Consider the following 57,671-nt stretch of genomic DNA (forward strand, 5'->3'; position numbering starts at 1 on the left):
TATTCCTCTCCAGCCACACAGTAATAGCTTGGACAACCTCCTAATCGTGAGTCGCACATGTGATTTGAACACACTTTTTCTAAGGTTTTTGTTGGACAAGCATCGCTAACACACATCGGATGACCGCTTCCGCCTCCTCTGACTGCTTGTTCATTTAAATTTGATACTAACTTTTTACTCAAACTCAGGTTTTTTAAATTCTTTTTTTTCATAATTAAATGTTTTGATTTGTAATGAAGCCAAAGTATAAAACCCTCTTAATTAAGCAGTTTTTTCACTCTCAAATCCGTGCATTTGCATACAAATTCTGCTGGTATAGGGTTGAATTTATGAATTGCATATCCTATAGTTCGTACTAAAAAAAGAGGCTACATTCTAAAGAGCGATAAATTACCAATCCAAACTTTTTAGTTACCGAACGAGACAAACTCGATTTGATATTTGGTTTCTCATTAATACTAAAAGTCAGCATTAAGAGATTCTAAATAAAGTTCAAAATGATACTATGTACACTTTTTAAAATTCAGCCTCTTGAGAGTGCTTTTAGAATTTAGCAGAATGTTACTGTCGTATCACAACCTTCTGTAAATTCTTCCATACAAAGCAAACAAGCACTAATGTCAGAAGGTTGTAAACAATTTGGATGATGTGTAAAACATTCTTGTAAAGAATTTCCACAGTTAAAAGTATTACCATCATCAAGTCCGCCTCTTACTACATCTAAATTACCTAAGTTTGAAATTAAGTTCTTGGACAAGTTTAACGTTCTAATTTTTTGTTTTTTCATAATAATAGTTTTAAAAATTAATATTGAAGCGAAACTAGAAAATGAAGTTTTATAAATCGTCTTTTGTCTTACATGTACGTTTAGTTGTATTCTTAAATACGTAGCTTTTTAAATAGCACCAAAAAAAAGAAGAGCTACCTTCTTCAAAAAAATAGCCCTTTTTCACTATCGTATAAATTTAAACTTTAAAATGGTGATTTATTAATTTTCATCATCAACACATCCTATTAACAATGTGCATATCCAGCTATATCCATCTGTACAATCATTTGTACAATTTCCTCTTGTACAATTCCAAGCAGTTTGAAATGGTGAACAGCCATCAGAACAGCCATTAGTACAAAACGCAGAAGCTCCTCCTTGCAGTTGATCTTTGTTTAAACTAGAAATAGATTTTTTGTTTAGGGACAATCCCTTAATTTTCTTTTTTTTCATAATAAATAAATTTTAATGTTATGCATTAACTAAAGTAGTTATTACTCATTCTTAAAGAGTGAATTAGCGTTCTAAACATGTGTATTTGTACACATACGCACCTTAGTATTTATATGAATTTATAAATTGCACGTATCTTTTAAGATTTGTCTTTCCTTACATAAAAAGGGCTTGAAGAGTATCTAGTGTTTTTTTAGATATACATTCGGTCCATTATCATTTTTTTAAGACTTTTCAACGTGATTTCTAATTATATTTAATTAAAAAAAAATGACATTTACTTTCATAGATCTTATCTTATTTTCAGGAATTGTTCAAGGTATATTCCTAATGATTTCTTTGTATTTTATTTCACAAAAAAATAAAAAAGCGAATAAGATACTGATGATCATTATAGGATTCTCAACAGCTATTTTTGCTAGAGAAATGCTAAGCTATCAGTTAGATCCTTTATTGTTTTGGCGGAGTTCAATTTTAACAGAATGTACCATGTATTTATTTGGTCCTTTTTTATACCTGTATTTTAGAAAATTGGTGTTTAGAAATCATCCAAAAAATAGATTGTCATTTAAACATTATACCCCTTCTCTCCTATTGTTTATTTATTTTATATGGACACTTTCTATCACTACTGAAGAGTATGTAAATTCAACTTATACTTCTATTATGTTTTATGCTTTTTTAGCCATGGAAGTCACAGGTGTTGTTTCAATTATTGTATATAGTTATTTATCCTATAAAATTGTAAAACATCTTAAAAGCGTAGAAAACTCTAGTGTGTACATCCATAAAATTGCTCGCTACATAACATTCGTTTTACTTGGAATTTCACTCATTGCAGTTTGTTGGGCTTATGGAATTTTTAATACGTATGGATTAGGGAATTTTGAATCTATCATTAGTTATAAACTTATATGGATTTGTATTACTATTTTTCTATTTATAGTTGGTTATTTTAGCCTTACACAGCCAGAAATTATTCGTTTGCCTATTGAGAGAAAAATAACTACTAGAGATCGAATGACTAAGACTGAAGTGACCAACATACAAAAGAAACTACAATTACTAATTGAAGAAGAACAAATTTTTATGCGTTCTGATTTGAGTTTGAAGTCGCTTGCTAAAGAGCTAGATACTTCTGCCAATAATTTATCGTGGTTGTTGAATTCTGTATATGAAAAAACATTTTATGAATATGTTAATGAGTTTCGTGTGAAGACATTTTTAAAGAAGATAGAAGCTGGCGAACACAAAAAACAAACCCTACTTTCTATTGCGATGGATGCAGGATTTAATTCGAAGTCGACGTTTAATAAAACGTTTAAATCATTAATGAACGATACACCTTCAAGTTATATTGAGAAGAAGTATTCTTGATAAAAAGATTCATGAATATAGAATCAAGATTTCTTGAATGTCCTTTTGTGGAAAATCTAAATAGTATAAATAATCTACTTTGCATCTTCCTCAAATAGCTTTTTAAATTTTTTCTTTTGCTTGAATTTGGCAAATAATGGAAGTTGTTCAATGGCTTGAAAACGTTGCAATCCGAGTTCTTTTGCTTTTTTTAAATTTCTGATGGTGTGTTTAAAATCGTCATTGCGTGCATAACTCTGCGCCACTCTATAATACCAATATGCTTGTGTTGGATTGAAATACACTAACAATTGATCGCAATACAAAGCGTGTTTGTACTTTTTTGCGTAGATATATCCCATAGAAGATTCGTATGCACCTGCAAAGATTGAATATTTTAATCGCTTGAGCATTTTTCCTCTAGGCGTCATTGTCGCATTTTCAATATCAATGTCAAGTCGTCTCAATTCTTTGCGCCACCATTTGAAATTATCGTCCGATTTGGCTGCTAAGATATCGTTTGAATAGACTTTTGAAAACTTCTCATACAATTCATTTTCTTCTTTAATGTTGGCTGCTCTTTCGGCAATTTGATCTTTATATTCAGGAGAATTTTTGATAGCTTCTGCTTTTTGTTGCGCTGCTTTCAACTCAAAATACGGTGTAAAGTTTTTTATAATACTTTCGTATTCTCGTACAGATCTGAATTTGTTGTGAATGACTAATGAATCGGCAATGGCATATTGTGTTTCAAAATACGATTGCACAAATTGTGAATCCACACTTCGAATGTTTTTTTTATATGCTTGTAATTGCAACCAACCAAATGCACGTTCAATTTGCTCGCTTGGAGGCCAACGATGTGTATCGTTGTAAACAAATAATTCATTATCTACTTCAAACTTATCTAGCAATGCTTTTGTGTTGAACATTTCCTGATAGTTCATATCTTCATCCCCAACCAAACCAACAAAAGAGAACATTTCTTTCTTTGGCGTGAATGATTTATTAATTGCCAAACCTGCGCCACAGGCAATAACTCCTTGTACTTTACCTGTCAATGCTGCAATAGCTGTTGCTAAACGCGATCCGCCAGAAAAACCAGCAGCATAGATTTGTTTTTCATCTATTTTAAATTCAGAAAAAACAGTTGCAAACAATCGGTTTGTGATCTCAAAATTGATTTCGTAGGCAACTCCGTTTTTTGTATTGTTTGAAGCAATTAAAATGTAATTGAACTTTTCCGCGGAAGCGATAAAAGATTGCATTCCATTAGCGCCATTTCCACTCGGGTCAAATACAAAAACAACAGCAGAAAGTTTGGTTTCATCAAAGGAATTAGGCAAATACAAAGCATAGGTTTCCGAACTGTTTTGCACCGAAATCGAGTTTACTATTTTACCTTTTTCAAAACGATTTGTTTGCGCCAATCCGACAAGCATATAAAAATTAAGCAGAAAGAGAAATACACTACGCATATACAATACTTTCTTTAAAGTTACAGAATTAAGAGTAAGCATGCTCATTTTTAACATTTTGTGTTTTTTCAAACTATTTGACTGCTAAAATTTGAAAAATAAAAAAAGCCATTAATCATAGATCAATGGCTTTTGTAATATGTGAAAATAATTATGCTCTTCCTGGACAGATAATAAATTCTGTAAATGGACAAGCGTCCCCTAAACATGTCTTTAACCAATGTCCTACCCCATGATCTTCTTCTGCGTCTTGAGCGCCTCCGTTAATATTTTCTAATTTAGAAATTTGTGCTTTCTTTAATGTCAACTTCTTGAATGTTTGTTTTTTCATGATTATAAATTTTTGAGTTAATTAATGGCAATTAATAAACTTATAGAAAACAACAGTTGCAATTATGACAAATACACCTTCAAAACTACCATTATTTTGTAATATTTTCATAAAGTATATTCCTTATTGATGCTTTACAAAAATAAAAAGTGCCACATTACGTAAAGACTAAAAACGCACTGTAACACTTTTCGTTAGGTCGCCAAACTACTAACTATTTTAAACAATTCGTTTAATGAATTGTATTGGACTGATGGAGACCTCTCGCCGCGTATACGGTTGCCCTGAGAAGTCTCATGTATCAGCATTTCAATAAATAAATATAACTCTTGAATCTTCTGTATGTACAGAATCATCATATTTAGGTTTTTGTTTATAATTATGAAGATTTACGAGTAGTACCATTCCTAATTAAGAATAGTTTTACCTCATAAAATATGCTCCTAGTTTTAGTTTTATTAATTCGAAGGTACTTTCTTTTAAATTGTTGTATAAAAAAAATGTATAAACCGACACGATTTATACATTTTTGGTATGATATATTTTCTACTTAGTTAAAACTACATATTTCTTCGGTATTGTCCACCAACTTCAAATAATGAAGCAGTAATCTGCCCTAATGAACATACTTTACACACTTCCATCAACGCTTCAAATATGTTTTCGTTGTTTACTGCTTTTAGCTGTAAATCATGAAGTAACTCTTCCGAATTGTGTGCTTTATGTAGATTTTCTAGTATCGTGATTTGATATTGTTTTTCTTCTTCCGTAGCACGAATAACTTCTTTTGGCACCACCGTTGGCGAGCCTTTACTACTTAAGAATGTGTTCACTCCAATAATTGGGAATTGTCCGTTATGTTTTAAGGTTTCGTAGTATAAACTTTCTTCTTGAATTTTTGAACGTTGATACATCGTTTCCATCGCTCCTAATACACCTCCACGTTCTGTGATTCTGTCAAATTCTGTCAAGACAGCTTCTTCTACCAAGTCTGTCAATTCTTCAATAATAAACGAACCTTGAATTGGATTTTCGTTTTTAGCCAATCCTAATTCTTTATTGATGATTAACTGAATTGCCATCGCTCTACGAACCGACTCTTCTGTTGGCGTTGTAATAGCTTCGTCATACGCATTTGTGTGCAACGAGTTACAGTTATCGTAAATAGCATATAATGCTTGTAATGTGGTACGAATGTCATTGAAATCAATTTCCTGTGCGTGTAAACTACGTCCAGAAGTCTGAATGTGATATTTAAGCATTTGCGCTCTTGCATTTGCTCCGTATTTATGTTTTAAAGCTTTTGACCAAATTTTACGTGCTACACGACCAATTACTGAATATTCAGGATCGATTCCGTTAGAGAAGAAGAACGATAAGTTTGGACCAAATTTATTGATGTCCATTCCTCTACTCAAATAGTATTCTACATACGTGAATCCGTTTGATAATGTCAATGCTAACTGCGTAATTGGGTTTGCACCTGCTTCCGCGATATGATATCCAGAAATAGAAACCGAATAAAAGTTACGCACATTGTTTTCGATGAAATATTCTTGTACGTCTCCCATCAATCGCAACGCAAATTCTGTAGAGAAGATACAGGTGTTTTGTGCTTGATCTTCTTTTAAGATATCTGCTTGAACCGTTCCACGAACTTGCGCAATGGTTTTTACTTTGATATCTGCATATACATCTGCTGGCAATACTTGATCTCCAGTAACTCCCAAAAGCATTAAACCTAAACCATCGTTTCCTTCTGGTAAATCGCCATTGTATTGTGGACGTTCTTTTCCTTTGTAGATTGCTGCAATTTTTGCTTCTACTTGTTTTTCTAATCCGTTCTCTTTGATGTATTTTTCACATTGCTGATCGATAGCTGCATTCATAAAGAAACCTAACAACATTGGTGCAGGACCATTGATGGTCATACTCACCGATGTCATTTTATCTGCTAAATCAAATCCTGAGTATAGCTTTTTTGCATCATCTAAACAGCAGATAGAAACTCCTGCATTTCCAATTTTACCATAAATATCTGGTCGTAAATCTGGATCGTTTCCGTATAAAGTTACACTATCAAACGCCGTTGACAAACGTTTTGCAGGCATTCCCTCACTTACATAATGGAAACGTTTGTTGGTACGTTCTGGACCACCTTCTCCTGCAAACATACGCGCTGGATCTTCTCCTGTACGTTTAAAAGGATATAATCCTGACGTGTATGGAAATTCTCCTGGTACGTTTTCTTGCAAACACCATTTTAAAATGTCTCCCCAAGCTTGATACTTTGGCAAAGCAACTTTTGGTATTTGTACGTGTGATAAGGATTCGGTATGTGTATTAATTTTGATCTCTTTGTCACGAACTTTAAACGTGTAGATCGGATTTTTGTATTTGTTTACTTTTTCATTCCAACCGTTGATAATTTCCCAGTTGTACGGATCAAGGTTAAGCTTGACACGATCGAATTCTTTAAGTAATAATTTTACTAGATCAATATCTGCTTCGTTGTCTAATCGGTCTAAAATGATTGTTTCATCCAAACCTGTTTTCGACATAAACGACATCTCGACTGCGCTCGATGTGACATTCGTTATCGATCCGATTGTTTTATAGATTCCATATAAACGCTGCGCAACTTCAACTTGTGCGTCTGCTTTTTTGTCGTAGGCTCTATTGTTTTCTGCAATTTCAGATAAATACCGTGTTCTTGATGGTGGAATGACGAAAATTTTCTCGCTCATTTCACTAGAAATCTTTGAGGTAGATTTTAAATCTGCTTTTGTTTTTTCTACCAATTTATCCATCACAGCTTTGTACAAGGTATTCATTCCTGGATCGTTAAACTGTGAAGCAATAGTTCCGTATACAGGTAAATCATCTTGGTGAACGTCCCAAAGATTGTTGTTACGCATGTATTGTTTTTTTACATCGCGCAACGCATCAAGTGAACCTCTTTTGTCAAATTTGTTGATGGCAACTAAATCAGCAAAATCAAGCATGTCAATTTTTTCCAATTGCGTAGCTGCACCAAATTCTGGTGTCATCACATATAAAGCCACGTCACTGTGTTCCATGATTTCTGTATCCGATTGTCCAATTCCAGACGTTTCAAGAATGATGATATCGTATTCTGCTGCTTTTAATACTTGAACCGCTTCGTTTACATATTTAGACAATGCTAAATTCGATTGACGAGTTGCCAAACTACGCATATACACTCTTGGAGAGTTGATCGCGTTCATACGAATACGATCTCCAAGTAAAGCTCCGCCTGTTTTACGTTTTGATGGATCAACCGAGATTAATCCTATTGTTTTTTCTGGAAAGTCAATTAAAAAACGACGTACTAATTCGTCTACTAAACTTGATTTTCCTGCACCACCAGTTCCTGTAATTCCTAAAACTGGTGTCTGTGATGTTTTATTTTTTTCGTGAATGATATCTAAAGCGTCTTTTGCAACGTCAGGAAAGTTTTCTGCCGAAGAAATAACTCTAGCAATCGCTTTTGGATTTTTTTCGTGTAGAATGTTTACTTCTCCATTTAGTGAATCTCCAATAGCATAATCAGATTTTTGAACCAAATCGTTAATCATTCCTTGCAGTCCCATTTCACGTCCATCATCTGGCGAATAGATACGTGTAATTCCATACTCCATTAAATCTTTGATTTCTTCTGGAAGAATTACTCCGCCACCGCCACCAAATATTTTGATGTGTCCTGCGCCTCTTTCTTGTAACAAATCGTACATATATTTAAAGTACTCATTGTGTCCGCCTTGGTACGAAGTCATTGCAATTGCGTTTGCATCTTCTTGGATTGCTGTATTTACAACTTCTTCCACACTTCTATCGTGCCCTAAATGAATTACCTCAACTCCAGTTGATTGAATAATTCTTCGCATGATATTAATGGCAGCATCGTGTCCATCAAAGAGTGATGCAGCAGTTACGATTCGTACTTTATAAGTCGGTTTGTAGGGTTGCGCTTGTTCCATATCTGTAATGAAGTATCTATTTTGAGGGTGCAATTTACGGAATATTCAAAAAAATCGAACATTTTTTAAGAAATATATAAGAAATCGAGTTTTTGAAATTTTACGGCAAGAATCACTTATTTTTTCTATGAATCGAAAATCAAGGTTTTGCAAACTGTAGTTGAGAATGTTTGACCTATGTACTACAGAATTGGAACGGGGTAACATGAATGAAAAATGCTTTATTTGTTTAGATGACTTATCAGTTCTTGCAATGTGTTTTTTGCTTCTTTCATAACAGGCAATAACGGCCAAATATGTGGCATGTTCTCGCCTTTTATAATGGTTAGTGGCACTTCTGATTGCTTCATTTTATCAATGGTGATTAATTGATCTGGATACATAATGTCATGATCGGCAACACATAAGATTGTTTTTGGAAACCCTGTAAAACTTCCATGTAACGGTGAAATTATTGGGTTGTTTAAACCTTTTTCACCTACACACATTTTTTTGGCACTTAAAACACCAACTTTTGACAGTATAGGATCAATTTCATCTAATGTTTCAATTTCTGGATTTTGCATGGTTGCATCCATGACTGGGCAAATGAGTATGAGTTTTTGCGGAAGTGCTATTTTTTGTGTGAGTAATCTTTGTGTGAGTGCTGTGATTAACGTTCCGCCAACAGAATCACCTAAAAGTGTTATTTGACTTGGTTTGTAAGCTTGCATTGCTTGATGATATACAGCATCAATATTTTTTGAAATTTCTTTTATTTTATATTCGGGAGCTTTGGGATAATCACACATCCAAACAACACAATTTCCATTTCTAGCAATTGTTTTTATAGTGTCCCAATGATGTTTTACAGGTCCTGAGATAAAAGCGCCTCCGTGTATGAATAACACTAATTTATTGGTTGCATTGTTGGTTTTCACCTCGGTAATTATTGTATTTTCTATTTGAAACTTTTTGGAATATTTTTTAAAAAATCTGCTTTTTGGAAAGTGAATGTCTTCGTTTCTTATTTTTTTGAAATCTATTGGATCTTGACTGAATGTTTTTTTGATTCCTTTTAATTTTATAACAATCTTGGTCAGGTAATATGAAAGACTTTGTTTCATTTGTATAAATTTTCAATAAAATATTATTTTTCTCTGCAATGAAGATTTCAAATTTTTCACAATCCAACACGCATTCCTTCTTCTGCAAATTGGAAACCTTGCTTTTCTAAATCGCTTTTAAGTTTATTGCTGTTTTGCAATGCAGGATTTGAATGATTGAAGTGAATAAATATGACTTTGTTTTTTGTTGCTTTGTCTTCGTTTTCAAAGAGTTTTACGGTTTCTACAATAAACGGATGCGGTACTTCGCTCATTGGTCTTGGAATTTCGCCTTCTTTGAAGAATGTTGCATCTAAAAAAGCATAGTCTACTTTTTTAACTTCTTCTACAATATTTTTTCCCCAAAGATGCCATTTGTTAATGTCTGGAATAAATAATGCTGATTTCTGTTTTCCTTCAATTTTATAACCGACCGTTTCTGAGAATTCATCACGATGTGGTACTAGAAAAGGCGTTATTTTAAGTCCGTTTGTCAAATCTACAGCAGTGTTATGCACCAATTTTTTAAGATCAATATTTTTTAAAGCAACTAACTGACTCCAAGGTCCGTTTGTTTCTAAGTAGCTTTTCATTTTTGGCATTGTGTAGACAGGAACTTTTGTTGCGCCCATAGCTTCACGTCCAAAAAACATGAGTCCGGTGTAATGACCAATATGTGCATGCGTTAGAAAAACACCGTCAATTACATTTGTGGTTTCAAGATGATTGGAAAGGTTTTGGATTTGTTGTGTGATATCGGGTGTAGCATCAAACAACCATTTTTTATTTGCTTTGAGATCAATTAAACCCAAACAAGAAATCAATTTCTTTGCTACTTTTCCTTCATGATACGGTTGGCAACACGATTTGTTACAGTTGATTTGTGGATAACCAGCATCCTGTGCAGTTCCTAATACTGTTAAGTATTGATGAGAAAGCTTATCGGTTGGAGACGTTTTCTTTTCTTGTTGACAATTCATAAAGAAAAACGGAATAAGAAGTAACCAAGCTTTTTTCATCGGTATATTTTTTGGTAAGATATTATTTTTTTGACGAAAGTCATGACGATTATATTTCATGTTACACAAATAAAGAATCTTAATGATAATTCATGTACTTTTGTGGTACGTATTTTGTAAACGATTAAATTATATAAAACCTAAATATATTAAATAGATGAAGAAAATACTTATTGCCTTTGTTGGTTTACTTATGTTCAATTCTTGTTCAGAATTGCAAGGAATAGTGAATCAATTGCCTCAAGGCGGAACATTAGGAAATGCTGATATTGCAGCAGGATTGCGTCAAGCCTTGGATTTTGGAATTGACAAGCAAGTACAAAAATTAACTTTGAAAGATGGTTTTTACGGAAATAGTCTTGTGAAAATTTTAATGCCGGAAGAACTGAGAAAAGTTGATAAAACCTTGCGTGATATCGGTTTGGGAAGTTTAGCTGATGACGGAATTAAAATGTTGAATAGAGCAGCAGAAGATGCTGTAAAAGAAGCAACTCCAATTTTTGTGAATGCTGTAAAAGATATTACGTTTGCAGATGCTAAGAATATTTTATTAGGGAATAATGACGCTGCGACTCAGTATTTACAAGGAAAAACAACAACTGCATTATACAATAAGTTTCAACCAGTAATTCAGAATTCGTTTGCAAAAGTTGGTGCCGATAAAATTTGGGCAACTTTGATTAACAATTATAATAAGATTCCATTAGTGAGTAAGGTAAATCCAGATTTAACGGATTATGTAACTACAGAAGCATTAAAAGGAGTGTATACTATGATTGCTGTAGAAGAGCAAAAGATTCGCACGAAAGTAGGATCGAGAACAACTGATTTGTTGAGGAAAGTTTTTGCATTGCAAGATTAGGTTCTTGGTTGCTAGTTAAAATATACAAAACACCATTGTGAGATTTTTGATTCTTGTAATGGTGTTTTTTTGTTTGTGGAAAACCGTAAAACTAAATTGTTTCTTTCTACTAATTTTATGAATTGTTTTAATTCAACATGAAACACCTATTCACCATCATTTTTCTACTTGCACTTTCTTTGCAAGTTCATGCTCAAGATGTCTATAAAACACCTTCGGGAGTACGATATCATTTGAGTTCGTGCAAAATGGTGGAAAATGTTTCTAGTAAGTTATCTGGTGTAGCAGAAATTGATACATATCGATTGACTCCTTGCAAGATTTGCAAACCACCATCGAAAAACAAATTAAAAAAGGGAAATGCGTTCAGTGATAAATCGGTTGGGAAATCAAAAAGTGTACAATGTAAAGGAATTACACAGAAAGGAAAACGTTGCAAACATCAAACACATTTGGCTAACGGCTATTGTTTTCAACATACAAAACAGAATAGCAGTCCGATTCCGCCCAAGCGAGATTCTACAAAAACTTCAACTACTTCGCAATGTCGTGGAAAAACAAAATCAGGGAAACGCTGTAAGCGAAAAGTGAAAAACGGTAACTATTGCTATCAACACAATTGATTTTCAAACAATTAACTAACTTATTAATAAAAGAACCCAAAGAGCGCTTTTAAAGCCTTTGAATTCTGTAGAAATAAGCATTGTAGAAGCTAGTAAAATTCACTAAAAATTCGTATCTTAATAACTCAACAAAACAAATTTTTATGGATAGAGTCAAAATATATACAAGTAATATTCAAATTGAAATTATGGATGCTAAAAACATCTTACATGAAGCAGGCATCAACTTCTTCGAAATCAACAAAATGGATTCTTCTTATGCAGGAATGCTCGGTGGAAGTATTGAATTATATGTCGATAAAAAAGATGTAGAAAAAGCACTTCCTCTACTCGCTGATTTAAAACAAGCTTGATGAAATTGCGCATAAGTCGCTGGGTTTTCCTTGCTGTTATTGTTTCTTCTTTTTTTATAATAATGTATGGTAGGCATGTTGGCGGTCCTTTGGTTTTATTTGAATTTTTTATGATTGCAGATATTTTCAGCATTTTGCAACGTAACGACTTCGTATTGTTTTTACCTTTTTTAGCAGTTATTGCTGGACAACTATTATTTTTATTCTTAGGATTGCGCACCTTAACAGGTTATAAAATATGGCTGTTATTAATTTCACCATTTCTTGTTACTGTTCCACTAATTTATATGTTATCATTTTTGACAACATTTCAAAAAGAAACTACTATTTCTGCCATTCCATTTTTGGTTATGGTAGTGGTTTTTTATGTGGATTGCTACATCAAGTTAAAGAAGAATAAGTCATAATAAAGCTTACTGCATATACAATTCGTAGACAAAACGCATTATTTTATAAATTTTATGGGCATTTGACTAACTTACAAGTAATAGGTTAAGTACAATACTATTTATTTATGAATGTTCACGCCGAAAAGTCAAAAGAAAATACAACAACTCCATCTCAAATTGCACAGCAAAAGGCGAAAGATAATACTGCATTCCAATTTGAAGATAATCGCCCACAAACTGCTATTCAGAAAAAAATAAATGAAGGCTCTTTAACTAGCCAAACACAAACAATTCAGAAAAAACAAAATAATACTGGATTACCCAACAATCTTAAATCGGGCATAGAAAATCTTTCTGGTTATTCCATGAACGATGTAAAAGTTCATTATAATTCTAATAAACCTGCACAATTACAAGCACATGCATTTGCACAAGGAACAGATATTCATTTAGCTGCTGGACAAGAAAAACATTTGCCGCATGAAGCCTGGCATGTAGTACAACAAAAACAAGGAAGAGTGAAGCCTACCCTGCAAATGAAAGGCAAGGTAACTATCAATGATGATCAAAGTCTTGAAAGAGAAGCAGATATTATGGGGGCTCAAGCATTAAAAAATGTTGCTACTGTATCTGGAAGTATATCAAATCCAATTCAAAGAAAAGTAAATTCTAGCATCGTAGTTCAGCGTTATAAAGAAAAAAATGCTAATAGTTATACACTTGGTGGCGCAAGTAATAAAACTCATTTTTTTACTACTCAATCGGAAGATCCTATATTAGAAAAGAAAAAAAAGAAAGATTATAAAATAAAACATGATATAAAAAGAACAGATACTAAACAAGGTTTATTAGTTTCTGATGATGATACATTAGCTATTAATAAGACAACCGCTCACGCAAAAGAATTTTATGCTGTTGATGCTATTTTTAATAATGCCAATAAAAAACTTAAATCAGTAAAAAGTGATGTAAGGCTACAAAAAAGCGGCGGTTTAAATATAAATACCAATGCCAAAAAGTTATGGAAGATTATACCTGTCCCACTTAAATCTAGCGCCTTAGACAAGCAAAAAGAGTTTGCAGGTTTAATTTCACATATCTGTATTGAAATGGCTTCAGGCGTTATGGGAAATAAAAATAGTTATCGACATGAAGCTGTATTTAAAAATAAAAATAAGCCACAAGAAGCCGAGACTGTTCTAAATATAAAATCAGAACCTGATTCGGGAGATTCTAAAGTAAGTGGCATTGCAACTGCATTAACAGATTCTCCAAAAAACCTTGATCCTAAAAAAATACGAGAAAAAGCTATAGAAGGCAGCCAAAAGGAATTACCAGGAAAGCATTATGGAGTTCAAGCAGGAAATAAACAGTTAGATAAGAAGGCGAAAAAGCTAGGTGTTAATCAATATGCAAAACCCGATATTGGTGAAGGCTATGCTACTTTTAGTGTTTCTGCTAGTAAAGAAAAACAAATTGATTATGTTCAAACAGGAAAAGAACGTGAAATACTGAAAAGTATTTGGGGCTATCATTTTGCAACTGTAATCGCTAAAAGTCTTGATGGAAAAGATACAATAACATTAGAAAATTATAATCGTACCGATGACATTTATGAGCAACTTTCAAAAATTGTAGATCGACTAGTACAAGGTAATAAAAAGAAGTTTGCTGCTATATTAGATGAAGTTCAAACAAAAAAGGGAGACAACAGACCTCAAATACAAGCAAAATTAATAACAGCTTTAAGTGTTGCACGAAATAAATCGACAGGAGAAGCTCAAGACGATTTCTTAGATATTTTAGGAGCTTATGATTCTACAAGAAGTTGGTTTTTTATGATGCAAGGTTCAGGAAAAGGACAGAGTTTTCATGAACAGCAATCAGCCAGTGATGCTTTTGTAAACCCTATTACGTTAAGAGTAAGACCGCAAAATAAAGAGAAAGAAAAAATAAGAAGTGAGAAAATTTCTCATATTAAAAAATATCCGAATCCACCTGCAACACTGTTAGAAGAACCTGCATTTAGTACATATGCAAGTAAGAAAAAAGGAATTATTGCAAGTATTGAAAATGCAGAAACAGTAAACGAAATAAAGCAAGCGTATAAAGTCGCAAAAAAAGAATTGCCAAACTTAATTATAAACAATGTAACAAACTCAATTGTTTCGCTAACTGAACAAAGTGGAACCCTAAATTTTAATAAAAATTTACAGGCAGTAATCCAAGAAAAAAATATTCTAAAAAAATGTGCAATGGCTATAAATGTTGGTCAAAAAGCACATTTTGCTATTGAAGATCAAATTCAAAAATTATGGATTACTCAAACTGAAAAGCACATGAAATATGCTATGCTACAATATAAAGTCATAGATGCTACAAGATATTTGGGTACAATACCTAGTATTTATAATAAAACATAGCAGTCATAACTATTTAAAATCTAAGTGTTTTCACCCTTTTACATTGTGTTCATTTTTTCTTAATTTGCTTACAAATAAAAAGTTATACTCATGGAATGTTCAAACCTACTAGAATCAGCATTAAAAAAAGGAAATATTCAACAGTCTTTGTTTCAAGGATCAAACGATAAAGTTTTGATTACCGATTTGCAACGAACGCTTTTTGAGCTGGGTTTCCGCAAAGAACTAAAATGGGATGACTATCGGGCAGATGGCGATTACGGAAAAGCCACTGCTGCAGCCGTTGCTGCTTTTGCCAAACGAAATAATAAACAAAGTGATGGAAAATCTGTAACAGATGCATTGGCAAAACTAATTTTACAAAGGCATGATTTTCTACCAGAAATGTACATATTATGGGAAATACATACATCCGATCTTCGTACGAAGAAATATATTTCTAAAGGTTCAAAAATGAGCATCACTGCAATTCAAGTATTTTTAAATACAGAAGGTTATGGCGAACAACTTAATTTTAAGAAGTTTGGTGCCGATGGTTTTTATGGAAATAGTACTCGAAATGCTGTAATTAAATATGCTAGCGATAATACTATTCAATCGGATGGTGATTTACTTTCACGACCATTGATTAATCTTTTCTTGAAAGACATTAACAGATATTACGGAAGTAAATGGAATGACTTAGCAACTAAAAATTTACCAAATAAAAAATCGCCTTTGGTATTGTTTGAAGGTTCAAATTTTTCTGGAAAACCATGTCGAGCTGATGTAGAATTTGTGCCTTCACTAGAGAAGATTAACGACTATGCTAAACAGGCAAATGTTTTTGTATATGTGACAAGTTCTTTTAGAACTACAACCAATGTACAAGGTGCTATTGTAAAGCCCGCAACTTTTTCAAACCATTTGGCAGGACACGGTATTGATATGAATTTACAATACGGAAATGGCGGATGGGCAAATTCAACAGTATTGGCAAAATATCCAAACGTTCCAGCACCTGTAAAACAATTTCTAAGCTTAATTATTAATGATCCAAAATTGCGCTGGGGCGGAAAGTTTAACACAAAAGATCCTGTACATATTGATGATCATTTAAATAAAGATCGTGCTGCTTGGAGAAAACGCTATCAAGCTATGCAAGAAGCGGTTCAATTAGGAAAATAAGGTTTACACTCACATATAAAATTAAAAAGCCAATGAAAGTAAAATTTCGTTGGCTTTTTTGTGTTATTTCGGATGATTTAATCTCCGCCACCAATACCTGAAGCACAACCTCTTCTAGCATTACTTAACGGATCATCCGTAGAACTTGTACAAGACTTTGGATCTGCTGTATAACATTGACATGAATCTTGATTGATTGTTGGTTCATTTGTAGTACATGGTCCGTCATTTGTTTGTCCTCCACCAATAAAATGATATTTCCCTACAGAAGCAATTGTAAACTTTTTTAGTGCAAGTATTGACTTTTTCCTTTTCATAATTTTGAATTTTAATATTAAGTTATCTATTTCAAAACTACAATTATTTGCTTTTTATTATACTGAAAAACAACAACATAAATAGACAATATATCTATTGTCGCAACTATACATGCAGTTTTCTTCATATTTTTCTTCAAGAAAAGAGAAAAGAACATGAGATACTCCAAAAAAATGTATTTTAGTATTTCTAGATCCTCTTTATGTCATCAAAACATTATTTCAGCTTTACTTTTTTCCTTTCTGTTAGTTTCTCATTATTTGGTCAAACACAAAATATATTAACTGTAGATTCGCTTTTACAGAAAGATTTTAAAGAATTGCGTACACAGTTTTTTGATGCTGAAACTTCAGATATAGAAGCTAGTATATATGCAGATGCATATCTAAAAAAAGCAAAACAACTTCAAAATTCAAAAAGAATTATTGATGGTTACTATTGTAAAAGTTTACTAGATTCAGATCCATTAAAAATGAAATATATTGATAGTCTTATTCAATATTCTGCAAAACGTTCAGATCATTATTTAATGGAAAATGCATTGGTCATAAAAGCCGGAGATTTATATACTAAACGATTTTACAAAAAGGCGTTAAATATATATATAGAAGCACAACAATATGCAAAAGCCAGTAATAATAAGCTTACCCTTTTTAATATTGAATATAATATTGGCGTCATTTACAATTTGATCGGAGATTATGAAATTGGATTGCAAACACTTAAAAGGTCCTTGAAAAATTTTGAAAAATTAGATTTTCAAGATGATTGGAGGCGTTTTAGAGTAATATCAAGTATGGTGACATCATATAGACAACTTCACATGTATGATTCTGTAACTTACTATTCTTCAAACACAATAAAAAAAATACACAAACTACCTAAGTATAAACGGTTATACAACGTGCTTGTACTTAAAGAAGGAATCAATTTATATCATAAGAAAAAGTATTCAAGTTCCATTGATAGCATTCAAAAAACAATTCCATTTTTTAAAAGTATAGAAGATGATTCAAATTTGGCATATGTTTATTTTTATTTAGGAAGAACTCATTTAGCAACTCAACATACTGATGAAGCTATTAATTATCTCAAGAAAGTAGATACTATTTTTTCAAAAGTAAATTATTTATTTCCTGAGATAAGGTCAGCTTATGAATTGTTGATCGATCATTATAAAAAGGAGGAAGATCTAAAAAAACAACTTATCTATATTGAACGATTGTTACGTTTGGACAGTATTACGCATGACAAAGAATTGTATTTAACCAAACACATTTCCGAAGATTATAATACGCCAAGACTCATTGCTGACAAGCAACAAATTATTAATTCACTTGAAAAGAAAGAGAACTTTTATGTTGTCAGCATTATTGGCGCAATACTTTTGATTTTGTTGATTGGAGGCTTTTTAATCTATCAATACATACAACGAAATGTGTATAAAAAGCGTTTCGAACAATTGTTAAAAGAACAAGAAGAAAACAAACGACATACAATCATTGATGTTTCAGATCGTAAGAAGAGTGAATTAAATATTCCCGAAGATATTATAACGTCAGTATTGAAAAATTTGGCTGATTTCAAACAGAAAGAGGAGTTTTTATCGTCTAATGTGACACTTCAAAAACTAGCCAAACGTTTTAAAACCAATCATACATATTTATCCAAAATTATTAATATCTATGAAGGGAAAAGCTTTAATGCATTTATAAATGAATTACGCATTTCGTATACTATTAAGCGATTACAAACCGATGCTGTCTTTAGGAAGTATACAATTGATGCCATTGCAGAAGAATCTGGCTTTAGTAATACACGTACATTTTCGAGAGCTTTTCAACGAAAAACAAACTTAAATCCTTCCTATTTTATTAAAAACCTGAACGCTTCAAAATTGTCATAAGCACTTTTTCTTGATTTTATTTCGCCACAGAAACGACAATAGATGAATTGTCATGCAAAATGATTTTTTCTGATTTTGAATATATTCTGAGAAGTTTCAACAATGTGAAACCTTTCATTAGTAATAAACATAAACAATTAACAATCAACACATTAAACTAACAAACACATACTTCCATAAAATTACAAATTCAATACTATCCATTCTTTTTCAGGCGATTGTCATTATATCAATTGACGTATTAAGCGTTTTTTTAGAGCTTTTTCTTTGTATAGATTTACTTCAAGTTTAATCAAAACATTAGTATTATGAAAAAAAAGAGATTACAACACAGTACATTAAAATTGAACAAAGGTCGCATTGCAGATTTACAAGCTGGAACTATTTTTGGAGGCGAAGATAAAGGTGGAAAAAATAAAGATACTATAAAGGATTGCATACACTCAAATTCTATAAATGTTCTTCATTGTCCTGTGCCAAGTAATACAAATCCAACATATTAAAGAGTTTGGTATGTAATTTCGTAGTTGCATATCATGTTTTAGTTTCGCCCGGAAGTAGTTATCCGGGCATTTTTTTAACTAAAGTGCATTTTAATACTTAAAAAAGAAAATCATGAAAAAACAAAAATTAGGGTTGAATACATTAAGCTTGACAAAGTCAAGAGTTGCAGAGTTAAATTCATTAAATGCTAAAGGCGGTAATGGCGAATCTACAAATCCACAATGCATCCTTACAGGAGTTATTGATGGATGCGATGTTACTAAAAATTGTAACTCAAATGCCTGCGGAAGTAATAACTGTAGCGTTGGTTGCAATCCAACAGAAACAAAAGCATTATTGTCTTGTTATTTTAGTTGTTAAACTAAAAAAATGTCACAAATAGTATCATTTTAGCTTACTGACTTTTTACGACACAGGCACCAAAGTGTCATTCAGTTTAATGAAATTTTTAAAATTATCATATTGAGAAATCGTCTGGAATTAATTTTCGAGGCGATTTTTTTGATTTCTTTTACAATACAAGAAAAAAAGTGAATCGAAGTTCGCTAAGATTGTCTATATACGCACCAATCTCTACCCAATCATTTTGTACTACTCCCTGTGAATTTCCAGTAGTATGAATATCAAACTTTATCGCTTTAATAGTCATTTCAATTGATACGTTTTTTCCATGTTTCAAACAATAAAAAAACATATCAAATTTTGATTTAAATATTGCTTTTATAACTTACTGCAACTACAAGAGCAACCCTATAATAAGTGGCATTTTACGCTTTATAATTAGTTTCTTTGTCTTATGAAAAAAGGGGAATAAAACCATACATGCTTATTGGGAACTTTTACTTCAAAAAAGATAGACACCAATAACAAAGTTACAGCTAGTAGCAAATAACCACTTTTCATATCATAAAAATCATATTTAAGACTGATCTGAATGTCCATTACACATTCAGAAATAGGATAGATATGTCTAATTATTACATCAAATTTTAAGCAAGCATTTTATGGAAAAATCAATCTTACAACTATTTCAAAACTACCCAAAAACGAGAAAAACTATAAGTAAAAAAGGCAATGAATGTCTTCTTTTCACATATAGGAGAAGGAACAGTGCACACTAAAAATATACGATTCAATGAGCGATTTACAATATTTAATAAATTATATAGCTGAAGAAAGTAGCTCAAGAGCGAGTGCTCCTTTAAAAAAATACGCACTATTTAATGAAGCTTTAATAGAGAACAGTTTTTTCTATCGAGGGAATGGAAATATAGTATTTGCTGCAGTTTCTGACACTTATATAACCACCATATTATTGGCACAGAACCAAAGTTTATGGTATAAAGAAACTTCGGGCGATTATGTTTTTTATGTAAAAAAGACTACCAATATTTTGGGAACCATCGTAGAGGAATATCATCAATTGGGAAATAATTCTAATAGAACCTTTCAATACACGAGTTTGGAAGAAACTGATGGTTTATCTGAGATTCCTTTGTCGTACAATCAATTTAAGTACCATGTTTACGATAACAAATTATATCTTGTTTTTGAGGAATTCTTTAATATTGTTGTCGATGGAACTGAAGAAAATTTTTATCATACAAGAGCTTCTTTAAGTGAACTTGAAGATGGAGACTATGATATAAACTACAAGGATAGTTTAGGATTGTACGATGACCTTTGGGACAATCTTGCCAGAAATTTGTTTGAAGCAGTTTTAAACAGGATTCAAAGAAAAGTTACGCTAGAATTTAACGAGACAAAAACCAAAGGTCGAGTATATAAGTACCCAACAATCAGCGAAGTAAATAGCACAGCAGGGAGAATTACCTTGGATTATAATTTTTATGATGATGAACCGATTATTACCTCCAAATTTATCAATACAAATTATGCCTTTCGAATAACGTTCAATTCCTATCAAGCTTTTTTATCATTCTGTAATCAAGTCTATTTTTCACGAGGAGTCATATTTGATTTGGACATTTATCCAAAAGCAGAAAAACAATTTTATGAAAAGTATCATGAAATCGTTACCGACTTAATAAGAGAGGCAAAAAGAAATTATAAACCACTAAATAGGTTAATCGATATTGTATGGTATTTACCACAAACATATCTACAATCAGATATTCGTTATTTGCCTTTGCTTTGGGATTTAATGATTGCAATTTTAGAAGAAGATGATGTAAATAACAGAGGTTTAAACAAAGAAGACTTGGTTTCCTATATTATCATAAACTTAAGTAAAATACTTTCGCCAGATAATTTCCTTGAGTTGTTCTTACTAAATCTTGTCGACGGAAAAGACACGCCTTTCAAAAAATTATTTGAAGAACTACAAACAGACGATTTTAAGACATTTGTAACGGTATTTTGGAGTGTGTGGAGTCAATCTTCATATGCTAAATTTGATTCTAAAAAGAATCCTGTACTTTCTGAAAATGAAGAAGATGCAGCACCTTTAGTACTTCCGTATACAATTGACAAAACGATAGGGTTTTATCATTCCAATGCGGATATTAAATTCGCAAATGATCAAACAAGTATTGATGTAGCTTTAAGCGTTGATACTGGAAAAACAGTAACCTATGGTAAGAGACGAAGAGATCAAATAACGGTAAATATTTATAATCATTATAAATATAACTATCATGTTTTTCATCCAGTAGCTATCATAAATGAAAGAGCTCCTAAATTTTTATACGATACAAGTGAAGGGCAAAAATTCACAGTACTTCCCGCATTTGTATTATTGGCAAACGAGGAAAGTGCTTTTTGGCAAAATATTCAAACAGGCGGTGAATACTTAATAGATGCTATTACGACAGTTTCTGGAGTAGGAAACTTAGCGAAATTTAGGCATTTAAAAAATCTCGCTAAACTAGGACACAAATTAACGTTAGCCCAAAGAGCAAAAAAAGCAGTCACAGGAGTTGCAGCATTCGCAGAAATATCAAGTGGGACTATCAACGCTTTATTAAAACTCAGTGGATTAAATGACACCAAATTTGGGCAAAATGTAAGTGAGGTTCTTTTTTACTTAGAGTTATTTGCTCTAGGCGGTGAAATTACCAATTTTATAGGAAAAAGATTAGCGAAAGCTTCGAAAGCATTGTTAGATCATCCGAATTTTGAAAAGTATCTGAATAAGATTGAAGTTGAATTACCGAATGGAAAAAGACGTAAGCTTACGAAAAAAGAAAAAGCAAAACTTGCTGATAATTTAGAGGAAACATCTGAAATTAGATATAAAAAGAATACTAAGTTTAAAAGTTTTATTAATAAATGGGCAGGAAAACAAATAAAAGAAATACCTCTAAGAGTAATTATTAAAAATCTTAGAGGGCATACTCCTGCTGCAAATAGAATAGCTGATGCTTTAGAACAAGGTAAAATTGAAATTAATATAATTGAAAATGATAAATTCAATAAAATAATGATTGAAGAAGATGGTTATAAACTTTCTGAAGCTAAAAATGTCAATGCTTATACTGAAGATAATGTGATGACTTTTCGATCTGCTAGGACAGTTGAAGATTTTATGTTAGATTTAGTTCATGAAGGTACGCACGCATTAGATGAATTGGAAGTAACTCGTTTAATTAGAAATGAAGGTTATGGTCTTAATGAAGCAAGCTATAGGCTAGGTAATAACTGGGCATGGGAGAAGCGAGCCTATTTTGCTGAACGTGCTTTTGAACTATCAGCATTTGGAAAGGCTAATCCAGAAGTAGAAACCATAGAAGAACTTATTAAGCATATAGAAAAGCGTTACCCAAAGGAACATTAAAACTTATTTAATACATTTAAAATAATTAGATATGAAAAAATTAGAATTAATAAAGGAATTAGTTGATTATATAGGTAATAATAAAGAATCGTACACTCTTAAATATTTAAAAAGAGCGGAGGAAGAATTTGGAGAAGATATATTGTACAGTTTAGTTCGGTCAATTTTAAGATGGCAAAAAAGAATGATCAATTACCAATCTTTAAGAAATGCTCAATATGATAATGTAAAAAAAGCGTATCCACTAGATGAGATAAAACTAGAGCTTTTCACAAAATTATTTAAATATTGTCCCGAATTATTGGAACTATTCATCATTGAAAATAGTGTAATGATGTACAATACAACTTTAACAGAGGAAGAAAAAACAGAATTAATGGTTTTAAGTGATGAAAGTATTATTGACCGACCTATTAGAATTACTCGAAAAAGACCTTGGAGAAAATGACAAATTTTAGAGTAGCACTAAAAAATAATTTTACTATTAATATTTTAAAATCGATTTAGTCATTAATAATCTCTTATGCTCACAGATAACGAAATGCTAGAAATAGCGGAAAAATATTTAAAGAAAGTAAATGAATCTGAAAAAGATGTATTAGTCATATTACCAGAACTAACTATTAAAAAATCGTATGGTAATATTTATTATTTTAATTACAAGAAATACCTCGAAACAGGAAATGTAGGGAATTCAGTTTTTGGAAGTGCTCCTTTTTTGGTTGAAAGAGAAAAACTCAGAATTGTTCAATTTGGCACTTTTGGATCATTAGAGCACCAATTAGAAGCATATGAAAATGAAACAATGGTTCCTGCTTTAGACACCTATTGGTATCCTGACGAAGATCGATTTAGTCATAAATAATATCTTATGCTAACAAACAATGAAATGCTAGAAATAGCAGAAAAATATTTAAAGAGAATGACCGCAGACGAGGATGATACATTAGTCATTGAGTCAGATCAAACTATTAAAAAACCGTATGGTAATATTTATTATTTCGATTATAAGAAATATCTTGAAACAGGTGATTTTGCATATGCAGCGGTTGGAAGTGCCCCTTTTTTAGTGGAAAAAGATAACCGTAGGGTTGTTCAATTTGGTACTGCAGGATCATTAGAGTACCAATTAGAAGCGTATGAAAATGAAACAATGGTACCTGCTTTAGACACCTATTGGTATCCTGACGAAGATCGATTTAGTCATAAATAGTATGAGAAGAGGCTGTCTAAAAAGTTCTATATGCTGTCATTCTGGACTTGATTCGGTTTGACGAAATTGTAACTTTTAAGACAGCCTCTTTTTTTATTTTTTTTAATGAGTTTTTGATGCGTTCCTTGAACTTGTAAATGGTATTACTCTTCTGTTACAATTTTCACATTATCATCAATAACACGTTCTATCAATAAACGTTTAGGGTCAATAGCTGCTTTTGCAGGAATTTGATCGATTTCAAAAGTAAAATCCATTTGTTTTTCAGTAATGAATACGCGTTTTACAAATAACAATTCTTTTTCTTCATTGTCTGTATATACACCAATTTCTACCCAATCGTTTTGTGCAACTTCCTGTGATTTTCCAGTAGTATCAATATCAAACTTTATTGCTTCGATAGTCATAGCAACTTCATACTTTCCGTTCGACTTCTCTTTATAAGTTGCTGCTGTTACACTGTAATCATATAGCGTAACTTTCTTGAACCAATCCGTTAATACATACTTTAAATCAGCTGGAATTTGTGGTTCTAAATACCTTATAAAATCTAACGTTGTAGGGTACGGCACATCTTTGTACGCATACGTCTTCAAAAATTCTTGCAAGGCTTCATTCACCTTGTCTTCTCCTATATATTCTTGCAACGCATATAACACCAAACTTCCTTTTCCGTAATGAATGTATCCTTGATCTTCTACAGTGTATAATGGTTTTTCTACGCCACTTTCTGCACTTCTTCCTTTAAGATACCGTTCAAAGTCATACGCTAGTAGTTTTTTCATTTTGATAGGATCTTTCAATTCCTTCTTCATCACCATTAAAGCCGAATATTCTGCAAAACTCTCCGACAACATTGTTGCGCCTTGTACATTGGCTCCAATTACCTGATGTGCCCAATATTGATGTGCAATTTCGTGTGCTACTGTTGAATAAATGATATTATAATCTTCTTCATTTGAAAGGTTTGTAATGAATCCGCCGCCTTCTGTATATGGCATCGTTCCTGGAAATGCTTGTGCAAAGTTGTAATATCTAGGAATTTCTACAACTCTTGCTTGCTTGTGAAAATACGGTCCAAAATTTTCTGTGTAATATGTCAATGACTTTTCTACCGCAGCAAGTACAATGTCTATATTATAATTATGTGTGTTATGATAATAGACTTCAATATCAATTCCTCTCCATTTTTTACGTGCCACTTCATATTTGGCGGACATAAAGTTGGTGAAGTTTATAGAAGTATGATCGTTTTTATAGTTAAAATACGAACGTCCATTTTCAGTCCATTGTTTTTCTAATGTTCCTGGCGAAACTGCAATTTGATCACTTTCCGTAGATAGCATTGTTGAGATATCAACCCAATCTGACATGTTTCTGGTAATATAATTTTCAGATTTTGCATGCTCGTCCGTTAATAGTTTCATTCCTTTATGTGATTCTAAACCTCTACTTTCGCGATCATTCGCATCTGAAATTTCATTATAGACTTCATATCCAAAAGTTGGCAAAATATCAGTACTATCGAAGAACGTTCCGTTTTTAACGACGCGAATATTTGATACCGAATTTTCAAAACCTTGACTTGTATACGTTGTTTCTAATTGAATTTGCATGGTTTCATTTGGCTGTAAAGGCGAATTTAATTTAAAGATTTGATAGCCTAATTCATCATCATTATGTACCAATGTTGCATTCGGAATTGTGACTATCTTTTTCCAATCGGACTTTTTTAAGACAATACCTTCATTTCCAAAACTTACAAAGTTTAGCAACGAATAATGCAATGAATCTATCGCTTGACTTCCTTTGTTTTGTATGGTGATTTGTGCGTTTGCAACTATATTTCGTTCCGTAGGATATATAGCAACATCATACGCAATAGCTGTGATTTTTGGTTGCAAAGCACCTTCATATTGCTTGTATTTTTTCTCGTAAGATTCTTGCATGTCTTTAATTTCGTCTTCAGAATGATACGAGTTTACCAGTTGCGTATTGTAATACACAAAACTTGACGTAAGTACAAATAGAATTGAAACCACTGTTAAGCTTACTACATAGCTATTTGTCCATTGTTTTTTAGCGGATTTCCATCTGTTTTTTATTCCTTTTAAATTTCCTCTGATTAAAAAGACGCTTGTAATTGTTACGAGAACAATCCCGAATAAAATCCAATACAGATTGAACCAATTTTTAGCAATGACGGCAATACTAAAACCATTCATATCAGAATACGTATATGTCGGTGTGAAGCCAAGATTCATCATAAAAGATTGAATTCCAAACGCATCCACAATGATAAATTCAAACAGAAATAATAATATTACAGCAATAAAATACGCTAGATATTTATGATTAATCATAATCTGAATCGCAATGAAAATACATGACCATATAATGTATAAGGGCAATCCTGAATATAAAAAGTCCAATGCATATACGCCAAGTTCTATAGTTGTATATCCGTTAGCAAATTGATATAGTATCGAAACAATAATTAAGAATATATCAAATAAGACATTGATGCTTATTAGTGCTACAATTTTGGCTATTAATACTGTAAGTGAATTGTGTGGCGTTCCGTCAATAACTCCGCTAATATGACTTGCGCGTTCTCTCCAAATAAGTTCTCCACTAAAAAACACTAGCATTATCATTCCAACAACCATACTTATTGGACGACTAAAGTCTAACATTTTATGCGTTACAGGATACGATTGCAAACCATAATATTCAAGTCCGTTTACAAGTTTGTTTATTAAAATTAATGCGCCAATAATGAGCATAATTTTAAACGTGTTGCTTTTTAATAACGTATAGAAATTAATCTTAAACAAACTGAAAAATTGTGCTTTTTGTGTTTTGAAGTCAAACCTAGCTTTCACCTTTGGCAAACTAAATAATTGTGTAGTTTCTGTAGCTACAGCTTTCTTCTCTTTTTTTACTTTCTGATTTTTCTGTGTGAACGAAAATGATACGTATGAAACCATAAGTATTACAACTGCAATAATCATCCACACAATTCTATTCAATAGTAATAATCCGTTGAATGATACAATTTCAGTATTCTTCTCAAGACTAGTAAAATACTTCGTGTCAATCGTATATGCGTTAATTCCTAAAGCGTCCGTTAGCGCAGCCCAACTTTCTGTACTTACATCATTTAAGAATGCTCCAGAAACCAAGTATCCAACAATAATTATAATTGTTCCAATAAAAGAAACAATCGTGCTTTTCCACTTGTTCGCTATTGCAAAAATAATGGTGCCTACAATAAACATATTGGGCAAAATGAATAGCAAAAAGTTATTTATAAATGCTTCTGCATACAAAACTCCCATTCTAGTGGGAGAAATCATTTCCCCATCGACACTCAAATCCGTTCCTATGACAAATCCAAGAAACACGCCTAACAATGGAATGATAGCTATTACCAAAGCACCAAAGAAACGTCCAAAAAAGTAACTCTTTTTATCAATTGCTGTACTAAAAAGAATGTTACTAAAATTATGCTGATAATCTCTTAAAGCAGCATTGTTAAAAAATGCAGTTGCAATTAATACAGCAAATAATGACAATCTACCAATGTAAACCGACATGATATGTGGCGCGTTTTTGAATGTATTTCCAACCGATCCGCCAAGCGTAATACTTTCATTGACAACTCCAACAACAGTGATGATCGTAAATAAGAAGAAAAATATATAAAGCATCGGACTTTTAAAGCCTAGTTTTATTTCTTTAAGAAAGAATGTTTTAAACATAATGTTCCGTTTTTTTGATTAATTAGCTTGTTGAACCAAATTGATTTTTGAGAAGAAGACATCTTCCAACGTAGGTTGTACTTGCTGAAATCCTTCTCCTGGGTTTTCGTCATTTAATACGTGAATTAAAGGCTTTCCTCCTACCATTTTATTAGAGATAACTTTGTAATTGTTGGTATAATTTTCCAATTCATTACGCTGTATCATTTTTTGCCACACTTTGTTGTTCAACTCTTCAATAACCTGTTGTGGTTTTCCTTTACAAATCAGTTCACCATGATTCATGATTGCCATATTTTGACATAATTCTTTTACATCTTCTACAATATGTGTGGATAGAATGACAATGACATTTTCAGCAACATCTGCTAAAAGGTTGTGAAATCGGTTGCGTTCTCCAGGATCTAACCCTGCAGTTGGTTCATCGACAATAATGAGTTTCGGATTTCCAATTAACGCCTGCGCAATACCAACACGTTGTTTCATTCCGCCCGAAAAACTTTTTACAGCTTTGTTTCGCTTTTCGTATAAGTTTACTTTTTGCAGTAAGTAACTCACCAATTCTTTGCGTTCTTTTCGTTGCGAAACTCCTTTCAATACTGCCAAATGATCTAGTAATTGCTTTGCCGTAATTTTAGGATATACACCAAATTCTTGTGGCAAATAGCCCAATACTTTTCGAAGCTCTTTTGGGCTTTTCAGAATATCAATTTCTCCCAAATACGCAGTTCCGCTGTCCGCTTCTTGAAGTGTTGCCAACGTTCTCATTAAAGAAGATTTTCCTGCGCCGTTTGGTCCTAATAACCCAAACATCCCTGTTTCTATTTCTAAAGAAAGATTGTTTAGTGCTTTGACACCATTTGTATAGGTTTTGCTTAAATTCTGTATGGAGAGTTTCATATCGTAGTTTTTTAAATCTTATGTCAAAAGAAGAACTACAGCTATAGAATTTCAACTTTATTTAACCAACGCTATGTTTTACTACATGAAAAACGCTCTATATAATCTTAACGTTGTTTGTTGACAAAAACGAATCGTTTATGTGAAAATAGCAAGAGTTCATTAAATAAAATAGGTCATTGTAATTACTTTTGATACTTTTATCTTTATACGAATTATGGAAATAACACAACGCAAAAAAGTAATCCTCATTAATACACTAATATTGCTTTGCATCTCTATTGGTGGCGCATTGGTATTTTTTATATCTAACAAAGAAGCATTTACTTTTTATACCTTTTTGATTTACTTTTTACAAGTAGGTTCAAGTATTTTTTTGTTTCTAGCTCCGCCTGTATATTTCAAAGTATATTGGTTGATTCCTAAATATTTAGTTCCCAAAAAGTATGTTCAATATGTAGTATTCTTGATTATCTTAATTATTGTTTGGGGCTTAATCATTGGTACGTTAGAACCTTGGATTGATAAGCATTGGTTTAATGAAATTAGTGATAAAGAAACTACACCTTTGGTTGGAGTTTTTGCCATGGCGTTTATTATGCTTTTAACCACATTGCTAAACCTTTCCTATCGTTGGTTTATGCAACTTTCCAAAATAAAACAGATTGAAAACGATCGACTTCAATTAGAACTATCATTATTGCGAAATCAAATCAATCCACATTTCTTTTTCAATACATTGAATAATTTATATGCACTTTCGCTAGAAAAATCAGATCAAACTTCAGAGGTCATCTTGAAACTTTCTGAAATGATGCGCTATACTATTTACGATTGTAAAGAAGATACTGTTCCGCTTACAAGTGAAGTAACGTATTTGGAAAATTTTATTGCGTTACAAAAAATGCGACATCACAATCGTGGCGAAATTAGTTTTGAAAAAGAAATTACGAATGACAGATTGCAAGTAGCACCAATGATTCTGATTGTGTTTTTAGAAAATGCTTTTAAGCACGGTTTTGATTTGCTTGAAAAAGATGCTTTTTTAAAGATTGAATTAACTGTAAAAGAAAATTTACTTCATTTTTGTATTGAGAATAATTTTAGTGAAATTGACCAAAATAATTCAGTCGGGATAGGGCTTGAAAACGTAAAAAGAAGATTATCTTTAATTTATCCTAACACACATGAACTGAGCATTACAAATTCAGCTCCTGTATTTCGTGTGGATTTAAAATTACATTTGTAATGAATTGTATCACAGTAGATGATGAACCATTAGCACACAAAATTATAAAGAATTATTGTGACAATCTTTCGTTTTTAACTATTGAAAACGAATGTCACTCTGCTTTTGAAGCGATCAATTATTTACATGAGAATGAAGTCGATTTGATCTTTTTAGATATTAATATGCCAAAACTAAAAGGGTTGGATTTTTTACGCACACTCAAAAATCCGCCATTGGTTATTATTACGACTGCATACCAAGAATATGCCATGGAAGGTTATGAATTGAACGTGATTGATTATTTATTGAAACCATTTAGTTTTGAACGTTTTTTAAAAGCCGTACAAAAAGCCCAAGATCATAAAAAATTATTGGATTTATCAGACGCAGGAAATCCGAAACCACAACCGATTCAAACCACAACTCAAGAAAGTACGATTGAACGCATTTTTATTAAAGGAGATAAAAAAATACACCAAATACAATTAGATGATATTCTTTATTTAGAAAGTTTAGGTAGCTATGTAAAAATTCATTTAGAAACCGAAACCATTACGACATTAGATCGTTTAGCAAATTTTGAAAAGACACTTCCTGCAAATCAGTTTCTTCGGGTTCATAAATCATTTATCATTGCCATTAAAAAAATACAAACCATTGAAGGAAATCGATTAAAAATTTCTGAAACTACCATTCCAATTGGAAATGTATACAAGCATAATTTAACGAAGATTATAAAATAATTACTTCTCCTTCACATACAAACCATCAAAGACCGTTTTCCACGTTTTTTGATCGGCAGAAGTTTCCCAATGTTGACGAACAGAACCATTTTCGTTGTGTGTCCACGTGACTCTGTTTACATATTTTTGTCCTTTTGAAGATAGTACCTCATCACTCATCAAAATCATTTGGTTACCTACTCTATTTCCTTTTAAGTGTAAGTTTCCTCCTTGATTGTCTATCCAAACTTGTTCCCATTGTTTCTTTTGAGCATTGTAAAAATTATAGCTTGTTCCTGTATAATTTCCTTTGGCGCTTGTCCAGTTTTCACGAAGTACACAATTGTCTTCAATCTTTGTAATGATATTTTTTCCTGCTGGAGTGCCATCTGCATTTGTTACATTCCACGTGCCAACCCAAAAATCAAATGCTTGATGATTTTCAGTACAGCACGCACATTCTTTATCTTGAGCAGTCATAGTCATTGATAATAAAACGATACAAATAGGGAGTAGTTTTTTCATTTTTTCAGGGAATTGATTGAAGTATTCAATATAATATAAATTTCAAAATTAATCGTTAATCAATTGTTAAACAAGACACTAAAAACACTTACCAATAGGTTTTACTACTGAAGAAAAATTAAAAACTTTCACAAACCTTAACATTTTTTAATCAATTTCTAATATTCTCTTAACATACGGATGTACATTTTCGACCTATATTTGTACTGTTGTAAAAATCTAATTACAACGTTTTTTGGGTTAGTTAAAAAAATAAAATCGGGTCTCATTGCCCGATTTTTCTTTTTTATAAGTTTTTGTGGAGTTCTTTAAAATAATCGAAAGCTTTGGTAAGTCGCGAACCATACCAACTAAAATACTCTCCATCTACAAAAACGGTTTTTGCATGATGTGTAAATCGTCCCAATTCAAACGCGTGTTCCTCTTTAAATGGATACGGCTCCGAAGATAGCATGACAATATCTGGATCGCCATCCAAGCGTATTTTTTTAATTTCTACTTCTGGATATCTTCCATGCGATTCGTAGATATTTTCAAACCTGCAGAGCTTTAATAGGTAATTGATAAATGTATCTTGTCCGGCTACCATCCAAGGCTTACGCCAGATAAAATACGCGACTTTTTGCACAGGAATATCTTTTACAAATTCTTGAAAATCCTTTAAATGGAATTTAATTTTATAGTTAATTTTTGATGCTTCAGTATTGCATTTCATCATCACACCATACTGTGCAATCATTTCCATTGATTCATCAATATCTTTCACATCTGAAACATGTACAGGAAATAATTCTTCTAATTCCTCAACAATCTCTTTTGTGTTTTCTTCTTTGTTACACAGAATCAAATCGGGTTGTAATTCCTTTATTTTTTCTAGTTTAATGTTCTTCGTTCCGCCAACAATTGTTTTCGTACTTTTTAAATGATATGGATGTACACAAAACTTTGTAATTCCCACAATGCGTTCTTCCAAGCCTAAATCGTATAACAATTCAGTTTGTGAAGGCACTAACGAAATGATTCGTCTTGGAGTGCTTTCCAACGTAAACGTTCTATCTAATTGATCTTTAAATTCCATATATGAGATTCTGAATTGATACTGAATCAAGTTCAGCACATGGTTCAGAATAACGAAAGATTATTTCGTCAATATTTCTGCCATTTGCAATTGTAATTCTGATGCTTTTTTCGCTGCTGCGGAAGCAAAATCTGCTTCGTTTGAAGCGTATATAATTCCTCGAGAAGAATTGATTAACAATCCAATGTTGTCTGTCATTCCGTATTTACAAACATCTTGCAGATTTCCGCCTTGAGCGCCTACACCAGGAACTAGTAAGAAACTTTCAGGAATAATTTTACGAATATCTCCTAAAAATGAAGCTTTGGTTGCACCAACAACATACATTAAGTTTTCGCTATTTTCCCATGTTTTAGAAGTTTCTAGTACATGTTTGTACACTTCCTTATCATCAATGGTTTTCGTTTGAAAATCGAATGCACCTTTGTTTGAAGTTAGTGCCAATAAGATGGTATGCTTTCCTTTAAAAGCTAAGAAAGGTTCTACAGAATCTTTTCCCATATATGGCGCTACAGTCACCGAATCGAACGCTAAATCTTCAAAAAACGCTTTTGCATACATACTCGACGTATTTCCAATGTCACCACGTTTTGCATCGGCAATCGTAAAGATTTCTGGATGATTTGTATTTAAGTATTGAATTGTTTTTTCTAATGCTTGCCAACCTTTAATTCCGTAGGCTTCATAAAATGCTGTATTTGGTTTATACGCTACAGCTAAATGATGTGTGGCATCAATAATTGCCTTATTAAATTCAAAAATTGGATCGTCAGTCTCCAATAAGAATTTTGGAATTTTTTGTAAATCTACATCCAATCCGATACACAAAAACGATTTCTTTTTATGTATTTCTGCAATTAGTTGTGTTGTTGTCATTTTTTTGGGTGTTGGGTTGTTTTTTTGGTGTTGGGTCTTAGGTTCTGGGTGTTTGGTATTTGGTGTTGGGTTATTGAGTTTTAGTATAATTGATTAAAGCATTGATACTCTTTTGTAGTCTATGAATCTTTCCAATAATTATTTCACTATCCTGAACAGAAATATAAGAGAGTCTTTCACATATTATAATTTGTGTTTCTACTTCAAAAGAAGAACCCAAACTGATTTTTAAAAATCGAGCAAAATCTTTTTGGGAGTCTTTGGCACAACCTTCCGCTATGTTGGAAGGAATTGATACAACTGCTCTTGAAAGTTGTGAATACAAACCTAATTTTTCAGAATCAGGTAGTTTCTTTATCAATTCATAAACAAATGTTACTAGATGAATGGAATCATTCCATATATTCAATTTTCGAAAATTTCTCATATAATTTGCGTATTTGAGCATTTCGAGGGTATTATCTACATCTTATAATTTTACTTTACAAATATTCTCAACTTAAAGTCAAAGACCTAAAACCTAAGAGCCAAAACCTAAATCAGATTAAAACTCACTAGCTTCTTTCAACTTCTCTGTGTTTTCAACCAACATTAATTCATCTAATATTTTTTGAATATCTCCATTCATGATATTTGATAAATCGTATAATGTTAATCCGATTCTATGATCAGTAACACGTCCTTGTGGATAATTGTAAGTTCTAATTTTTGCACTTCTATCTCCAGAAGAAACCATACTCTTACGACGTGCAGAATCTGCTGCTAGTTTCTTTTCGAGTTCTTTATCGTATAAGCGAGAACGCAATACTTTTAGGGCTTTTTCTAAGTTTTTGTGTGATGATTTTTGATCTTGACAACTTACTACCAATCCTGACGGTCCGTGATGTAAACGAATTGCAGAATATGTTGTATTTACCGATTGTCCTCCAGGTCCAGTAGAAGTAGTTCGTTCAATACGAACATCGTTCATGTCCAATTCTACATCAAACTCTTCTGCTTCTGGCAATACCATCACCGTTGCAGCACTTGTATGTACACGACCTTGTGTCTCTGTTTGTGGTACACGTTGCACACGATGTACACCAGCTTCAAACTTCATAGTTCCGTATACATCTTCACCAGAAACTTCAAAAATCATTTCTTTAAATCCTCCAGAAGTTCCTTCACTATAGTCTACAATACTTACTTTCCAGCCACGACCTTCACAGTATTTTGTATACATACGATGTAAATCACCTGCAAAAATACTAGCTTCATCTCCACCAGTTCCGGCACGTAATTCTACTACGACATTTTTACTGTCTTCCGGATCTTTTGGAATTAATAAGAGTTTTATTTCTTCTTCTAATAGTGGTAATGCATCTTTTGCTTCATCCAACTGCATTTTCGCCATTTCTACCATCTCGGCATCACTTCCATCTGAAATGATTTCTTCGGCTTCTGCAATGTTGTCTATAAGCTCTTTATATACATCGCGCTTTTCTACTAGTGTTTTAAGATCTTTATATTCTTTATTGAGCTGTACGTATCTTTTTTGGTCAGCAATGATATCTGGTTGAATAATTAAATCATTCACCTCATCAAAACGCTGTTTTACTATTTGTAACTTTTCTAACATGTAACTTCTCTTTTCAGGTTTGCAAATTTACAATTTTTATTGATTGTTTATAGTTTTATAAGTACGTTCTAAAACATTCATGCTAATATCTTATTTTTCTTTTAATTTTCTAGCAATTAATCTTACATTAAAATTGTATATTTAATACTTAAATTAATTAACCATTTTAAATTATTACACATGAAAAAAAGAAACTTAAACTCATTGAAACTTAACAAGAGAAGTATTTCATCTTTAAAAGAAGTTGTAAAAGCAGGAATGAGAACTCCTGTTGATAGTGACTGCTCTTCATTTGGAAACGGTGAATGTGAAAACACCTTTTGTAACTGTCAAACAGACCAGCAATAAATTTATAATTTATATAAACTGCGTTATTTTCTACGGAAAGTAACGCAGTTTTTTTGTAAACATTACTATTATTACGGATTATCCATCCTAGAAACTTGCTCCTTCTTACTACTTTTATTCATTAACCACAAACTTATATATCATGAAAAAAAGAAAGGTAAATTTAAAACAATTGTCTTTAAAAAAGTCGAGAGTAGCATCGTTAGAATCTAATAGTGTAACAGGTGGATTCCAGTCATGGACAGGAACAGCAGAACCTTGTTTTACAGATTTTGTATGCGGAACAGTAATTGGGTGTGGCGTAACAAATGTTGGATGTCCACCACCAAATACTACTAATTGTCCTCCGCAAACTGGTGCTTGCCCAACAGCTGCTTGTCCACCAGCAACACTTTTATGTAATTCACATTCTGTATGTCCTCCTGGAGTATATTGCTACTAAACGTACTTTTTACATAGAATTAAAAACGAAAGCTTTCAGATTTACTGAAAGCTTTTTTTATATAATATTTTTATAATAACCTACTTTTATTACGGGCTTTCCATCAAAAAAACTTGTAGCTTCTTGTTACTTTTACGCATTAACCACAAATTTAAATACCATGAAAAAAAAGCAAATTAACTTAAAACAATTAGCATTAAAAAAATCAAGAGTAGCATCGTTAGAATCTGACAATTTAAAAGGAGGAACTAGTGGATGGACAGGTGGATTCCAGTCATGGACAGGAACAGCTGAACCATGTTTCTCTGATTTTAACTGTGGTACAGTTGGATGTGTAACTAACGGTTGCCCACCAGCAACACAAAATTGTCCAACAAATGGATGTCCACAACCTACAGTTGGATGTGGAAGTAATATTGGATGTAATTCAGATTCAGTATGTCCTCCAGGAGTTCAGTGCTACTAAGAATACGCTTTTAATAACAACAATTGGAAAGGCTTTCAAATATTTGAAAGCCTTTTTTAATAAGTTATGTTAGGTGTTTACTGTCCTTTTTTAGAATACACGCACAATATTAAATCCGAAGAAAATATCTCCATCTCCCCAATCTCCTTCTGCATAACTAAGGAATCCTGGTTCGTTGGTTGATTGTGCATTGGAAAATAGTAATTGAAATACGTGTCCTCCAGTTTCAATATCAACTCCAATAGTTAACGGGTTTTTAAATGCGGTTCCGTCTGCTCTACTAAAGTTATATGCATAATCCAAATTGATAGACATACGTTTGCTTATTTTTAAACGTCCTCCAGCACCCATTGCAAACTGATCGTGCTTTTGAGATGCTTCTAAAGTTAAGTTGTTACGTACATATGATGGCGCTAATTCTAGTGAAAAGTTATTGCTGAATCTGCGCGAAATCAATAATTGAGTTGTATAACTTAAACGATCAGAAAATGTTAAGAATGGAAAACGATCTTTTCGTACTTGTGTATTTATATTCGCCGTAGCGTATCCTACAAGATTTACAGGAAAGTTGTCCGTTTGACTTTTAAGTTTCATTTTGGTAGAGAGTGCATACGTTTGTCGTAGTGATTCTCTACTAAGTCCAAATTGCCAACCTTCAAAAAGTCCGTACACCAATTGGATTTTAGTATTTGCATTGTCAAATCCGAAAAATGTAGACAATCCGTCATCTAAAGTTCCAAATCGGTGCGATACATATAAATATAGATCACCTTTTGCTCCTACTTTTGTCGATTGTAAGTTTCCTATTTTCATGGCTTTGAATGCAGGCGATTCAAATGTTTCTGGAGTTGCTTCACCTTCCAATTCATCTAGTAAATCATCTTGTGCATGCAATCCTATGCTAAACAAACAGCATATTGCTAGTATATAATAGTGTTTCATTTATGTTATTTTTTGAGAATAATTGCTTTGTCAAGTTTCAATTCTTCTAGGATGTCATCATATCCAATAATTCTACCCTTTATATTAATTTTTTGTCCTTCTTTTAGGTTATCTGTTTTTGTACCTTCTTCCAATTGGAAATAGATACTCCCGTTTACGGTAACACCTTTTAGGTCTTTCCCAGAAATGACACCAGTTAATTCAACAACTTTGTTTCCTCCTGTTGTCCACTCATCAGCACTCTCTTCTATTTTAGTTAAAAATTCTTGTGAGTTTCCTTTAAAAGCAACTTCCATATCTTCAATGGATTGATGCGATTGATAGAGATAAAAATATCCTCCAACACCAACTGCGACTATTGCTACTAAGAAAATGAGTAGCCTTTTTTTATTTTTTTTCGATAAGCTCATAATTCATGGTGATGTTAATTTCTTTTGCGATTTTTTCTCGTACGATACTTGGAATTTCAATTCCAAATTCTTGTGGTTTTACAGAAAGCGCCGATGTTACTATTATTTTATCTCCGTTTTTAGATATGTTGGCTGTTGTTGAAACGTTTTTAGTTTCTCCTCTTACTGTTAAGGTTCCTGACAATTTGTATTCTTTGGCTGTACTAGATAAGTCAGACATATTGAAACCTTCTAATTTCCCTTTGAATGTAGCTTTTGGAAACTTATCAGAATCCATGTAGTTTTCATTAAAATGTTCTTCCATCAATGCCACTTTAAAGTGAAATGATTTGATGAATAACAACGCTGCAAATTCACCAGAATCTACTTTTAAAACTGCTGTTGTACTATTACTTTTTGCTTCTACAGGCTCAAATGCTGCTACAGAAGCTTTAAAATCTGTTTTACCTGTTTTGGTGTAATACTTTTGTGCCGCCACAGTCCCAACTGCAAGAAACATGCACATGTATAGTAATTTTTTCATATTGTTTATGGTATTGTTTTATTAGGTGTTGTTTTAATTTTCTAAATATCCATCAGTTGCCCACTGATCAAGGATTTGGCGCGTTGCGGGCGGCAATTGTCCTCCTGGAGGCATTGGATTTGAACCGTTGTTGACACGATTTAGTAAATTTCCTTGTTCTGCAGCAGCTCTTACATTGGCATATCCAGTAAGTTGTAATCCTGCATTTGCATTAGGTCCGCTATGGCAACCTACACAATTTGCAGTAATAATAGCTTCTACGTCATCATCATAGGTAACTTTTTCAACTATTGGAGGTAAGTCTTCAATGTCACCTTCGTCAATAGTGTTTGTTGTACAGTTGTAAAGTGTAACAACAACTAACGACAGCGTTAATAATGTTAATTTTCGATACATTTTTTTTTAATTTAGTTCTTATTAAAGTTTATTATGGTATTTCTAAATATAACGTCTTTATCTTATTTCTTAATAAACTAATAGTTATGAAATTTAACTTATTAGATCCATTTATACAATAATAACAAATCATTTAGAAGTTATTATAAATAAACCACAGTTTTCTATATAAATACTAAACAAATCGTGTGAAACGGAAATTTAAGCCTTAAAAAGGAACTCATTTTCTTTTTTCAATCACACTGTATGTATTGTATTTACTATACATTTCTTCTAAACTTGGTTTATAGATCAAAAGTAATTCCGTTTTAATTGTTTTGCTGTAACGATACCGTATTTTACTAGTAATTTTCCGACATATTGACGTATTTTTGATAGTGAAGTCTTTCTAATAATTCATCTTATTAAAAAATTACTTCGAACTAAATACTTCTGTTGGACGCATTCCGAATTCTTTTTTGAAGCATTTGGAAAAGTATGATGGACTCGAAAACCCAAATTTAAATGCAATCTCCGCAACCGTATCATTGTTTGCTAATAAAGCTGTTCTTGCTTTGTTTAATCGGATGAATAAAATTAGCTGACTTGGTGATTTACTCGTCGTTTCTTTAATTCGTCGCTGTAATTTACGTTCGCTTACGCCAGTTTCTCTTGTTAACATTTCTACTCCGAATGAATTGTTATCTAAATGTTCGTCAATAATTTTAAGAACATCTTCTAAAAAAGAATCGTATTTAGAAAAACCGTACGGATAGGATATTTTTTCCTCGGTATTCGATTTGTCTGTGATACTGTATAGTTTACATATTTCGTGTGTTTTGTATGTTAAAATTGAAGTGTCTTTTGAAAAATTGAACGCTACTCCCGAGAGCAAATGCTTGATGGTTTGCGTTGCTAATATTTTATTAGGTTTGATGAGTGACAAAATCGATGCAATCATATAATTGTCTCTATCATTTAGAACTCCATCATAATTTTGAGTACTTTCTTTCATATAAATACCTGCCGAAAATGGTATTTCTTTCACCTTAAAATCATTGAGCATACTAATTCCTGTACTTATAGCCTTACTCGGCACTTCAAAAGCTGCCATGAAAAACTTTTTGTCTTTACTCATAATTTTACCGCCGTTTTGCGCGATACAATCTTCTAGAATTTGTGAGTCTATACAAAAGTTAGAAGCGGTTATTATTTGTCCAAATAAAATAGTAGATAGTCTCTTTTTGTAACAACCGTCACAAGGTGGAAGTTTTTGAATGAATGTTTTCATTTCATCTAAAACTTCTTTGGTATTTCCTGCCCAAAAAAGATGATCATCTCCATCAAACTCTACAAATTTTGAACCTTTGATGCGTTCTGCTATGAATTTACCTTCTTCAATTTTTACATCAATATCATTGGTACGCTGCATCAATAAAGTAGGAACTTTTATGTATCCTAGAATATCAATGATGTTTACCTGCGTATTCATTTTGGTGAGTTTTAATGCTGCTCTTGGACTAGCACCAGAACGAAAATAGCTAGCCAACCAACTCATAAATTGTGCATCATTGGCTTTGGATGGCACTAAACTTTCTAGGTTCATTTCGCCACTTCCCCAATCATTTTCAATCATATCATACACCTTTTGCCGTTCTTCATCCGTTGGTGCCCACGGATAATCTTCTGAGTACCTACGTTTTGCAAAAATCCCAAAACTTATCAATGCAATTACTCGATTTGGATAAGTTGCGCTAAATAAAGCCGAAACACTTCCACCTTCCGAATGTCCAAAGAGAATGGCTTTCTTAGAGTTCGTGGCATCCATGACGGCTTTGATGTCTTCCATGCGTTCTTCTAACGTGGAAAGTTCTACAATACGATCCGACAGTCCTGTTCCTCTTTTATCAAAGAGAATGACTCTCACAATTTTTCCTAGTTCTTGAAAAAAATCTACCAACTCTGGGCACGCCCACATCCAATCAATATTTGAAACCCATCCAGGAATGTATACAAAATCAATTGGTCCTGAACCAAAAACCTGATAGGCAATGTTTAAGTTTCCACTTTTTGTATATTGTATTTTTGGAATCATTTTGTATTCTTTTGGTAATCTTTAATTTTCAAAAAATCATAGTACATGGTCGTTCTGACCTTGACGATTGTATTGTATGTATTTTCTTTTTATGAACGAATTCATTTTGACTTCAATTGAAAAACATTTTAGAATTTACGTAAAATATTTTTATGTCGTTCTATACTATTAGACAGTAAAACTTTTACCAAAATAATAATTGAGGGACAATTTATTAGTAAAAGTAGTACATAAATAAGATTATATCATTTTGATAAATTATAGTTTTACTGCCTGATTTAGTTTTATTGCCTTAGTAATTTTATGGTTTTGCTTGCATTTTCAGTATATAATCGCATCATATACATTCCGCTTTCCAATTGGTTGACATGTATTTTTTCTAAATTGTTTTTTTCTGATAGTACTAGTTGTCCATTCATGTTATAAATTTCTATTTTTTGTATTGAAGTTCCACTGCTTTGAATGTTTACTATATCTGATGTAGGATTTGGGTATATTGAAAGATTTTCTAGCTGAGTTTCATCTACAGAAAGTGTAGAAAAGTCAAACGTTGGTGTTCCAGACAATCCAGAAGCATTAGGGTCTACAACATTGGTAAATGCAGCCGATCCATCATCAACCATATCTGCTTGCATAAAACTTTTTAATGGTGTTACCGCCGTTGCTAATGCAGAATCGTTCGCTAATACTTCTAGAATTCCACTTGTTGGCGAACCATTTATTTGAATCGTGACAATTGGTGTTATCGTTCCGCTTGAAGGTGCTGGTAATGAAGAAGGACTTCCTAAAGTTTCTGTGATTAAATAACCATCAATAGTAGGTTGCGCAACATTATTTCCATCAAAAAATGTTGCTCCTGCTGCATTTCCAAGTGAAGACGTAATAGTTGCTGTAACTCCGTCAGGTACAATTATCGTAAATCCATAACTCTGAACCGAAGTTGCAAAATTTGATGAGCTCGCATTAGGTACTGCTGCAATGGAAAAACTGTAACTTCCATTGTTAATTAGTGTATATGTATAGCCATCTTGCGCAAACATATTAGTTGTAAATAGGCAATAGAGTGCCATACATAAATTGGTAAAAGTAATTTTGTTCATAATATTCATATTTAGTTTTCTGGTAATTGTGCTGGTATTTGAAATGTGCTAAAATTTAAGAAGTTGCCTGGATGTGTTAGTACGTTTTGCAGGATGAAAGGCGCATCTGGTGAAACACCTTCGTATTGAACGTTTCCATCCAAATTCAAATCGTTTACATCATATCCGTTCACCACAAAGGTTGAAAAATTCAGAAAGTTCCCTGGATCATTGAGCACTAACGATAAGATTGCTGGCGCATCAGGATCGGTTCCTGAATATTGTACAATGCTGTCACCGTTTACGTTTCCTGTCCACATGCCTACTGTATCAACTGGCATTCCTGCGTCCGTTTGTGCATTGCTTCCAAAGGTTATTTGATTGGTTGCATCTGTAAAATCGACAGTATTGCGAGTTCCTGTTAATGACAATGCATTTGCAGTCATGATACTTAAGTGATTTCTATGCTTTATGGCTACAAAGTAGTTGCCAAGTGGCGAACTAAATTGTAATAAACCTGTTCCGTTTGTATCAACGATATCACCATCGCGTTGTAGTAATGCTGATTTTCCTTCTACAACAGTTGTATTGTTTGTAGCGTCGCGTAGTTCTACAAAAATCCAATCTACAATGGCATCTTCTCCTGTTGCAGTAAACACTGAAACATCAACCGTTGTACCATCACCATAAGGCGATGTTGTTGGAATGAGATTAGCAACTCGCAAGTCGTCTCTCATTAAGGTTTCTTCACCTGCATTTGGGTTTAAACTTGCGCCTTGTAGGTATACTTTTGATTCTACAACCAATGTTCCTTGTTCTATAATCGATTTAAAACCTGTCCAATTGGCATCAATGTATGCTTGTCTAGTTCCTTGCGGGATAAATAAATCGATATCGCTTCGTGGATTAATAGTACCATTATTTATTGTTGGTGGATTTACACTTTCTGCAATAACTTCAGTTAATCCATTACTAAAAAAAGCTTCTCCGCCAATAGAAGTTACATTCGCAGGAATAGTTACATTTCTTAATGAGCTATTGTCTCTAAATGCACGAAACGCTAGTGTAGTAAGCGTACTTGGTAAAGTAATTGTTTGTATATTTTGATTTCTAAAAGCTGTATTTCCTATAGTAGTGATGGTAAAATCAACTCCGTTCTTGCTTATTAATTCGGGAAATATAAAATCGCCATTAGGCACTGTTCCGTTTTTTCCAACTGCGGATAGTGTATTTGGCGCTAAGGTTAAAATTTCATATCGAATTGCGTTCACCGTAAATGTATTTCCAACGGCAAGCCCATTTCCATTGATGGTAAAAAATCCAGTCCAACCTGCATTTTCATAATCAGTTTCATTAGCAGGAGGAATTGTTAGCGCTATGTTTTCACGCTCACCAAAAGAAGTTGCATCAATAGTTGCTGGTGTTGTTCCTAAAGCTTCTACCTGACCTAACGTAGCTGTAGAGAATGCATTGGCACCAATAGTAGTAATATTTGCAGGTAGAATTACAGTCGTAATGTTTGTGTTTTGAAAAGCAGTATTTCCAATAGTTTGAATGTTATCTCCTAAAGTTATCGCGGTAATGTCCGTATTTTGAAAAGCAGCATTTTCTATGTCTGTAACGTTAAAACTTGTACCGCTAATCGATTCTGTAATTGTTGTTGGAATAACAATATTTTGCGCAGTTGTGACTCTGTTAAGCACTTTTACTGTATTTGGATTTAAGGTTGTTACTTGATATCGCAAATCGTCTTCTATAAATTGTGCACCAACTTGAAATTCGCCATTTACACTTCCAAAACCCGTCCAACCAGCTGCAATATAATCGTCAATTACGGATTGTTGATCTGGAATGATGAATACATTTATAGTACCGCGTGAGCTAAAACTAGACGAAGTAATAATTGCCGGTGTCGCGCTATCGGCAGTAATTGTATTTAATGGATTTCCTGAAAAAGCTTCAGCCTCAATGCTTGTGATGTTTGCAGGAATAGTAATATTTGTCAATTGATTATTTCTAAATGTATTGGATCCTATTGAAGAAATAGTGCTAGGAATTGTAACGCTTGTCAATTGATTATCTCTAAAAGAGAAACCTTCTAATGTTGTTAAACCGTTTGGTAAGTTTATAGTTGCAAGTTGATTATTTCGAAATGCATCATTTCTAATCGTCTCTAAATTATTGGGAAACGTAACACTTGTTAAGACATTGTTTCGAAATGTTTGTGATTTAATAACTGTTATACCATTAGGTATTACAACATTTGTGAGTTGATTTTCTCTAAAGGCACCTTCGCCTATGTTGGTTATACTATTGGGTAACGTAAGACTTGTTATTTGGTTTCCACGAAAAGCATCAATATCAATGGTTTCTACAGTAGTAGGGAATATTACATTTGTAAGTATATTATCGCGAAATGCATCTCTTCCAATCGTAATAACTCCGGTTGGAATTGCCAAACTACTTATTTGATTATTTCGAAACGCGTCACGGTCAATGAGATCAAGAGAGTTTGGTAGTGAAAGACTGGATATAACGTTATTTATAAAAGCGCCTTGCCCAATAGTCACTGTACCAAATGGGATAGTCACGTTGGTTAATTGGTTGCCTCTAAAAGCACTTTTTTGAATCGTTTCTGGTCCAGATGTGAATGTAACTTGCGTTAAATCATTATTTAAAAATGCTTCTTCACCAATTATAGTAACCGATGCTGGTATTATGATAGAAGTTAAATTATTAGCTTCAAAAGACTCATTGCCAATCACTTCTAAATTTACAGGTAACGTAACACTGTTAAGCGTTTTGCTTCTAAAAGCACGAAATCCAATAGCTGATACTGTAAATGAAACTCCATTCTTAGTCGTTGTAGAAGGCAATACTAAATCGACAATTCCTGTTCCGCCACCTATTAATTCAACTGTATTTGGGTTTACTCCATTAGTTCTGAAGTTAAAACTACCTACCGAAAAATCGGCTCCAATAGTTGGTGTTCCATTGATAGAAAAGAAACCTGTCCAACCGCCAGTTACATACGATGCTTCCGAACCACTTGGAACCGTTAGACTGATATTTCCACGATTTACTATACTATTTGTTTCAATAGTTGGCGCAGCAACAGCTTCTGAAATAACTTCCGTTAATGGATTGAGGTTAAATGCCTGATCAGCAATGGTCATTACTGCTGCTGGAAGTGTAATTGTAGTAAGGTTATTGATCTCAAATACTTCAAATCCTATAGTTTCTATAGTTGAAGGCAATACAACACTATTGATTCCTCTGTTTCTAAAAGCACGATTTGTAATAGCGTTTACTGTAAATGAAACTCCATTTTTAGTCGTTGTTGACGGCAATACTAAATCCGTGATTCCGCTTCCGCCACCTCGTAACTCTACAGTATTTGGATTAACACCATTAATTCTATAATTGAATCCATCCGCAGAAAAGTCAGATCCTATAAAAGGTGTTCCATTGATAGAAAAGAAACCTGTCCAACCACCAGTTACATACAATGCTTCTGAACCACTTGGAACCGTTAGACTGATATTTCCTCGATTTATTATACTATTTGTTTCTATGGTTGGTGCGGCAACTGCTTGCGAAATAACTTCTGTTAATGGATTGAGGTTAAATGCTTCATTACCAATAGTAATTAGAGATGCAGGAAGTGTGACTGTTGTTAAATTATTAATTTCGAAAGCATCATTTTTAATCACTTCTATCGTATTGGAAAATACGACACTGTTGACTCCTGCATTTCTAAAAGCATTACTCCCAACAGCCGTAACCGTATACGTATCAGTAAATTGTGATTCTACTACCGTTTCTGGAATTACGATATCTACAATTCCATTTAAACGATTAGCTACTTCAACTTCTAGTGGATTTTGCGAAGTAACTCTATAACGCAGATCACCTACATTAAAAGTTCCGCCAACTGGAATAGCTCCATTAATTGTGTTGAAACCTGTCCAACCACCACTTATATACGTATCTTCTAATCCGTTTGGAACTATTAAATCTACATTAGCACGTGTTCCAAAAGAACTATTACCAATACTTGCAGGTATTGTTCCTTCTGCAATGACTTCATTTAACCCACCGCCAAAAAAAGCTTCACCTCCAATGGAAGTCACACTTGCCGGAAGCGTAATGCTCGTCAACCCGCCATTGTCTCTAAACGCTCGAAATTTAATCGTTGTAATGGTATTTGGTAAAACGACATTACTTGCACTATTTCTATAAGCAGAACTACCAATAGTTGTTACAGTATATGTAATTCCATTATCGGTTACTGTGCTTCGAAATGTAAGCGGACTGCTACCATCGGTTCCACCTGTAACCTCAACTTCGTTTGGATTGGTGGAAATAACATTGTAGTTAAATCCGTCTACAGTAAAAGTTTGTGAAAAGCATGTAGCAGTAACACAAAGTAATACTATGGTTATGATTATTTTTTTCATGATATTTAGTTTTCTGATAACTGTTCTTATTTGTATGATTGAAAGTTCAATTAGAAGCTACTTATTTAGTTCTTTTTTGTTCTGATTTTACAATTCGAAAACAAAGAAATACGGATATCAAAGTAGATGCAAATCCTAGACGGTATCAAAAAGGTATCAACGCTATATTTTATTGATTTTCAATTAATTAAACTCAATATTATTCAGTTAAAAAGAAAAAAAACTTGTGTTTTACTATTGTTTCAAAGACGTTTTAATAGTATTCTTTAGGAATTTGATTTTGTAGTGTTTTTGCTTTCAATAAAAGCAATAATATCGTCGTTAGATTCTAAGTTTAATTTCTTACGAATACGATATCTTGACGATTTTATAGAAGGTAATGTTGTGTTGAGTAATTTACTTATTTCTGTAGAACTCAATCCTAATTTCATCATGCAAAGCAACTCTTTTTCTCGCGGTTTTAGTTCTGAAAACTCCGTATCCAATAGTACTTTAAAGTCAATACCTACCTCATCTAAGTAATTTTGCAAACTTGAAGTAGAGCTTTTTGCTGTTTTTTCTGAAAGTAATGAAGCTGATAATGATTTAAGAGCAAGTTGTCTTTCTTGTTCATTTTCGAACGTGATGATTTGTTTGATATCATCCAACGTGTTATTCAATACTTCTTCCGTGATAGAATTTTCAATTACCACTTTTTTAAGTTCTTTTTCTCTATTTGCTAAGGCTAGATCTGTTTTTAATTTTTCAACTTCTTTGAGTTCTAGTTTGTTTTGGGCTAATTGTAAACGTTGCTTGTTATTTTTTCTAATTAAATAAATTAAAATAAAAGCTGCCAATGCAGTAATAAATAGCAATATAAAATAGAGTGTTTTTTTAGATTTTTCACTTTTGAGTTCAATCGCTGCAATTTCTTTTTCTTTTTCAAACTTGTAGTTTAGTTCTAGTTCTGTGAAACGTTTTGCTTCTGCTAAATCATTGATAGAATCATAGTAAATTTTATACAATTCAAAATCTTTAATTGCAGCTTTGTAATCTTTGAAGTATGAATTAATATTACGCCGTGATGCATATTGAGATACCAAAAAATCTTTATTCCCTATAATTTTCGAATATGCAATAGCGCTATCTAGTGCTTGTAATGATTTCTCTTTTTGATTCAAAAAAGCATAGACACTACCAAGACTTTGATAACAACTACTTAAACCTAGATACTTTTTAAGTTTTTTATGAGGCGTAATCAAACCTTCGTAGGTTATTTTAGCTTTTTCAAAATCTCTATCATACAGAAAGAACGCTGCTAAGTTCGCGTCTGCATTTATCTTAGTTTCCAAAGAATTGTCATACGTTTTTGCCAATTTCGTATAATATGGCATCGAATCTCTTTTTTTAGCATCGTAAAAGAATGATACACCTAAATAAATGTACGATTGTGAAACTCCAACTGAATCATTTATTTTTTTGCGAATATCAATCGACTTTTTTAAATATTTTCTTCCAGTGATTGTATCTCTATTTTTTACAGATAATGAACCTCTAATTCGATACGATTTCCCTAAGCTTAAAGAGTCATTGATTTTACTAGAAATGTCAATAGATTTTTGCAAATTCTCCAGAGATGCTACGATATTATCTTGCAACTCATCACATATAGCAAGCGTTTGAAAAAGTTTTGCCTTTTGTTTTTGAGAGTGTACACTTTCATTCTTATACGCATCAATGATCTTTTGAGCACTCAAAGCAATCTGACGTGCTTCATTAACATCAAATGCACTTGTATGATTTGCCAATTTTAACAACAATGACACCTTTACAGCATCTGTAGCTGCCTCTTTTATCTGTGTTTTAATTGCATCTGATATACTATCCTTAACCTGCGCAGTACTAGATAAGGAACACAAAAGAAACAGAATTGCTGTGATTATAGTTTTCATTCTTTATAATTAGCACGCTTTAAATCTATAAAACACCAAATATTTGTTTGTAGATTTTACTTTCGTTTACGGCATAACTAAGATTAAATACTACAGTAACAAAAGTAGCTGCAATTTGCGTGTATGTATGTAACAATACCGTATAATGCTATTACATTTCCGACATTTCGTCGTTTTTTTACATGAACACGCAAAACAACAAACTATTGAATATCAATATTTTAAAAACAATCGTTATACTTTTAAAACGGAATTTCTATACATTTCCGACAGATCTTCTCAATTTGCTTATTTTTGTGTATGATTCAGAAAATTGCATTTGGCGGTGGATGTCATTGGTGTACCGAAGCTGTATTTCAGTCCTTAATTGGTGTGCAAAATGTAGCACAAGGTTGGGTACAATCTACCAATGAAAATGATACGTTTTCTGAAGCTGTAATTGTACAGTTTGACGCAACTGTAATTCCTTTGAAGATTCTTGTGGCAATTCATTTGCGTACACATAAATCAACTGTGCAACATTCTATGCGGAAGAAATATCGTTCGGCTATTTATTTTTATGATCAACTACAACAGAAAATGTTGAACGAAATACTTACTGCTGCTCAAGCAGATTTTGAAGATAAGATCATCACGCAAGTGCTGCCTTTTATTTCTTTTAAAGCTTCACGCGAGGAAATTACCAATTATTATTATTCCAATCCGAAGAAACCGTTTTGCGAACAGTTTATCAATCCAAAATTGAAATTGTTGTTGAATGAGTTTTCGGAGTTTGCGAATTCAGATTTGATTGGGTTTTCTTAGATTGTTAGACTTCTTAGACATGCGTTGCTTTTAGATTTTTAGACACGCTCACTTCGACTTCGCTCAGTGTGCGTTTTGGTATTTTAGAAAATTGCTCAATGTGAGCTCTTTTAAATGTATGTTATATCGAAGTATTCTCGATTGCGCTCGAATTGAAAATCATAATTCTTAAATCAACAATCGTATATCAAAGTAAAATAGATTCCCGTTTACATTCTAATTGCACTCGAACTGACCAACAACTAACAACTAATTATACTCAAAAGTTCCGTAAGCGCTAGAAATCGTCAATTTTTTGCTGTCAGCAGCTTCAACCTTTCCTACAATTTGTGCATCTACATTATATGATTTAGAAATCGCAATAATATCTTCAGCTACTTCTGGAGAAACGTATATTTCCATACGATGTCCGCAGTTAAAAACCTGATACATTTCTTTCCAATCCGTATTCGATTGCTCTTGAATAAGTTTGAATAATGGTGGAATTTCAAACATATTGTCTTTTATAATATGTAGGTTTTCCACGAAGTGTAATATTTTGGTTTGTGCACCACCACTACAATGTACCATTCCATGAATTTCTTCTGAAGTATATTTATCTAAAATACTTTTTATAATTGGTGCATAGGTTCTTGTTGGCGATAATACAAGTTGTCCAGCGTCAATTGGTGAATCTGCAACAGCATCAGTCAATTTTGTATTTCCAGAATATACCAAGTCACTTGGCACAGCATTGTCAAAACTTTCAGGATATTTCTCAGCAAGATATTTATGGAACACATCATGACGTGCAGATGTTAATCCGTTGCTTCCCATTCCGCCATTATATGATTTCTCGTATGTTGCTTGTCCAAAAGAAGCCAAACCAACAATGACATCACCAGCTTTGATATTTGCATTATCAATCACATCTTTTCGCTTCATGCGAGCTGTTACAGTAGAATCGACAATAATAGTACGTACCAAATCGCCTACATCTGCTGTTTCTCCACCTGTAGAGTGAATGGTTACGCCAAATTCGTTTAGTTCTTTGATCAATTCTTCACTTCCGTTGATGATTGCTGAAATTACTTCACCAGGAATGGCGTTTTTATTTCTTCCAATTGTCGATGATAACATAATATTATCGGTTGCACCAACACATAACAAGTCGTCAATATTCATAATTAACGCATCTTGTGCAATACCTTTCCAAACAGACAGATCGCCCGTTTCTTTCCAATACATGTATGCTAAAGACGATTTTGTTCCTGCTCCATCGGCATGCATGATAAGACAATAGTCTTCATCATTCGTTAAATAATCAGGTACAATTTTACAAAAAGCTTGTGGAAACAAACCTTTATCAATGTTTTTGATAGCGTTGTGAACATCTTCTTTTGATGCTGAAACGCCACGCATTGCATAACGCTTTGATACTTCTTGACTCATAGTTGTTGTGTTGTGCTGCAAATATACTTTTATTGTTTAAATTTTATTTTCTGCAAACGACTTTTTTATCTAATTTGCATGGACACTTTACTTTTTTATGAAAAAACTACTCTTTATCTCATTATTATTTTGCTTCACGAATCTTCTCATTAGTCAAAATACAACAAAAAAAGTATATACCTTAGTAGGAGAAAAAACTGAATTCGATTCTGGACTTTTATATTTATTTGCAGAACTTATCACAACATCAGATGGTGCAATAACTATTGAAGGTCAAGGAGCTAAATATGAAGGAAATCTTACTGATTTTTCTATTTTAACATCTTCAGAGTATGGATTCAAAAAAAAATCAATCTTTATTAAATATATAAAAGAGCGAACCAATATTGTAGGGGAAATGATGGGAAATGCCATGAAATTCTCCGACTCTAGCTCTTTGGAAGGTAAAACTGTTGAGTTAAAAAAAGATAATAGTGAATGGAAAATTAGGAATGATAGTATATATAACAATCTAGAACTGTCTGAAATTCAAGAAAGCATGTCTTTCATAAAAGCTGGATCACTTCCTGAAACTATGGAAATAGACTTTCCGCAAAGGATGAAGCTTCAAGATACGCTTGCCTTGAATAAAGATTCAATGATCGCGTTTTTTAACTCAAATGCTTACGAAGCGGTAGAAGGAAATTTAGTATTTAAAGAAGTCATAGAACGAAACAATGAATCGATTGCACTTTTTGATATCGATATTTACATATATGCCTCGATAGAAAGGCAAGATGAAGCATATATAACCATCAGAATGAGTGGTATTATAGAACGTTCTCTCAAAAGCTATAGCAATATAAAAATGGAACTTGAAGGAATGTTAAAAATGGAAGGCAAACTCGATGAAGAACAATATCTTATAATGGAAGCTCCTGCCAAGCTAACCTTAAAAAAAGAAAAGCTATAAATCTAAGAAAAGCTCCTTTTCTATAGAGATTTTCTAAAAACATAATGTTAAAAAATACGTCATCTGCCGAATGTTTTCACTTTTAAGTATTTAACACTTTTGTAAAGTAATTTAAAAAGTGATGCTCATGAAACGTTTTTTTCTCCTTTTTTTCTGTTGCAGTCTAACATTTTCTTTTGCACAAGAAGTAAAAACACAGAAAGAAATTTTAGAACTTCCCAATACAGATTTGGTAAAAGATTTTAATTTACAAATTGGAAGTGGAAACATTGTTCCTATAAAGGTATCAAAAGCTACATACAAGGATATTGGATTTTCGTTTGTAGGTCATAAGTTTCAATACATGAAAAATGATTTTAGTTTGGAAATACACACGTTCAAGAATAAAAAGTTGCTTCAAACTAAAACTACTTACAATTATGGAAACTTTATGAAGCCACAAGGATTTGTATTTAATTATACATATTCTTCTAATGGAAAACTTTCCAAAAGATCAAGCACATCTACTTCGAGTACGTATATGGATGAGACTTTCTATACTTATTCCAATAATAAAATAAAACAAGTACGAGAAACAGGAACTTTTGATAGTGGTAAAAAGTATGATAAAACTCGAAATTTTCTTTATAAGGGAAACACCATTTCGTACGGTTTTGACAATGGAACGAAAGATTTTGAACTTAAAAATAATTTAATTTCTGTCGAAAAAACATTCAATAAAAGTGCAAATAAAACCTATATCAATACGTATAAATACAATACGAATGGTGTTTTAATTAATCAAGACAGAAGTTCGTATCAAGCTACTTACACATTAAATGATAAAAATCTCATTGCTAAAGAGGTTAATAAAACCTATACACAAACCTTTAAATATGTGTATGATACATATGGAAATTGGATAATTGCATATCAATTGTCTACAAACAATAAAAAACTATACGGTTCGCAGTTTTCATATTACATCCGAGAACTGAAATATAGCAATGGCGATGTAACAGGAAGTATTAACCCTGATGATGATGCAACAAAAACTACTATTATAAAGTTGCGAAGTGAGTTATACAACAGCTTGGTGGAAGATAATGTGACTTTTAGAAAAACCGCAAATGAAAGCTATTTGTTTAAAATAAATAGTCAGCAAGAAGCTAAAAACACAACTTCTGTTTTTATGGGAAGAAGCTTGTTGGTATTTCATAAACCCTCAAAACTATTGTACATACTTGAAGATTTTGAAGACAAACCAATTGGAAAAGATTTTCCTGTCAAAAAAATATCAATTGATTTAAAAAATGGTTTTTGGTATAAGACACAAAAAGGCGGTGTACATGTGTTTCGAAAAGATGGAAGTTATATTCAAAAAGTCGCCGTATATGAATTTGCTACAAATAATATAGATGCCATTTATCAAGGAGAAAATGAACCTGAAAAAGTTGTTTTAGAAGATTATAAAAATGTAAAAAAATATACTCCATATCCTGTTATGTTATACAGTGATTACAATGCAAAAGGTAACATGACTGAAAATGCTAAAAAGTTAGCAAATAGTTTGGATGAATATGCTGACTATTATACTGGTGAATGTGTAAATGGAGATTGTGAAAATGGCTATGGAGAAAAAAAGTTTAAAGATGGAAAAAGAGCCGATGGTTTTTTTAAAGATGGAAAACCCTATGGTCCGGCGCATACATCTGATGACAACACTAAAGGTAGTTTTCTTTCTACCTACAAAGGTTCGTATCAAGACCGTGAAGGGTTTGTGTATGAGTTTAATGGAGATAACTTGATGATTTTTTATGATACATCAAAAAACATAGGTTTTTACAACGATTATAAAACGAAGAAAACATACGTATTAAATTATAAAAATGGTAAAGTAATTTCAAAAAAAGAACTTCAATATAACAACTCAAAAACCTGTGTTGTTGGAAATTGCAGTAATGGTGTTGGAATTTATGAATATGGAAATTCTACCTATATGGGAACATTTAGGAACGGTAAAAGAGAAGGTTTTGGATATTTGTTTTTTAAAAGTGGCGGCAATTATATAGGTGAATTTTACAATAATACTTACCACGGATTAGGAACGTATACAAGATCTGAATTTGACTATTATATGGGCTATTACCAAAACGGAAAACCACATGGACAAGGAGTTCAGTACAGATCAAAAGAAAACTATAGTGCTGGGAATTGGGTAAATGGTTCGCTACAGTCTAAAGTTTCTTCAAGCTCAGTTTCAACCTCAACTTCAAATTCAAGTTCAAGTTCAACTTCAAGTTCAACTTCGAGTTCAAAGACTAGTTTTTCGGAAGTACAAAAAAATAGAATTTTAGCCTGTAAAAATGATGCAGAATGTGTTTCAAGGTATATTACAAGTTTGTATGTAGAAGAGCGTAAAAGTCTATCTGGAGATGCTTTAATCAAGAAAACAACCGATTATTTTCACAGTGTTTACATCATGAATCCGAAGTTAGCCTACGACACATTGTTTAAAATGGACATTAGTTTGATTGATCTTAAAATGTTGCCAAAAGAAGTACAAGCAGATTTAAGAGCTAGAGCGCAGAAGTTATCTGATGCCTATCAAAAGCATCGGAAATCTAAAGGGCATTAGATATTTTAAGTACTTTTTTCATTCATAAATAAAATTAAATAATTCGTTTTTCTAATTTGTATCTGTATTTTAGTGGATATGAAAAAAGTAGTACTTCTTATTGGTCTATTTTGTTTTTTCCAACAAGTAACTTTTGGTCAAAATAAATCCTCAAAAAAATATCAACTCAACAAGCTTGATACAGTACAAACATATTTTAACAAAGAGGTTACGTATCAAATGAAAAATACTGGAAGAGGAACTATAATTTCTGAATATAGTGATAGTAAGATAGAAGCTCGTATTGAGAAATACAATGCTGAAGTACAGTATAAAGATGTGTTTTCCAATACTACCATAAAAAGAGTCTTCAAAAAAAACAATGTACACATAGAAACCATAGCTAGAGGAACTCCTTCTACATATAATCGTCAAAATATGTTAAAAGAAAAAGTAATTGTTTTTGAACGAGAAAAAAAACTATGGAAAGTGCCTAAACTTGACATGTATGATTCTCTTCAACGTAAACGCATCAACATATATGTACAAACGCTAAATACGGGTAATAGCAATCGAATACAAGATTTTATATATCCCAATTATATGCGCATTGGAGATACATTTCAATTGACAAATAGTTCTGTAAATAACTTTTTCGATCTATCAAAAGCTACCTCAACCAAAGGAGAGTTTACACTAAAAGATGTCGTTATTGAAAACGATGATACAGTTGCTATTTTTGAGGTTGATTTTAAAATTGAGGGACTTTCGGATGATGATGATATGACTGTAAATTTTAAAGGAACTATTAAAAGGTCAATCTCAAAATTCTACGATAAAGAAATTGATTTGCTTGGAGAAACCGCTGTATTCATGCAAGAAGAAAAAATGTATACAAGAATGCCTTGTACATTATTCATGACACGAAAATTATATTAACCTCTTCTCAAAACACACACTTTCCGCTACTCCAACATATTGATCATAATTTGGAATCCGTTGATAGTTGTTTTTCTCATAGAACCGAATTGCTTCGGGTAACATAGTTCCTGTTTCTAAGATACAACGTGCATTTCCGAGTTTGCTTGCCCAAGCTTCAAGTGCGTTTAAAATATGAATTCCCAAACTTTTTCCTTGATGCGGACGACTTATATACATTCGTTTTATTTCAACAGTATCTTCATTGTATTGCTTGAGCGCACCGCAACCAATGGGCTTTTCTTCTGAATAAATAACAATTACATATTGTAACTGTTCCAAACCATTGAATTGACTAAAAAACGCATCACTTTCTCCATTTTTAATCGTAAGAAACGCATCGAGTTCTTTGACTAGTTCAATGAAGTCTTTATCTGTAGAATTGGTTCTTTTGGTTTTGAGATTCACTTTTTTGTTTTTCTTGTTTATTTGTTATTTGAATCGTCTTTGCAAGCGTTTTGAAAAAACGTGTAGCAATCTATTTTTCATAAGCAGATTACTTCTTCGCAAACTCCTTGTAATGACGTATCGAAATACAACTTTTACATTTATAGTTTAGTATTTTACATTTATAATTTCATAGTACTTCTCGATACAATTTTTCTTCATTTTATTCCGAAAAACCACTCGAAGTGACGCTAAGAATATCAAAGTACTAAGAGCAACGCGATACCAAAATACCAAAAGCGACAGCGCCTCTAAAAATCTAAGAGCAAAGCGATCTATAAGGCCAAGCCGATCCAAAAGCAAAGCGTGTCTAAAAAACCTATCTCGTAAACAACAACTCTCTATACTTTACCAATGGCCATAAATTATCATCGACTAACAGCTCTAATTTATCACAGTGATAACGAATTTCTTCAAAGTATGGTTTTACTTTATTACAATATGCTTCTGCTGCTTTTTGTCCTGCTAATTTGTTTGCTTTTTTGCGTTCATCTGTCATTGCATTTACTTTCGAATTGATCCCAGCAATATGACCAGAGATTTTTTCAATCAAGTCAATTTGTTCTGCGGCTAATTTTTTAAAGTCTTTCCCAAAAATTTCTTTCAATCCACTTACATTTTCAATCAATGTATTTTGGTAGCCAATTCCTGTTGGAATCACATGATTACGTGCAATATCACCCAATACTCTACTTTCAATTTGGATACGTAAAATATATTCTTCCAACTCAATTTCATGACGTGCTTCTACTTCTATCTTGCTCATCACGTTCATTTCTTCATATACCGCAACTGCTTTTTCAGAAACCTGAGCTTTCAAAGCTTCTGGCGTCGTTTTGTTGTTACTTAAACCACGTTTTGCTGCTTCTTTTTCCCAAGCTTCTCCATATCCATTTCCTTCAAAACGGATCTTTTTTGAGTCTTTAATATATTCACGTAAAATATTAAAAACAGCTTCGTCTTTCTTTAAGCCTTTTTCTGCAACCAACGCATCAACTTCTACTTTAAAATCTTTTAGTTGTTTTGCTATGATTGTATTTAAAACAGTCATTGGTCCTGCACAATTTGCCCACGAACCAACCGCACGCAATTCAAATTTATTTCCTGTAAAGGCAAAAGGTGACGTTCGGTTTCTGTCTGTATTATCTAATAAGATTTCTGGAATTTTACCAACAATATTTAGTTTTAAATCTGTCTTTTCTTGTGGTGATAGTTTTCCTTTGGTTACATTTTCCAATTCATCCAAAACCGCCGATAATTGCGAACCTATAAATACAGATATAATAGCTGGTGGTGCTTCATTTGCTCCCAAGCGATGATCGTTACTTGCACTTGCTATTGCGGCTCTTATTAATTCTTCATTATTATGAACTGCCTTTATTGTGTTTACAAAAAACGTTAAGAACTGTAAATTCTTCATTGGTGTTTTCCCTGGACTTAGTAAGTTCACTCCAGTATTGGTTGCCAACGACCAATTGTTATGTTTCCCTGAACCATTGATTCCTGAAAATGGTTTTTCATGGAATAATACTTTAAATTGATGACGTTGTGCTACTTTCTCCATCACATCCATTAATAAAGAGTTGTGATCTACAGCCAAATTAGCTTCTTCAAAAATTGGTGCTAATTCAAATTGATTTGGTGCAACTTCATTGTGACGCGTTTTTACAGGAATTCCAAGCAACATGCATTCTTGTTCTAAATCTCTCATATAATTCATTACACGTGTTGGAATTGATCCAAAATAATGATCGTCTAATTGTTGTCCCTTTGCTGGAGAATGTCCTAATAAGGTTCTTCCCGTAAGGGTAATATCTGGTCTAGCCGAAGCTAAAGCCGAATCAATTAAAAAATATTCTTGTTCCCAACCTAAAGAGGCATTTACTTTAGAAACGTTTTTATCAAAATACTTACACACCGCAGTTGCAGCAGTATCTACAGCTTGCAAGGCTCTTAATAATGGTGCTTTATTATCTAAGGCTTCTCCTGTATAGGCAACAAATATTGTTGGTATACATAAGGTTGTACCATATATAAATGCTGGTGACGTTGGATCCCAAGCAGTATAACCTCTTGCTTCAAACGTGTTACGAATTCCTCCATTTGGAAAACTTGATGCATCTGGTTCTTGTTGTACCAATTGTCCGCCTCCAAATTTTTCCATTGCACGTCCGTTACCTATAGTTTCAAAAAAAGCATCGTGTTTTTCGGCAGTCGCGCCTGTTAAGGGTTGAAACCAATGTGTATAATGTGTAGCACCTTTACTTATTGCCCACTCTTTCATTCCTGTAGAAATATGATCTGCAATCTTTCTATCGATTTTAGTTCCATACTCAATAGCATTCATTACACTTTGATATGCATCCTTTGTAAGATGTTGTAACATTGCATGTTCATTGAATACATTTTTCCCAAAGGCTTCTGAACGACGACCTTTCTCTTCAACTTTAACAGGTTTCCTGTTTAATGTTTCTTTTAAGGCATTAAATCTGAGTGTAGACATGGTGTAATTTATTATTTTTTACAAATATATCAATTTTAGCGCATTTTTTCAACATAAAACAATCATACCCCTAAAAAATAAGGGGTAAATATTTCAATTTGATAATTTACATAAACTTAACCTACTTTT

Annotated in this window: 51 protein-coding genes (1 of these 51 only partly in view); 23 read left to right on the plus strand and 28 right to left on the minus strand. The window is 32.7% G+C overall.

Annotated elements, in window-relative coordinates:
• From ACRBBL_RS13630 to ACRBBL_RS13640, 3 genes are all read right to left on the minus strand, one after another.
• Positions 1-212, minus strand: partial view of a hypothetical protein gene (locus ACRBBL_RS13630; protein WP_431369617.1) — the 5' portion only. 1 nt of this gene lie to the left of the window's left edge; the window shows 212 of its 213 coding nt (coding positions 1-212); it begins with the start codon at positions 210-212; only part of the stop codon is in view: it crosses the left edge, with 2 bases visible at positions 1-2.
• Between the two features lie 338 nt (positions 213-550).
• Positions 551-787, minus strand: a complete 237-nt coding sequence (locus tag ACRBBL_RS13635) for a hypothetical protein (protein ID WP_431369618.1) — start codon at positions 785-787, stop codon at positions 551-553.
• A 201-nt stretch (positions 788-988) separates the two neighbouring features.
• Positions 989-1,222 carry a class I lanthipeptide gene (locus tag ACRBBL_RS13640; RefSeq protein ID WP_431369619.1) on the minus strand — a complete coding sequence of 78 codons (234 nt, stop codon included), beginning with the start codon at positions 1,220-1,222 and terminating at the stop codon, positions 989-991.
• Between the two features lie 270 nt (positions 1,223-1,492).
• Between ACRBBL_RS13640 and ACRBBL_RS13645 the strand changes: the two genes are divergently transcribed.
• Positions 1,493-2,599: a helix-turn-helix domain-containing protein gene (locus tag ACRBBL_RS13645; RefSeq protein ID WP_431369620.1), complete on the plus strand. Its 1,107-nt coding sequence runs from the start codon at positions 1,493-1,495 to the stop codon at positions 2,597-2,599.
• A 74-nt stretch (positions 2,600-2,673) separates the two neighbouring features.
• Here the strand turns inward: ACRBBL_RS13645 and ACRBBL_RS13650 are convergent, their stop codons facing one another.
• The 5 genes from ACRBBL_RS13650 to ACRBBL_RS13670 form a co-directional block, all read right to left on the minus strand.
• Positions 2,674-4,104, minus strand: coding sequence for a hypothetical protein (locus ACRBBL_RS13650; RefSeq protein ID WP_431369621.1), 1,431 nt, complete (start codon positions 4,102-4,104; stop codon positions 2,674-2,676).
• A gap of 103 nt (positions 4,105-4,207) precedes the next feature.
• Entirely contained in the window at positions 4,208-4,387 is a 180-nt protein-coding gene (locus ACRBBL_RS13655; protein ID WP_431369622.1) for a hypothetical protein, read from the minus strand.
• Between the two features lie 560 nt (positions 4,388-4,947).
• Positions 4,948-8,388, minus strand: a complete 3,441-nt coding sequence (locus ACRBBL_RS13660; RefSeq protein WP_431369623.1) for a methylmalonyl-CoA mutase family protein — start codon at positions 8,386-8,388, stop codon at positions 4,948-4,950.
• A gap of 221 nt (positions 8,389-8,609) precedes the next feature.
• On the minus strand, positions 8,610-9,494 hold the full coding sequence (locus ACRBBL_RS13665; protein WP_431369624.1) for an alpha/beta hydrolase fold domain-containing protein: 885 nt from the start codon (positions 9,492-9,494) through the stop codon (positions 8,610-8,612).
• 56 nt (positions 9,495-9,550) lie between these two features.
• On the minus strand, positions 9,551-10,492 hold the full coding sequence (locus tag ACRBBL_RS13670; RefSeq protein ID WP_431369625.1) for an MBL fold metallo-hydrolase: 942 nt from the start codon (positions 10,490-10,492) through the stop codon (positions 9,551-9,553).
• 157 nt (positions 10,493-10,649) lie between these two features.
• Between ACRBBL_RS13670 and ACRBBL_RS13675 the strand changes: the two genes are divergently transcribed.
• The 6 genes from ACRBBL_RS13675 (at position 10,650) to ACRBBL_RS13700 (ending at position 16,309) form a co-directional block, all read left to right on the plus strand.
• Positions 10,650-11,354, plus strand: coding sequence for a DUF4197 domain-containing protein (locus ACRBBL_RS13675; protein WP_431369626.1), 705 nt, complete (start codon positions 10,650-10,652; stop codon positions 11,352-11,354).
• Between the two features lie 137 nt (positions 11,355-11,491).
• A complete protein-coding gene (locus tag ACRBBL_RS13680; protein WP_431369627.1) occupies positions 11,492-11,977 on the plus strand; it encodes a DUF5763 domain-containing protein in 486 nt (161 codons plus the stop codon).
• Positions 11,978-12,120: 143 nt separating this feature from the next.
• Positions 12,121-12,330: a putative signal transducing protein gene (locus ACRBBL_RS13685; RefSeq protein ID WP_431369628.1), complete on the plus strand. Its 210-nt coding sequence runs from the start codon at positions 12,121-12,123 to the stop codon at positions 12,328-12,330.
• Positions 12,330-12,737, plus strand: a complete 408-nt coding sequence (locus tag ACRBBL_RS13690) for a hypothetical protein (RefSeq protein ID WP_431369629.1) — start codon at positions 12,330-12,332, stop codon at positions 12,735-12,737. Before ACRBBL_RS13685 ends, ACRBBL_RS13690 begins: the two co-directional genes overlap by 1 nt.
• 107 nt (positions 12,738-12,844) lie before the next feature.
• Positions 12,845-15,142, plus strand: a complete 2,298-nt coding sequence (locus ACRBBL_RS13695) for a DUF4157 domain-containing protein (RefSeq protein WP_431369630.1) — start codon at positions 12,845-12,847, stop codon at positions 15,140-15,142.
• A 90-nt stretch (positions 15,143-15,232) separates the two neighbouring features.
• Entirely contained in the window at positions 15,233-16,309 is a 1,077-nt protein-coding gene (locus ACRBBL_RS13700) for a M15 family metallopeptidase (RefSeq protein WP_431369631.1), read from the plus strand.
• Between the two features lie 77 nt (positions 16,310-16,386).
• On the opposite strand, the gene ACRBBL_RS13705 is transcribed toward ACRBBL_RS13700, so the two are convergent.
• On the minus strand, positions 16,387-16,626 hold the full coding sequence (locus tag ACRBBL_RS13705; RefSeq protein WP_431369632.1) for a hypothetical protein: 240 nt from the start codon (positions 16,624-16,626) through the stop codon (positions 16,387-16,389).
• Positions 16,627-16,829: 203 nt separating this feature from the next.
• On the opposite strand from ACRBBL_RS13705, the gene ACRBBL_RS13710 reads away from it, so the two are divergent.
• From ACRBBL_RS13710 to ACRBBL_RS13720, 3 genes are all read left to right on the plus strand, one after another.
• On the plus strand, positions 16,830-18,533 hold the full coding sequence (locus ACRBBL_RS13710) for a helix-turn-helix domain-containing protein (protein WP_431369633.1): 1,704 nt from the start codon (positions 16,830-16,832) through the stop codon (positions 18,531-18,533).
• Positions 18,534-18,841: 308 nt separating this feature from the next.
• Complete coding sequence (locus ACRBBL_RS13715; RefSeq protein ID WP_431369634.1) at positions 18,842-19,036, plus strand: hypothetical protein; 195 nt, start codon at positions 18,842-18,844, stop codon at positions 19,034-19,036.
• Positions 19,037-19,148: 112 nt separating this feature from the next.
• Positions 19,149-19,397: a hypothetical protein gene (locus ACRBBL_RS13720; protein WP_431369635.1), complete on the plus strand. Its 249-nt coding sequence runs from the start codon at positions 19,149-19,151 to the stop codon at positions 19,395-19,397.
• A 151-nt stretch (positions 19,398-19,548) separates the two neighbouring features.
• Here ACRBBL_RS13720 and ACRBBL_RS13725 read toward each other — a convergent pair whose 3' ends face one another.
• Complete coding sequence (locus ACRBBL_RS13725) at positions 19,549-19,686, minus strand: hypothetical protein (protein ID WP_431369636.1); 138 nt, start codon at positions 19,684-19,686, stop codon at positions 19,549-19,551.
• Between the two features lie 486 nt (positions 19,687-20,172).
• Here ACRBBL_RS13725 and ACRBBL_RS13730 point away from each other — a divergent pair, with 486 nt between their 5' ends.
• From ACRBBL_RS13730 to ACRBBL_RS13745, 4 genes are all read left to right on the plus strand, one after another.
• Entirely contained in the window at positions 20,173-22,833 is a 2,661-nt protein-coding gene (locus ACRBBL_RS13730) for a hypothetical protein (RefSeq protein ID WP_431369637.1), read from the plus strand.
• A 31-nt stretch (positions 22,834-22,864) separates the two neighbouring features.
• Positions 22,865-23,281 carry a hypothetical protein gene (locus ACRBBL_RS13735; RefSeq protein ID WP_431369638.1) on the plus strand — a complete coding sequence of 139 codons (417 nt, stop codon included), beginning with the start codon at positions 22,865-22,867 and terminating at the stop codon, positions 23,279-23,281.
• A 75-nt stretch (positions 23,282-23,356) separates the two neighbouring features.
• On the plus strand, positions 23,357-23,698 hold the full coding sequence (locus tag ACRBBL_RS13740; RefSeq protein ID WP_431369639.1) for a hypothetical protein: 342 nt from the start codon (positions 23,357-23,359) through the stop codon (positions 23,696-23,698).
• Positions 23,699-23,704: 6 nt separating this feature from the next.
• A complete protein-coding gene (locus ACRBBL_RS13745; RefSeq protein ID WP_431369640.1) occupies positions 23,705-24,046 on the plus strand; it encodes a YrhB domain-containing protein in 342 nt (113 codons plus the stop codon).
• Between the two features lie 143 nt (positions 24,047-24,189).
• On the opposite strand, the gene ACRBBL_RS13750 is transcribed toward ACRBBL_RS13745, so the two are convergent.
• Entirely contained in the window at positions 24,190-27,810 is a 3,621-nt protein-coding gene (locus ACRBBL_RS13750; protein ID WP_431369641.1) for a M1 family aminopeptidase, read from the minus strand.
• Between the two features lie 18 nt (positions 27,811-27,828).
• The gene (locus tag ACRBBL_RS13755) at positions 27,829-28,710 is read right to left on the minus strand and encodes an ABC transporter ATP-binding protein (protein ID WP_431369642.1); all 882 of its coding nucleotides are present in this window, start codon (positions 28,708-28,710) and stop codon (positions 27,829-27,831) included.
• A gap of 217 nt (positions 28,711-28,927) precedes the next feature.
• Here ACRBBL_RS13755 and ACRBBL_RS13760 point away from each other — a divergent pair, with 217 nt between their 5' ends.
• Both ACRBBL_RS13760 and ACRBBL_RS13765 read left to right on the plus strand, forming a co-directional pair.
• Complete coding sequence (locus tag ACRBBL_RS13760; protein ID WP_431369643.1) at positions 28,928-29,959, plus strand: sensor histidine kinase; 1,032 nt, start codon at positions 28,928-28,930, stop codon at positions 29,957-29,959.
• Positions 29,959-30,684 (plus strand): LytR/AlgR family response regulator transcription factor, encoded by a 726-nt coding sequence (locus ACRBBL_RS13765; RefSeq protein WP_431369644.1) that lies wholly within the window; start codon positions 29,959-29,961, stop codon positions 30,682-30,684. The genes ACRBBL_RS13760 and ACRBBL_RS13765 overlap by 1 nt, the downstream gene beginning before the upstream one ends.
• Here ACRBBL_RS13765 and ACRBBL_RS13770 read toward each other — a convergent pair whose 3' ends face one another.
• The 5 genes from ACRBBL_RS13770 to prfA all read right to left on the minus strand — a co-directional run bounded on the left by ACRBBL_RS13770 (position 30,685) and on the right by prfA (position 34,760).
• Positions 30,685-31,188 carry a hypothetical protein gene (locus ACRBBL_RS13770; protein WP_431369645.1) on the minus strand — a complete coding sequence of 168 codons (504 nt, stop codon included), beginning with the start codon at positions 31,186-31,188 and terminating at the stop codon, positions 30,685-30,687.
• Positions 31,189-31,474: 286 nt separating this feature from the next.
• Positions 31,475-32,266 carry an ABC transporter substrate-binding protein gene (locus ACRBBL_RS13775; RefSeq protein WP_431369646.1) on the minus strand — a complete coding sequence of 264 codons (792 nt, stop codon included), beginning with the start codon at positions 32,264-32,266 and terminating at the stop codon, positions 31,475-31,477.
• 60 nt (positions 32,267-32,326) lie between these two features.
• Positions 32,327-33,142, minus strand: a complete 816-nt coding sequence (gene pyrF, locus ACRBBL_RS13780) for an orotidine-5'-phosphate decarboxylase (RefSeq protein ID WP_431369647.1) — start codon at positions 33,140-33,142, stop codon at positions 32,327-32,329.
• 70 nt (positions 33,143-33,212) lie between these two features.
• The gene (locus ACRBBL_RS13785) at positions 33,213-33,569 is read right to left on the minus strand and encodes a four helix bundle protein (protein ID WP_431369648.1); all 357 of its coding nucleotides are present in this window, start codon (positions 33,567-33,569) and stop codon (positions 33,213-33,215) included.
• 117 nt (positions 33,570-33,686) lie between these two features.
• Positions 33,687-34,760 (minus strand): peptide chain release factor 1, encoded by a 1,074-nt coding sequence (gene prfA, locus ACRBBL_RS13790; RefSeq protein WP_431369649.1) that lies wholly within the window; start codon positions 34,758-34,760, stop codon positions 33,687-33,689.
• Positions 34,761-34,940: 180 nt separating this feature from the next.
• Here prfA and ACRBBL_RS13795 point away from each other — a divergent pair, with 180 nt between their 5' ends.
• The 3 genes from ACRBBL_RS13795 to ACRBBL_RS13805 all read left to right on the plus strand — a co-directional run bounded on the left by ACRBBL_RS13795 (position 34,941) and on the right by ACRBBL_RS13805 (position 36,016).
• Positions 34,941-35,108, plus strand: coding sequence for a hypothetical protein (locus ACRBBL_RS13795; protein WP_431369650.1), 168 nt, complete (start codon positions 34,941-34,943; stop codon positions 35,106-35,108).
• 142 nt (positions 35,109-35,250) lie between these two features.
• Entirely contained in the window at positions 35,251-35,550 is a 300-nt protein-coding gene (locus tag ACRBBL_RS13800; RefSeq protein WP_431369651.1) for a hypothetical protein, read from the plus strand.
• Between the two features lie 160 nt (positions 35,551-35,710).
• Positions 35,711-36,016, plus strand: a complete 306-nt coding sequence (locus ACRBBL_RS13805) for a hypothetical protein (RefSeq protein ID WP_431369652.1) — start codon at positions 35,711-35,713, stop codon at positions 36,014-36,016.
• Positions 36,017-36,106: 90 nt separating this feature from the next.
• Here the strand turns inward: ACRBBL_RS13805 and ACRBBL_RS13810 are convergent, their stop codons facing one another.
• From ACRBBL_RS13810 to ACRBBL_RS13845, 8 genes are all read right to left on the minus strand, one after another.
• Positions 36,107-36,958, minus strand: a complete 852-nt coding sequence (locus tag ACRBBL_RS13810; protein ID WP_431369653.1) for a DUF5777 family beta-barrel protein — start codon at positions 36,956-36,958, stop codon at positions 36,107-36,109.
• Between the two features lie 5 nt (positions 36,959-36,963).
• Complete coding sequence (locus ACRBBL_RS13815; protein WP_431369654.1) at positions 36,964-37,368, minus strand: hypothetical protein; 405 nt, start codon at positions 37,366-37,368, stop codon at positions 36,964-36,966.
• The gene (locus tag ACRBBL_RS13820; protein WP_431369655.1) at positions 37,346-37,891 is read right to left on the minus strand and encodes a YceI family protein; all 546 of its coding nucleotides are present in this window, start codon (positions 37,889-37,891) and stop codon (positions 37,346-37,348) included. The genes ACRBBL_RS13815 and ACRBBL_RS13820 overlap by 23 nt, the downstream gene beginning before the upstream one ends.
• A gap of 33 nt (positions 37,892-37,924) precedes the next feature.
• The gene (locus ACRBBL_RS13825; protein ID WP_431369656.1) at positions 37,925-38,287 is read right to left on the minus strand and encodes a c-type cytochrome; all 363 of its coding nucleotides are present in this window, start codon (positions 38,285-38,287) and stop codon (positions 37,925-37,927) included.
• A 412-nt stretch (positions 38,288-38,699) separates the two neighbouring features.
• Positions 38,700-40,361 (minus strand): alpha/beta fold hydrolase, encoded by a 1,662-nt coding sequence (locus tag ACRBBL_RS13830; RefSeq protein ID WP_431369657.1) that lies wholly within the window; start codon positions 40,359-40,361, stop codon positions 38,700-38,702.
• A gap of 284 nt (positions 40,362-40,645) precedes the next feature.
• Complete coding sequence (locus ACRBBL_RS13835) at positions 40,646-41,461, minus strand: T9SS type A sorting domain-containing protein (protein WP_431369658.1); 816 nt, start codon at positions 41,459-41,461, stop codon at positions 40,646-40,648.
• An 11-nt stretch (positions 41,462-41,472) separates the two neighbouring features.
• Positions 41,473-45,900, minus strand: a complete 4,428-nt coding sequence (locus ACRBBL_RS13840) for a leucine-rich repeat protein (RefSeq protein ID WP_431369659.1) — start codon at positions 45,898-45,900, stop codon at positions 41,473-41,475.
• 266 nt (positions 45,901-46,166) lie between these two features.
• Positions 46,167-47,831, minus strand: a complete 1,665-nt coding sequence (locus tag ACRBBL_RS13845) for a helix-turn-helix transcriptional regulator (RefSeq protein WP_431369660.1) — start codon at positions 47,829-47,831, stop codon at positions 46,167-46,169.
• Positions 47,832-48,131: 300 nt separating this feature from the next.
• On the opposite strand from ACRBBL_RS13845, the gene ACRBBL_RS13850 reads away from it, so the two are divergent.
• The gene (locus ACRBBL_RS13850) at positions 48,132-48,635 is read left to right on the plus strand and encodes a peptide-methionine (S)-S-oxide reductase (RefSeq protein WP_431369661.1); all 504 of its coding nucleotides are present in this window, start codon (positions 48,132-48,134) and stop codon (positions 48,633-48,635) included.
• A 249-nt stretch (positions 48,636-48,884) separates the two neighbouring features.
• Here ACRBBL_RS13850 and ACRBBL_RS13855 read toward each other — a convergent pair whose 3' ends face one another.
• The gene (locus ACRBBL_RS13855; RefSeq protein ID WP_431369662.1) at positions 48,885-50,066 is read right to left on the minus strand and encodes an AIR synthase related protein; all 1,182 of its coding nucleotides are present in this window, start codon (positions 50,064-50,066) and stop codon (positions 48,885-48,887) included.
• A gap of 97 nt (positions 50,067-50,163) precedes the next feature.
• On the opposite strand from ACRBBL_RS13855, the gene ACRBBL_RS13860 reads away from it, so the two are divergent.
• From ACRBBL_RS13860 to ACRBBL_RS13870, 3 genes are all read left to right on the plus strand, one after another.
• Positions 50,164-51,018 (plus strand): hypothetical protein, encoded by an 855-nt coding sequence (locus tag ACRBBL_RS13860; RefSeq protein ID WP_431369663.1) that lies wholly within the window; start codon positions 50,164-50,166, stop codon positions 51,016-51,018.
• A gap of 127 nt (positions 51,019-51,145) precedes the next feature.
• Positions 51,146-53,635 (plus strand): hypothetical protein, encoded by a 2,490-nt coding sequence (locus tag ACRBBL_RS13865; RefSeq protein WP_431369664.1) that lies wholly within the window; start codon positions 51,146-51,148, stop codon positions 53,633-53,635.
• Positions 53,636-53,713: 78 nt separating this feature from the next.
• A complete protein-coding gene (locus ACRBBL_RS13870; protein ID WP_431369665.1) occupies positions 53,714-54,553 on the plus strand; it encodes a hypothetical protein in 840 nt (279 codons plus the stop codon).
• On the opposite strand, the gene ACRBBL_RS13875 is transcribed toward ACRBBL_RS13870, so the two are convergent.
• Together ACRBBL_RS13875 and ACRBBL_RS13880 are read right to left on the minus strand one after the other, a co-directional pair.
• Positions 54,545-55,000 (minus strand): GNAT family N-acetyltransferase, encoded by a 456-nt coding sequence (locus tag ACRBBL_RS13875; RefSeq protein ID WP_431369666.1) that lies wholly within the window; start codon positions 54,998-55,000, stop codon positions 54,545-54,547. The two genes, ACRBBL_RS13870 and ACRBBL_RS13875, sit on opposite strands and share 9 nt — an antisense overlap.
• A 358-nt stretch (positions 55,001-55,358) precedes the next feature.
• Positions 55,359-57,542 carry a glutamine synthetase III gene (locus tag ACRBBL_RS13880; protein ID WP_431369667.1) on the minus strand — a complete coding sequence of 728 codons (2,184 nt, stop codon included), beginning with the start codon at positions 57,540-57,542 and terminating at the stop codon, positions 55,359-55,361.
• Positions 57,543-57,671 lie beyond the last annotated feature (129 nt).

Source organism: Kordia sp. (assembly GCF_050633145.1).
Lineage (GTDB): Bacteria > Bacteroidota > Bacteroidia > Flavobacteriales > Flavobacteriaceae > Kordia.

What these genes read in the sequence shown, in the direction of transcription:
- ACRBBL_RS13820 (WP_431369655.1), bottom strand. Translation starts at nt 37,891, where the DNA reads ATGAAAAAATTACTATACATGTGCATGTTTCTTGCAGTTGGGACTGTG.
- ACRBBL_RS13835 (WP_431369658.1), bottom strand. Translation starts at nt 41,461, where the DNA reads ATGAACAAAATTACTTTTACCAATTTATGTATGGCACTCTATTGCCTA.
- ACRBBL_RS13785 (WP_431369648.1), bottom strand. Translation starts at nt 33,569, where the DNA reads ATGAGAAATTTTCGAAAATTGAATATATGGAATGATTCCATTCATCTA.
- ACRBBL_RS13720 (WP_431369635.1), top strand. Translation starts at nt 19,149, where the DNA reads ATGAAAAAACAAAAATTAGGGTTGAATACATTAAGCTTGACAAAGTCA.
- ACRBBL_RS13880 (WP_431369667.1), bottom strand. Translation starts at nt 57,542, where the DNA reads ATGTCTACACTCAGATTTAATGCCTTAAAAGAAACATTAAACAGGAAA.
- ACRBBL_RS13760 (WP_431369643.1), top strand. Translation starts at nt 28,928, where the DNA reads ATGGAAATAACACAACGCAAAAAAGTAATCCTCATTAATACACTAATA.
- ACRBBL_RS13700 (WP_431369631.1), top strand. Translation starts at nt 15,233, where the DNA reads ATGGAATGTTCAAACCTACTAGAATCAGCATTAAAAAAAGGAAATATT.
- ACRBBL_RS13845 (WP_431369660.1), bottom strand. Translation starts at nt 47,831, where the DNA reads ATGAAAACTATAATCACAGCAATTCTGTTTCTTTTGTGTTCCTTATCT.
- ACRBBL_RS13690 (WP_431369629.1), top strand. Translation starts at nt 12,330, where the DNA reads ATGAAATTGCGCATAAGTCGCTGGGTTTTCCTTGCTGTTATTGTTTCT.
- ACRBBL_RS13650 (WP_431369621.1), bottom strand. Translation starts at nt 4,104, where the DNA reads ATGAGCATGCTTACTCTTAATTCTGTAACTTTAAAGAAAGTATTGTAT.
- ACRBBL_RS13635 (WP_431369618.1), bottom strand. Translation starts at nt 787, where the DNA reads ATGAAAAAACAAAAAATTAGAACGTTAAACTTGTCCAAGAACTTAATT.
- ACRBBL_RS13745 (WP_431369640.1), top strand. Translation starts at nt 23,705, where the DNA reads ATGCTAACAAACAATGAAATGCTAGAAATAGCAGAAAAATATTTAAAG.
- ACRBBL_RS13830 (WP_431369657.1), bottom strand. Translation starts at nt 40,361, where the DNA reads ATGATTCCAAAAATACAATATACAAAAAGTGGAAACTTAAACATTGCC.
- ACRBBL_RS13645 (WP_431369620.1), top strand. Translation starts at nt 1,493, where the DNA reads ATGACATTTACTTTCATAGATCTTATCTTATTTTCAGGAATTGTTCAA.
- ACRBBL_RS13815 (WP_431369654.1), bottom strand. Translation starts at nt 37,368, where the DNA reads ATGAGCTTATCGAAAAAAAATAAAAAAAGGCTACTCATTTTCTTAGTA.
- ACRBBL_RS13740 (WP_431369639.1), top strand. Translation starts at nt 23,357, where the DNA reads ATGCTCACAGATAACGAAATGCTAGAAATAGCGGAAAAATATTTAAAG.
- ACRBBL_RS13725 (WP_431369636.1), bottom strand. Translation starts at nt 19,686, where the DNA reads ATGACTATTAAAGCGATAAAGTTTGATATTCATACTACTGGAAATTCA.
- ACRBBL_RS13765 (WP_431369644.1), top strand. Translation starts at nt 29,959, where the DNA reads ATGAATTGTATCACAGTAGATGATGAACCATTAGCACACAAAATTATA.
- ACRBBL_RS13855 (WP_431369662.1), bottom strand. Translation starts at nt 50,066, where the DNA reads ATGAGTCAAGAAGTATCAAAGCGTTATGCAATGCGTGGCGTTTCAGCA.
- pyrF (WP_431369647.1), bottom strand. Translation starts at nt 33,142, where the DNA reads ATGACAACAACACAACTAATTGCAGAAATACATAAAAAGAAATCGTTT.
- ACRBBL_RS13735 (WP_431369638.1), top strand. Translation starts at nt 22,865, where the DNA reads ATGAAAAAATTAGAATTAATAAAGGAATTAGTTGATTATATAGGTAAT.
- ACRBBL_RS13660 (WP_431369623.1), bottom strand. Translation starts at nt 8,388, where the DNA reads ATGGAACAAGCGCAACCCTACAAACCGACTTATAAAGTACGAATCGTA.
- ACRBBL_RS13805 (WP_431369652.1), top strand. Translation starts at nt 35,711, where the DNA reads ATGAAAAAAAAGCAAATTAACTTAAAACAATTAGCATTAAAAAAATCA.
- ACRBBL_RS13675 (WP_431369626.1), top strand. Translation starts at nt 10,650, where the DNA reads ATGAAGAAAATACTTATTGCCTTTGTTGGTTTACTTATGTTCAATTCT.
- ACRBBL_RS13795 (WP_431369650.1), top strand. Translation starts at nt 34,941, where the DNA reads ATGAAAAAAAGAAACTTAAACTCATTGAAACTTAACAAGAGAAGTATT.
- ACRBBL_RS13870 (WP_431369665.1), top strand. Translation starts at nt 53,714, where the DNA reads ATGAAAAAAGTAGTACTTCTTATTGGTCTATTTTGTTTTTTCCAACAA.
- ACRBBL_RS13810 (WP_431369653.1), bottom strand. Translation starts at nt 36,958, where the DNA reads ATGAAACACTATTATATACTAGCAATATGCTGTTTGTTTAGCATAGGA.
- ACRBBL_RS13705 (WP_431369632.1), bottom strand. Translation starts at nt 16,626, where the DNA reads ATGAAAAGGAAAAAGTCAATACTTGCACTAAAAAAGTTTACAATTGCT.
- ACRBBL_RS13800 (WP_431369651.1), top strand. Translation starts at nt 35,251, where the DNA reads ATGAAAAAAAGAAAGGTAAATTTAAAACAATTGTCTTTAAAAAAGTCG.
- ACRBBL_RS13770 (WP_431369645.1), bottom strand. Translation starts at nt 31,188, where the DNA reads ATGAAAAAACTACTCCCTATTTGTATCGTTTTATTATCAATGACTATG.
- ACRBBL_RS13695 (WP_431369630.1), top strand. Translation starts at nt 12,845, where the DNA reads ATGAATGTTCACGCCGAAAAGTCAAAAGAAAATACAACAACTCCATCT.
- ACRBBL_RS13730 (WP_431369637.1), top strand. Translation starts at nt 20,173, where the DNA reads ATGAGCGATTTACAATATTTAATAAATTATATAGCTGAAGAAAGTAGC.
- ACRBBL_RS13680 (WP_431369627.1), top strand. Translation starts at nt 11,492, where the DNA reads ATGAAACACCTATTCACCATCATTTTTCTACTTGCACTTTCTTTGCAA.
- ACRBBL_RS13850 (WP_431369661.1), top strand. Translation starts at nt 48,132, where the DNA reads ATGATTCAGAAAATTGCATTTGGCGGTGGATGTCATTGGTGTACCGAA.
- ACRBBL_RS13860 (WP_431369663.1), top strand. Translation starts at nt 50,164, where the DNA reads ATGAAAAAACTACTCTTTATCTCATTATTATTTTGCTTCACGAATCTT.
- ACRBBL_RS13750 (WP_431369641.1), bottom strand. Translation starts at nt 27,810, where the DNA reads ATGTTTAAAACATTCTTTCTTAAAGAAATAAAACTAGGCTTTAAAAGT.
- ACRBBL_RS13655 (WP_431369622.1), bottom strand. Translation starts at nt 4,387, where the DNA reads ATGAAAAAACAAACATTCAAGAAGTTGACATTAAAGAAAGCACAAATT.
- ACRBBL_RS13665 (WP_431369624.1), bottom strand. Translation starts at nt 9,494, where the DNA reads ATGAAACAAAGTCTTTCATATTACCTGACCAAGATTGTTATAAAATTA.
- ACRBBL_RS13775 (WP_431369646.1), bottom strand. Translation starts at nt 32,266, where the DNA reads ATGGAATTTAAAGATCAATTAGATAGAACGTTTACGTTGGAAAGCACT.
- ACRBBL_RS13715 (WP_431369634.1), top strand. Translation starts at nt 18,842, where the DNA reads ATGAAAAAAAAGAGATTACAACACAGTACATTAAAATTGAACAAAGGT.
- ACRBBL_RS13755 (WP_431369642.1), bottom strand. Translation starts at nt 28,710, where the DNA reads ATGAAACTCTCCATACAGAATTTAAGCAAAACCTATACAAATGGTGTC.
- ACRBBL_RS13840 (WP_431369659.1), bottom strand. Translation starts at nt 45,900, where the DNA reads ATGAAAAAAATAATCATAACCATAGTATTACTTTGTGTTACTGCTACA.
- ACRBBL_RS13825 (WP_431369656.1), bottom strand. Translation starts at nt 38,287, where the DNA reads ATGTATCGAAAATTAACATTATTAACGCTGTCGTTAGTTGTTGTTACA.
- prfA (WP_431369649.1), bottom strand. Translation starts at nt 34,760, where the DNA reads ATGTTAGAAAAGTTACAAATAGTAAAACAGCGTTTTGATGAGGTGAAT.
- ACRBBL_RS13865 (WP_431369664.1), top strand. Translation starts at nt 51,146, where the DNA reads ATGAAACGTTTTTTTCTCCTTTTTTTCTGTTGCAGTCTAACATTTTCT.
- ACRBBL_RS13670 (WP_431369625.1), bottom strand. Translation starts at nt 10,492, where the DNA reads ATGAAAAAAGCTTGGTTACTTCTTATTCCGTTTTTCTTTATGAATTGT.
- ACRBBL_RS13710 (WP_431369633.1), top strand. Translation starts at nt 16,830, where the DNA reads ATGTCATCAAAACATTATTTCAGCTTTACTTTTTTCCTTTCTGTTAGT.
- ACRBBL_RS13685 (WP_431369628.1), top strand. Translation starts at nt 12,121, where the DNA reads ATGGATAGAGTCAAAATATATACAAGTAATATTCAAATTGAAATTATG.
- ACRBBL_RS13640 (WP_431369619.1), bottom strand. Translation starts at nt 1,222, where the DNA reads ATGAAAAAAAAGAAAATTAAGGGATTGTCCCTAAACAAAAAATCTATT.